Consider the following 57,671-nt stretch of genomic DNA (forward strand, 5'->3'; position numbering starts at 1 on the left):
ACCTTGGTGATTTTTACCGGTTTGTGAACGCGTTGGCCGGTCGGTTGGCCGGACTGCGGGTCGCGAGGAATGATCAATTCGTGGCTAAAGCCCTGAACCATGACCTGGTCTTCATGACCTTCCTGATAGGTATTGCCTACTGAATCCGCGGTGAACGCACCGGCAGTGATCAGACCCTGTTTGGTGCCCGTGATGGATATATACGCTGGCGTGGCCATGGTGGCTCTCCTTGCTGAAAATGCGCTGAAAAATAAGGGCTTGGAACGAGCAAATGCCGCCCAAGTACTGATTAGACACATCAAGGTTCGTGCCACAGTTTAAAAAGCCATTAAGAACAGAAAGTTAGATCAATCATGTCGTTTGGAAGACTGATTTTCATATAGAAAGCATGAATAAAGTGCGCAAGAAGTTGCGCAGTACTGCGCAACTTCTTGCGCACTCGCCTACAGGCCAATATCTATATGAGCCACACAAAGGTATGCACAGGTTTATCCACAGATGAGTGCGCAACTTCTTGCGCATACTGGCCATTAGCTTCCATCTGGACCTGCATGCGAAATCACACACAAAACGGGCGGCTCAAGGCCGCCCGGATCAGAGGTGTAAACGTAGGTTTAAAGGTGCGATTCGGCGTACTCGGCGAGTATCGAACGCGGCACCCCTTGCAGGGCAATGTGAACACCGTTCGGGAAGTCTTTGAAACGCTCCGTCAGGTACGTCAACCCAGAACTGGTGGCTGACAGGTAAGGTGTATCAATCTGCGCCAGGTTGCCCAGACACACTACTTTGGAGCCCGCCCCCGCACGGGTAATGATGGTTTTCATCTGGTGCGGCGTGAGGTTCTGGCACTCGTCGATCAAGATTAAACTCTGCTGGAAGCTACGACCCCGGATGTAGTTCAGGGATTTGAACTGCAATGGCACCTTGCTCAGGATGTAGTCGACGCTGCCGTGGGTGCTTTCATCCTCCATGTGCAACGCTTCGAGGTTATCGGTGATGGCGCCCAGCCAAGGCTCCATTTTCTCGGCTTCGGTGCCGGGCAAGAAGCCGATTTCCTGGTCCAGCCCTTGCACACTACGGGTACAAATGATGCGCCGGTAGCGCTTGCTGACCATGGTTTGTTCAATCGCCGCCGCCAGCGCCAGGATGGTTTTACCCGAACCTGCCGCACCCGACAGGTTGACCAGATGAATGTCCGGGTCGAGCAAGGCATACAACGCCAGCCCTTGGTAAATATCCCGAGGTTTAAGCCCCCAGGCTTCCTGATGCAGCAACGGTTCCTGATGCATGTCGAGGATCAGCAGGTGGTCCTTGCGCACCTCTTTGATCCAGCCGACAAACCCCTGTTCGTCAATGATGAATTCGTTGATATGCACCGACGGCAGGTTCTCGATCATCTGCACTTGATGCCAGGTACTGCCGTGGCCCTGACGGGTTTCCACCTTGCTGACACGGTCCCAGAACGAACCGGTCATCGTGTGATAGCCACGCGACAGCATCGACACATCATCGACCAACTGGTCGGTGCTGTAGTCCTCGGACTCGATCCCGCACGCACGGGCTTTGAGGCGCATATTGATGTCTTTGGTCACCAGCACCACCTGAATTTCAGGCGAGCGGGCATGCAAATCAATCAACTGGTTGATGATGATGTTGTCGTTAAGGGTTTCGGGCAGCAGCGCGTTAGGTTCTCGGCGCTTGTTCATCAAAATCGACAAAAAGCCTTTAGGGCCACTTTTACCGCGCTGAATGGGCACGCCCTTTTCAACGTTTTCCGGCGAAGCCACGCCCAGCACCTGGTCAATCAAACGAATGGCCTGACGGCATTCGGCGGCGACCAACAGCTTGCCGGTTTTGAGTTTGTCGAGTTCTTCAAGCACCGTCATCGGGATTGCGACGTGGTGTTCCTCGAAGTTGAGCATGGCATTTGGATCGTGAATCAGAACATTGGTATCGAGCACATAAAGGATTGGCTGGTTGGAAGAAGGAGTGCGTCCGTGATCATCCATACTCGGTCACCTTTGTGGGAGCCATTCGACGCAATACCGCAACAGTGCTGCGCCTCGATGTGACTGCCGGCTCATCTGCCCATGTCAGATGAATCCCTGCCCGATAGGTCTTGGAAGACGCCACCTGTGTGGCAGGTTTCGGCGGTCTGTCTTCGTAATACTCCAAAACGTGTGACAAGAAAAAGTCTTTTTAGCGGTTTGGCACTATTTTTTTCTGAATGACGAACAGCCCTTGGCGCAATGCCAAACCGCTACTAGGCTGAGGGATCAACCTGTAACAAAAAAGTATCCAATGTGATTTGCAAGCCGTTCAAAAGGCTAAGCGTTCGCCCCAACACAAAACATTGAAATCTCGCCACCAAAGACCGGCCCGCGCCGACAGCAAGCAAAGATCCGACCTACACCCCCCGCCCTTTTGCCCGCACTAAGCTTCACCTCGCACCCGCCAAGACTGCGCAATGCGCCACGCCGTGGTGGTTGTGCCGACACCGGCCCGTGCAACCACTTTCATTTATGACCGTGTTCGTGTCGTGACATGCCCTGCAAAAACACAGGGTACGCGCCAATACGCCGACCGCGCCCATACAAAAGGACGACGCTATGACCCCTATTTCCAAAACGCTCGAACAGATGCTGCTGGAGATCTATAAAGACGACAGAGTTTCATTTACCGAGTTCAAGCAACTGCGCGACAGTGCCGACGAACGCATGGACAGGGTTATCGAACACTTTGGTCAACACAACAATATGACGGCCTTTCAAAAGTCGATGGACGTGACCATGCAACTGCTGCAACTGTCGGTCATTGACGCTAAAAACGGCAAACTGTCTGACACCGGCGAAGCCATCGTCAAAGACGCCATCACCGCCCAGGTCCAATACCTGCGTGCAGGCAGCGAACTGGCGCTGCGGCTTTTGTAAGACTCTTCACTGCCCGCCCTGATCCAGTGCGGGCTATCGACGCTACGGCTGAGCCAGCGCCGAACACTCTTGCCACCCCAACCCGCTTTGCGCAGTGGCTTTCATCAGCCAGGGCAAAGCGCTGCGCACCTTGCTTTGAGTGTCGTGAAAGCTGATCACGCCGTGGCGCCATAACAGCATCAGGCTCAATACGCGTTGCGCAGACTGTTCAGCACTCAGGCTGCCGGCCAAGTCCTGGGAGTCAATGTTCCACAATGCCACCTGCATGCCCTGGGCCTCAAAAAAAGCCCCGCTGTCGGCACGGCGATGCCCGTAGGGCGGGCGGAATAAAGGCACGTAATTGTCGGGCAAAACTTTTTTGACCAGCGCCGAGCTGCGCACAATCGAATCTTGCCAGTCGGTCCAATGGCTGTGCGAACGGTACCCCCAGCCTTGCACCCCTACGCATTGCCCTTTGTAGAGCGCTTGCAGTGCCTGCACGGACTGTTTATCCAACCGCGCCTGAACGCTGTTGCCCAAGACAAAAAACGTTGCACTCACCGATTGCTTGCGCAGATAGTCGGCCACCCAATCAGTAGTGCCCGGCTGGTGAGTCGGGCCGCTGTCAAAGGTCAGCATAAACAGTCGGTCGTTCATGCCCTCGCCGTTGAACTCACGATCATTGAACAGCTCGACCTCGCTACCGATTTGCGGGAACAGTGCCGCAAGGCGCAACTGCTCATCCAGATAGGCGCGGTGAAACTCGGCGCTCGGTTGCGCCCAATCGGCGTAGAACGAGTCTGGGGCGATTTCAAACTTGCCTGCCTGCTCACGCAAGCTGTCCATGCCGTCCACGTAATAACAGAACGAGGCATCCTGATCGCAGCTTTGCTGGGCGAAGTTGTAATTGGTCAGCAGACGTTGCCACATACGCTGACGGATCGTATCAATCGCGTCCATGTTGATGATTTTCAAGCCCAGCCGCTGGCTGAGCGCACGCTCGTCCAGCGCTTCACTGCTCAACAGGGCATGGGCGAAGGTCAGTATTTCGGCCCGTGACGCCACATCAAACAGCGCCGGGCTGATCAATTGCTCAGGCCATGTGCTGCGATCCAGCGTCGCTGGCTCAGTGGGCGCCGCCACCGCGCTCAGGCACACCAGCCAGGCCGACAAAAAAAGAGCAATACGCACGGGTCAATCTCCCTGTAAAAACTGTGCGCACTATAACCTGCAACCTGGCAAATACCTGTAGTCGCTGCCGCAGGCTGCGATAGCGCGGCAAACCTGCGCCTTCCATCGCAGCCCCGTCCCTCGACGGCGACGACTCAATTGCGCGGCATACGTGCTATCAGCGTGATAGGTGGAGTCAAACCGCCCAACCCCCTAGAATCCCTCCCACGCTAAAAGGAGACGATACCCATGCTGATGGTGATTTCACCCGCTAAAACCCTCGACTACGAGACGCCGCCGGCCACCCAGCGCTTCACTCAGCCGCAATACCTGGATCATTCCCAAGAGCTGATCGGGCAATTGCGCGAATTAAGCCCGCAACAGATTGGCGAGCTGATGCACCTGTCCGACAAGCTGTCCGGCCTTAACGCCGCACGCTTCGGCTGCTGGACCCCGGCCTTCACGCCCGATAACGCCAAGCAAGCATTGCTGGCCTTCAAGGGCGATGTGTACACCGGATTGAATGCCGTGGATTTCAGCGAAGCGGACTTCGACTACGCGCAGACCCATCTGCGCATGCTCTCCGGGCTATATGGCCTGCTGCGCCCGCTGGACCTGATGATGCCTTATCGCCTGGAAATGGGCACCAAGCTGCAAAACCCTCGCGGCAAAGACCTCTATGCTTTTTGGGGCACGCGCATCAGCGACTGGCTCAATGAAGCACTGGCCGAGCAAGGCGATGACGTGCTGCTCAACCTGGCCTCCAACGAGTACTTCTCGGCGGTCAAAAAGTCAGCCTTGAACGCACGCATCATCAACACCGAATTCCGGGACTTTAAGAACGGCCAGCACAAAATCATCAGCTTTTACGCCAAAAAAGCGCGCGGCATGATGAGCCGTTTCGTGATCAAGGAACGCATCAACGACCCTGAGCAGCTCAAGCAATTTGATGCCCAGGGTTACTATTACAGCGCCGAACACTCCAAACCGGATCTGTTGGTCTTCTTACGCGATCACACCCCCGAATAACCCCCCGCCTTTTTGACGCCCTCGGCCTGATCGAGGGCGCGTCGTGCTGTGAACCCCTTCACACTCCTGCTTGAATAGCCAAATAATTGACGCCAAAAATACGACTTGAAATTTCTATGAACATAAATTCACTCGACAAATGTGACTTTTTTTCATAGTGGCACCTAATTTTTTTATCAGTAGTGGCACTTAACTATCCTCGCCGACGAACGCCCTTAAATTAAAGGACGAAACCTTAAGTGCTATCAATATGGAACCAGTGCCATCTTTTTCCATTTTGTTAATTTTCGTCGAAAACGGGATAAACGGCCCGGAACTATGTTTGGTACGACTGCTCATACAACCCGTAACGATTCTTACAGAGTTTGTGAGATATCGCTTACAACGATAAACCTAACTTTCAGGTTATATCCGCTGCAATCAGGCCCAGGCAAAGGTGATCGAAATTCAGCTATAACCCTTTGTTTATAAAGGCTAAAAAATAAGAAACATCGCGGCGCACAGCGCCCGCCCAAGGCCGTCCCCATCATCTGACATGCCTTAGTAATAGTGATGAGCTGCACTTTAACTGTGCAACTTTCAACAACTTGAAACTTAACGATGCCTGCACTGGGCATTGCGGCTTATATGCGCCGTAGTTCCCTGTGCACCCACACTTTAAGTCCGGTCATTAATTGGCCTATACACGACAGAGGTAATTGCGATGCGCATCAGCATATTTGGTTTGGGTTACGTCGGTGCAGTGTGCGCCGGTTGTCTTTCCGCTCGCGGCCATGAAGTCATCGGCGTTGACATCTCACAAGACAAGATCGACCTGATCAACCTCGGCAAGTCGCCCATCGTTGAACCGGGGCTTGGCGAACTGCTGGCCCAAGGCATCCAGAACGGCCGTCTGCGAGGCACCACCAACTTTGCATCGGCCATTCGCGAGAGCGACCTGTCGATGATTTGCGTCGGTACGCCGAGCAAGAAAAACGGCGACCTGGAGTTGAACTACATCGAAGCCGTGTGCCGCGAAATCGGCGCCGTACTGCGCGATAAAACCTCGCGCCACACCATTGTGGTACGCAGCACCGTGTTGCCGGGGACCGTGAAAAATGTGGTGATCCCGATCCTCGAAGAGTGCTCGGGCAAAAAAGCCGGCGTCGACTTCGGCGTCGCGGTCAACCCTGAATTCCTGCGTGAAAGCACGGCCATTGCCGACTACGACCAGCCGCCGATGACCGTGATCGGTGAACTCGACACAGCCTCGGGCGATGTCCTGCAATCGCTGTACGAAGAACTCGACGCGCCGATCATCCGCAAGGACATCGAAGTGGCCGAGATGATCAAGTACACCTGCAATGTGTGGCACGCCACCAAAGTGACGTTCGCCAACGAGATTGGCAACATTGCCAAGGCCGTCGGCGTTGATGGTCGCGAAGTCATGGAGGTGGTGTGCCAGGACAAAACCTTGAACCTGTCGCAGTACTACATGCGCCCCGGCTTTGCCTTTGGCGGCTCCTGCCTGCCCAAAGATGTGCGTGCCCTGACTTACCGTGCCAGCTCGCTGGACGTGGACGCACCGTTGCTCAACTCGCTCATGCGCAGCAACGTGTCGCAAGTGCAAAACGCGTTCGACATCGTCGCCAGCCATGACAAACGCAAAGTTGCCCTGCTCGGTTTGAGCTTCAAGGCCGGGACTGACGACCTGCGCGAAAGCCCGCTGGTGGAACTGGCCGAAATGCTGATCGGCAAGGGGTTTGACCTGAGCATCTACGACACCAACGTCGAGTACGCCCGCGTTCATGGTTCGAACAAAGACTACATCGAATCAAAAATTCCCCACGTCTCCTCCCTGCTCAACTCGGATTTCGACGCGGTGATCAACAACAGCGACGTGATCATTTTGGGTAACCGCGACGAGAAGTTCCGCGCACTGGCCCAAAACGCCCCGCATGGCAAACAGGTCATCGACCTGGTGGGCTTCATGTCCAAAGCCACCTGCACCGTAGGCCGTACCGAAGGCATCTGCTGGTAACACGCCGCCCACTGCAGGCACTGGCGCAGGCTGCGCCAGTGCCTGCAGAGCTTGTGCACCACAGCCTTCATGCTCACACGGAACCTCATTATGCTCAGGCTAAAACACGGCCTTCTTCAAGCCGCCGGTTGGCTGTTTTACCTCACGTTGTTGATGGGCCTCGCGCTGGCGCTGCCAACATCGACCTTCGACGCCGAGTCGAAAAACTTTATTTTCCTGATTGGCGCCGTGGGTATCTGGCGCTACTCAATGGGTGCCACGCACTTTTTGCGCGGCATGCTGTTTTTATATGTGGTGTACCCGCACCTGCGACGCAAGGTGCGCAAACTGGGCAAGGCCGCTGACCCTTCCCATGTATTTTTGATGGTCACCAGCTTTCGTATCGACGCCCTGACCACCGCTCAGGTGTACAGCTCGGTCATTCGCGAAGCCATTGACTGCGGCCTGCCCACCACCGTGGTCTGCTCGCTGGTTGAGATGTCCGATGAGTTGCTGGTCAAGAGCCTGTGGGAGCGAATGAACCCGCCAGAGCGGGTCAAACTCGACTTCGTGCGGATCGCCGGCACCGGCAAACGCGACGGTCTGGCCTTCGGTTTTCGCGCCATCTCACGCCATATGCCGGACAGCCGCGCCGTGGTTGCCGTGATCGACGGCGACACCGTGCTGGCACCCGGCGTTGTACGCAAAACCGTGCCCTGGTTCCAGTTGTTCGGCAACGTCGGCGGCCTGACCACCAACGAATTCTGCGAAGTGCGCGGCGGCTACATCATGAGCGAGTGGCACAAACTGCGCTTCGCCCAGCGCCACATCAACATGTGCTCGATGGCCCTGTCCAAGCGCGTGCTGACCATGACCGGACGCATGTCGGTGTTCCGCGCCAACGTGGTGACTGACCCCGACTTCATCGCCGACGTCGAAAGCGATTCGTTGCAGCACTGGCGTCTGGGCCGTTTCAAGTTTTTGACCGGCGACGACAAATCCAGCTGGTTCAGCCTGATGCGCCTGGGCTTCGACACTTTTTATGTGCCTGACGCAGCCATCCACACCGTGGAGCACCCGCCGGAAAAAAGCTTCATCAAGGCCAGCCGCAAACTGATGTTCCGCTGGTACGGCAACAACTTGCGCCAGAACGCCCGCGCACTGGGCCTTGGGGTCAAACGCCTCGGCCTGTTCACCAGCGTGGTGCTGTTCGACCAGCGCGTGTCGATGTGGACCTCGTTGCTGGGGCTGACGGTTGCACTGATTGCCAGCCTCAAATACGGCATCACGTTCCTCATCGCTTACCTGCTGTGGATCGGCATTACCCGCCTGATTCTGACCCTGCTGCTGGCCTGCTCGGGACACACCATCGGCCCGGCCTACCCGGTGATTCTTTATTACAACCAGATCGTCGGTGCGCTGGTGAAGATCTACGTGTTCTTCCGCCTCGATCAACAGTCCTGGACCCGTCAGGACACCAAATTGACCCGTGATCTGGCCAGCTTTCAACGTTGGTTCAACACCTGGTCGTCTCGCACCATGACCTTCTCAGCCGCCAGCATCTTTGTGGCCGTGCTGCTGACGATGGTCTGAACCGACACGATCGAATTAACCAGGAACAAGACCTTATGAACACTCAAGTAAACACCAACGTTGTCCACGAATCCGAAGCCCAGCGCCAACACGCACGGGTCAAAATCCCGGCCAAATTACGGTTTACAGGCAAAGACCGCACGCCGATGGACGTCAACATCATCGACCTGTCAGCGGGCGGCCTGAGCTTCTACGCGGCCAATCAGCCACTGACCGTGGGCGAAGTCCATAAAGGTCGCTTGCAGTTTGTGATCGACAACCTCGGTCTGGCGATGGACGTCGATCTGCTGGTGCGCAACGTCGACCGACAGTCCGGGCGTGTCGGCTGCCAGTTCCAGAACCTCGACCAGCAAGACATCTCGACCCTGCGTCACCTCATCACCTCGCACCTGAGCGGCGACCTCGTGACGATGGGCGACGTGCTCGCCACCTTGCAGCGCGATAACTTCACCAAGGCGCGCAAGGTCAAGGACGGCGGCAGCGGCATGACCCCGTTCGGGCGCATGAAGGCCGTGGTGTTGAGTGCGGGCGTATTTGTCGTCGGTCTGGTGGCGTTCGGTTTTGTCGTCAAATCGGTGTACGGCCTGTATTTCGTCACCCACGCGCAGTCGGCGCTGGTCAGTGTGCCGGGCATGAACATCACCATGCCGCGTGACGGCACCGTGCAAAGCCTGGTCAAGGACGACAATCTGGCAGCCAACGGCGCGCCCATTGCCACCTTCAGCACCAGCATGCTGGACGTGCTTAAAGGGCATCTGGACGAGAACCAGTTGCAGCCGGCCAATATCGAAACGCTGTTTGGCAAGCAAATGACCGGCACCCTGACCTCGCCGTGTGACTGCGTCGTCGCCGAGCAAGTGGTTGCCAACGGCCAATACGCCAGCAAAGGTGACGTGATCTTCAAACTGGTGCCGCGCACCAGCGAAGCCAACATCGCCGCGCGCTTCAGCTATCGCCAGTTTGACAACGTACTGCCCGGCACCCCGGTCAACTTCAAAGTCGCCGGTGAAGACTACCTGCGCACCGGCAAGATCATCAGCAGCACCAGCCTCAACAGCGATGACCTGTCCTCGGACATCCGCGTGCAGATCAAGCCCGATGCACCGCTGGACAGCGCCCTTGCCGGCCGCCCGGTGGACGTGCGCAGCGACCGTGGCCCGTCGATGAACTGGCTGATCAGCAAAGCCTCGGCGGCAGGTCTGTAACCATGAAAAACTCATTCCCGGTAGTCGCTGGCGCAGGCTGCGATCCCGAGCCAGGCGCTCGCCAACCACGCGACGGTTTTTTTCGCATTCACAGCGGTTTCGCAACCGCTCGCAGCCTGCGGCAACGACTACAAGGGCCAGCGCTTTGCTTGTTGTCCCTCGCACTCGCCGGTTGCGCGGGCCTGCCCGATCAGCGGCTGGCCAATGAAGCCTTGAAAAACGGCGACACCGCCACCGCACAGCGTAACTATCAGGCACTGGCGGATTTGGGTTACACCGAAGCGCAGGTGGGGCTGGCCGATATCTGGATGCAAAGCCCGGACGCCGAGCAGTTGAAACAGGCCGAAGCCACGTACCGTGAAGCCGCAAAAACCTCGCCTCGCGCTCAAGCGCGCCTGGGGCGTCTGCTGGCCAGCAAACCCGGCGCTACCGAGGCCGAGTTGCACGAAGCGCAAGCCCTGTTGCAACAAGCCTTTGCCAGTGGCGACGCGAGCAGCCTCACGCCGCTGGCGATGCTGTACTTGCAACACCCGCAAAGCTTCCCCCAGATCAATGCCCAGCAGCAAATCAGCCAGTGGCGCGCCGCAGGTTATGCGCAAGCAGGCCTGGCCCAAGTGGCGCTGTACCGCCTCGACGGTACGTACGATCAGCATCTGGATGAAATCGCATCCATCTGCCGTCAGGCGCTGCCCGCCAACGACAGTTGTTACGTCGAGCTGGCCACGGTGTATCAGAAACAAGGCAACACCGATCAGCAGGCCGAGCTGATCCAGCAACTGCAAAGCGCTTACAGCCGTGGCAGCGCCTCGGCGCAAAAGGTCGATGGCGTTGCCCGCGTGCTGGCCGATGCCACCTTGGGCACCCCCGACCCGGACACCGCCAAGTCGCTGCTGGAACGCATTGCACCGGCCTACCCCGCAGCCTGGGTCAGCCTTGCGCAGCTGCTCTATGACTTTCCCGATCAGGGCGACGTCGCGCAGTTGCAGGAATACCTGGACAACGGTCGCGCCGCTGACCAGCCGCGCGCCGAACTGTTACTGGGCAAGCTCTATTACGACGGCAAATGGCTGACCCCGGACGCGCAAAAAGCCGAAGCGCACTTCCTGCGCGCCGTGGACCAGGAAGTGGCTGCCGATTACTACCTTGGCCAACTCTACCGTCGCGGTTACCTGGGCCAGGTGTACCCGCAAAAAGCCCTCGACCACCTGCTCAAGGCCGCGCGCAACGGTCAGAACAGCGCCGATTTCGCCATCGCCCAGTTGTTCTCGCAAGGCAAAGGCACGCAGCCCAACGCCCTGAACGCCTACGTGTTCAGCCAACTGGCCACGCTGCAAAACACCCCGCAAGCCAACGAACTGGCCGCCCAACTCGACGAGCAATTGCCCGCAGAGCAACGCGCTGGCGCCCAGCGCCTGCTGCAAAAAGAGCAAGCCTTGCGCGCCACCCTGAGCCAGAACGCCGTGGCCGTACAGGCACTGCAAGCAGAAAACGGCGAGGAAGCCCTATGACCCTCAATCCTTTTGTAAAAGCCGGCATCGGCCTGACTTTCGCATTGCTGTGGTCATGCCCGACCCTCGCGGCCCTGACCGATGAAAAAAACTTCGGCCTTGAAACCAAAATCACTGCGCAATCAGAAGACGACCGTGACCTTGGCACCCGCGATGGCGGCGACGTCAACGGCATCGGTCTGGACCTGCGCCCGTGGGTGTACGGCGAACGGGGCAACTGGAGCGCCTACGCCATGGGCCAGGCCGTGACCTCCAGCGACATCATCGAAACCGACACCTTGCAACAGTCTGACCTTGAGCAAAACAGCAGCAGCGATGCGCGCAAACAAGACAAAAGCTACCTGGCCCTGCGCGAGTTCTGGGTCGGCTACAAAGGCTTTACCGCCTACCCCGGCGAACAGCTCAAGTTCGGTCGCCAACGCCTGCGCAATGACGACGGCACGTGGCGCGACACCAACATCGAAGCGCTGAACTGGACCTTCGATACCACCCTGCTCAAGGCCAATGTGGGCGCGGCTGAACGTTTTAGCGAGTACCGCACCGACCTGACCGAACTGGCCCCGGACGACAAAGACCGGCTGCACCTGTTTGGCGATATTGCCGCGCAATGGACACCCGGCCAATGGGTCGGCCTGCGCGCCCACCACAGCCAGGACGATGGTTCGCTCAAACATCAGGGCGAAGAAGTCGATGCGCTGGACAAAACCCAAAACGGCGACCTGACCTGGCTCGGTATCGAAGCCAACAGCGACGCCTACAACTACCGCAACACCCACACCGTGAATTACTGGGCCAGCGCCACCGGCATGAGCGGCACGCGCGACACACTCGCCACCTCAACCGTGGGCGGGCGCAACATCGCCGGCGCCAAAACCCGTGACGATGTGGATGGCTGGGCCACCGATCTGGGGGTGCGTCTGCGCCTCGATCCCAACTGGCAAGTCGGCGCTGCCTATTCGCGCGCCAGTGCCAACTATCAGCAGACCGGACTTGAGAGCAACCGCTCCAACTTCACCGGCACGCGCTCGCGGGTTCACCGTTTTGGTGAGGCGTTTCGTGGCGAAATGCAAAACATCCAGAGCGCCAGCCTGTTCGGTTCATGGCAACTGCGCGACGACTACGACGCCTCGCTGGTCTACCACAAGTTCTGGCGGGTCGATGCCAGCAAGCCGATTGGCAGCAACGGCATCAATGCCGTGCAAAACAGCGAAGACCCTACCAGCGGCCTGCTCTCCAGCACTTCATTACCGATGATGGATGGCAAAAAAGACCTCGGTCAGGAGATGGACCTGGTCGTCACCAAGTACTTCAAGCAAGGCCTGTTACCGGCCGCGCTGAGCCAGTCCATCGACGAGCCTTCAGCGCTGGTGCGCTTTCGCGGCGGGGTATTCAAACCCGGCGATGCCTACGGTAAAGGCGTGGACTCATACATGCACCGCGCGTTCGTTGACGTGATCTGGCGCTTTTAATGACAACGCCAACGGGAGTGCGTGACATGAATCATCCTGCCTATCGCGGCGCGATCAGCCTGCTGGCCGGCGCGCTGCTGCTGGCCAGCGCCCCGGCGTTTGCCAGCGCCGAACCGGTAAAACCGAGCGTGGCCAAAGAACTGCAACACGCCAAAACGTACACCGTCAGCACTGCACCTACCGTCCCGCTGAATATCGCGAAACCGGCGCTGCCCGACCTCTCGGGCTACACCGCCGAGGCGGCAGCGGCCAAGATCGTGCGCAGCACCGCAGGCAAGGTCAGCGTGCGCCGCATGATGCAAGAAAACGCGCTCAAGGACTTTATCGGCGGCGACAACAAAATGGCCGAATGGGTGGTGCGCCAAGGCGGCATTCCGCAGGCGATTTTCATCGACGACGGCTATGTGAACCTCAAGGATTTGGCCAAGCGCCTGCCCAAACAGTACTTCAGCGAAACCGCGCCGGGCGTTTACCTGGCACGCTTGCCGATTGTGGTCGGGCACAAGGGCATTCTGGAAATCGACGCCACTACCCAAGAGCTGCGCTTGTCCCAGGAAGCCGGTTCGTTTCTGGTCAACGATGGCCAGTTATTCGTGCGTGATAGCCGCGTCACAGGCTGGCGTGAAAAAGCCAACGGCCCGGCGACCTTTCGCGATGCCAAAGAGTTTCGCCCGTTCCTGCTGTCGTGGGGCGGCACCGAGACGTACATCATCAACAGCAAAATGGCGAGCTTGGGCTATGCCAACAGCAAGTCGTACGGGGTGAGTATTTCCCAGTACACGCCCAACATGGCCAAGGTGGTCAAACGTGACGAACCCACCGGCTGGATTGTCGGCTCCGAGTTCTCGGACATGTGGTACGGCTTTTACTGCTACGAAACCCGCGACTTCGTGGTCAAGGGCAACACCTACCGCGACAACATCGTCTACGGCATTGACCCGCATGACCGTTCCCACGGCCTGATCATTGCCCAGAACGATGTGTTCGGTACTCAGCGCAAACACGGGATCATTATTTCCCGTGAGGTCAACGACAGCTTCATCTTCAACAACCGCAGCCACGACAACAAACTCTCAGGGCTGGTGATTGACCGTAACAGCGTCAACAACCTGATCGCCGACAACGAGATTTTCCAGAACCACACCGACGGCATCACCCTCTATGAGAGCGGTGACAACCTGCTGTGGGGCAACAAAGTCATCAACAACCGTCGTCACGGTATTCGCGTGCGCAACAGCGTCAACATTCGCCTGTACGAGAACGTGGCGATGGCCAACGGCCTGACCGGCGTGTACGGCCACATCAAAGACCTGACCGACACCGACCGTGACATTGACCTCGATCCCTTCGACGCCGAGGTGTCGCTGATCATGGTCGGCGGTGAGCTGGCCGGGAATGGCAGCGGCCCGCTGGCGATTGACTCGCCGCTGAGTATCGAGCTGTACCGGGTGTCGATGCTGGCCCCGACCAAATCCAGCGGCATCAGCTTCAACGGCATTCTGGGTGAGCGTCAGGACGAAATTCTCGACCTGATGGTGCGCCAGCAAAAAGCCGTGCTGATCGACCCCGTTGAACGCCAGACCGAATTGCGCCACTGAGGATGACTGTTATGCCCCCCCATCTGATCAAGATCTTGAGCCTGTCGGGCCTGACAGCCGCCCTCCTCGGCGCCGCCGCAGGCGCACAGGCAGACGCCGTTCAAGCGCCAGCCTTTACCGCCCAGGCGTGCTGCAACCTGTGCCCCGAAGCCCACGACGCCAAAAACTACACCACGCGCTATCAGCAGAACTTCACCACCCTGGTGCAGGCTGAAGGCGACTGGTTGTTCCGCACCCAAGAAGACCTGCGCACCGAGTTCGACACCACGCCTGCCGGATACAAACGCATGCAGCAGTTGCACGACGCCTTCAAAAGCAAAGGCGTGGAACTGGTGGTGGTGTACCAACCGACTCGCGGGCTGGTCAATCGCAACAAACTGATGCCCACCGAGCGCGATAAGTTCGACTACGACACCGCACTGAAAAACTACCAGGCCATGCTCGGGCGCTTCGCCAAGATGGGCTACTACGTGCCTGACCTGTCGCCGTTGACCAATGAGTCGGATGCCACGGGCAACAGCGCCCACGATTTCTACTTTCGCGGCGACCAGCACTGGACGCCCTACGGTGCCCGGCGCACGGCGAAAATCGTGGCGCAGACGGTAAAAAAAGTGCCGGGCTTTGCCGACATCCCGCAGCGTGAATTCGAAACCAAAATCACCGGGCGCATGGGCAAAACCGGCACCTTGCACAACATGGCCGGCCAACTGTGCGGCACCAGTTACGCGGTGCAGTACATGGACCAGTTCAGCACCGAGCCAAAGGGCGAAGCAGCTGACGGTGACCTGTTCAGCGACGCGGGCAACCCGCAAATCACCCTGGTGGGCACCAGCCACAGCGGCAAGAACTACAACTTTGCCGGTTTTCTGGAGCAATACATTGGCGCTGACGTGCTCAACGTCGCCTTCCCCGGCGGCGGCCTGGAAGGCTCGATGTTGCAGTACCTGGGCAGCGACGAATTCCAGAAAACCCCGCCCAAAGTATTGATCTGGGAGTTTTCTCCGCTGTATCGCCTCGACCAGGAAACCATCTACCGCCAGATGATGGCCCTGCTCGACAACGGTTGCGAAGGCAAGCCTGCGCTGATGAGCAGCAGCACCACGCTCAAACCGGGCGCAAACCAGATGCTGGTCAACAGCAGCAACAAAGACCTGCGCAACGCCAATCACCAAATCGACATCCGCTTCGCCGACCCGTCGGTGAAAACCCTGCAAGCCACGCTCTGGTACATGAACGGTCGGCACGAAGATTTGAAAATCGACAAACCGACCACGTCCGACACAGACGGGCGCTTCGCCTTTGAACTGCGTACCGATGAAGACTGGGCCAGCCAGAACCTGCTGGCCATTGAAATTCAAGGCCCGCAAGACGCGGGCGACGTACAAAAAGTCGACGCCAAAATCTGCAAACGCAACGTTTTCCCCACCTCTGCGCAGCTCAATGCGCAGGCCGGACGATGAGGTTTCTGATGCCTACTGCACCGATCAATTTGCGCACCTTGCTGGCGCCGACGTTGCTCGGCCTGGCGATGCTTGCCAGCACCGCCCATGCCGCCGCGCCCTTACGCCCACCCCAGGGCTACTACGCCCCGGTCGAAGCCTTCAAGACCGGCGATTTCAAAAACGACTGCGAGTCGATGCCCCAGCCGTACACCGACAAGCTGGAGTTTCGCAGCAAGTACGAAGGTTCGGACAAAGCCCGCTCGACCCTCAACGTGGCCTCGGAAAAAGCCTTTCGCGACGCAACGTCCGGCATCACCACGCTTGAGCGCGGCACCAGCAAACGCGTGATGCAGTACATGCGTGACGGGCGCCCGGAGCAGCTCGACTGCACCCTGAGCTGGCTGACTGCGTGGGCACAGGCCGACGCACTGATGAGCCAGGAGTTCAACCACACCGGTAAGTCGATGCGCAAATGGGCGCTGGGCAGCATGGCCTCCTCGTACTTGCGCCTGAAATTCTCCGCGTCGCAGCCATTGGCGCACCATGCGCAGCAAGCCCGCGAAATCGAAGCCTGGTTCAGCAAAATGGCCGATCAAGTGGTCAGCGACTGGGACAACCTGCCGTTGGAAAAAACCAACAACCACTCGTACTGGGCTGCGTGGTCGGTGATGGCCACGTCCATCGCCACCAACCGTCGCGACCTGTTCGACTGGTCGGTAAAAGAGTTCAAGGTCGGCGCTCATCAAGTCGACGCCCAAGGCTTTTTGCCCAACGAGCTCAAGCGCCAGCAGCGCGCCCTCGCCTATCACAACTACGCCCTGCCGCCCTTGGCGATGATCGCCAGCTTTGCGCAGGTCAATGGTGTGGACCTGCGCAACGAAAACAACGCGGCGTTGAAACGCCTGGGTGAGCGCGTGTTGAGCGGGGTGAAAGACCCTGAAACGTTTGAAGCGAAAAACGGCAAAGCACCAGACATGACGGATTTGAAGATCGACGCCAAGTTTGCCTGGCTGGAACCGTTCTGCACGCTCTACACCTGCGCGCCCGAGGTGATTGAAATGAAGCGCGGCATGCAGCCGTTCAAAACCTTTCGACTGGGCGGTGACCTGACCAAGGTGTACGACTCGGCGCACGAAAAAGGCTGACAGCAGCCCTCACCCTAACCCTCTCCCGGAGGGAGAGGGGACTAAAAGCAACAGCAACAGCAGATGCGCGCAGCACCACACATCAAGCCCCCTCTCCCTTTGGGAGAGGGTTGGGGTGAGGGTCGATCAAACGACACCCAAACCTCAAAAGATACACGTACACCTCCCCACTTTTTCTCGGGGGGGTTGGGGGGGCTGAGCCCTTTATTGTTGGTCCACACGGAGAGGTCAGGATGGTTTTTTCATCCAATGTGTTCCTGTTTTTATTCTTGCCGGTGTTTCTCGCCCTGTATTACTTGAGCGGGCAACGCTATCGCAACCTGCTACTGCTCATCGCCAGTTACGCGTTTTACGCGTGGTGGCGCGTGGACTTTCTGGCGCTGTTTATCGGGGTCACGGTCTGGAACTACTGGATCGGCCTCAAAGTCGGTGCCGCAGGCGTTCGCACCCAACCCGCGCAGCGTTGGCTGCTGCTGGGGGTCATCGTTGACCTCGCCATTCTGGGCTATTTCAAGTACGCCAATTTCGGCGTCGACAGCATCAACGCAATGATGGGTTCGGTCGGTCTTGACCCTTTCATCCTCACCCACGTGCTGCTGCCGATCGGGATCTCGTTCTACATCTTCGAGTCCATCAGCTACATCATCGACGTGTACCGCGGTGACACCCCGGCCACCCGCAACCTGATCGACTTCGCCGCCTTTGTCGCGATCTTCCCGCACTTGATCGCAGGCCCCGTGCTGCGTTTTCGCGACCTCGCCGATCAGTTCAACAACCGCACCCATACCCTCGATAAATTCAGCGAAGGCGCCACGCGGTTCATGCAGGGTTTCATCAAGAAGGTGTTTATCGCCGACACCCTGGCGGTGGTCGCCGATCACTGTTTCGCGCTGCAAAACCCGACCACCGGCGATGCCTGGCTCGGTGCGCTGGCGTACACCGCGCAGCTGTATTTCGACTTCTCGGGTTACAGCGACATGGCCATCGGGCTGGGCTTGATGATGGGTTTTCGCTTCATGGAAAACTTCAAACAGCCTTACATCAGCCAGTCGATCACCGAATTTTGGCGGCGCTGGCACATCAGCCTGTCGACCTGGCTGCGTGACTACCTCTACATCACCCTGGGCGGCAATCGCAAAGGCACGCTCATTACCTACCGCAACCTGTTCCTGACCATGTTGCTGGGCGGTCTGTGGCACGGCGCAAACATCACTTACATCCTGTGGGGCGCTTGGCACGGCCTGTGGCTGGCCATCGAAAAAGCACTGGGCCTGAACACTAACCCACGGGCGCTGAACCCGATCCGCTGGGCACTGACCTTCTTGATCGTGGTCATCGGCTGGGTGATTTTCCGCGCCGAAAACCTGCACGTAGCCGGGCGTATGTACAGCGCCATGTTCAGCTTTGGTGAATGGTCGCTGTCGGAACTCAACCGCGCCAACCTCACCGGTTTGCAAGTCGCCACGCTGGTGGTGGCCTACCTGACGCTGGCGTTCTTCGGTCTGCGTGATCTGTACCGCAAGCCCACAGAACTGGACCTGAGCAAGGATCAAACACTGCCCGCTGACTGGTCACGTTATGCACTGCGCAGCGTGATCGGGCTGTTGTTTGTGGCCTCGATTTTCAAACTCTCGGCGCAAAGCTTCTCGCCGTTCCTGTACTTCCAGTTCTAAGGGGAGCCGACCATGAACCGAACATTACGCATCGTCTACGTCACCAGCTTCTGCGGCCTGCTACTGGGTTTGGGCGCGGTCTCGCTGCGCAGCTTTATCGGCTTTGACACGCCAGCGCAAACCACTGTGCTTAATGGCCATTGGAGCAAAGCCGTCGAAACCCATTACGACGACGAGTTCCCGATCAAGCGCCTGGGCACCAATCTGTGGGCCGCGCTGGATTTCACCCTGTTCAACGAAGGCCGTCCCGGCGTGGTGCTGGGCCGCGATCAATGGTTGTTCAGCGACGAAGAGTTCAAACCGTGGCCCAACGCGCAGCAGAACGTGGCTGACAACTACGCGCTGGTCGAAGGGGTGCGCAACACCCTCAAAGAACAGGGCGTGAAACTGGTGATGGCGGTGGTGCCGTCCAAAGTGCGCTTGTACCCCGAGCACATGGGTGAGCAGCGCCCTGCCCGCATTCATGCCGACCTATACCGCGACTTCCACGCGCAACTGGCTGCCAGCCAGATCATCGCCCCCGACTTGCTTGGCCCCCTGCAACAGGCCAAACAGGGCGGCGCGCAGGTGTTTTTGCGCACCGACACGCACTGGACGCCAGACGGCGCGCAAGTCGCGGCCCAGCAACTGGCCGCGGCGATTGGCAGCCAGTTCCCGCTCAGTGGCGAACCGCAGCCATTTGTCACCGAAGCTCAAACAACCGAACAGCACAACGGCGACCTGGAGCGCTTCCTGCCGCTTGACCCGTTGTTCAGCCACCTGCTGCCACCGCCCGAGCCGCTGGAAAAACGCACCACCCGCGCCGCCGATACGGCCGCCGACAGTCAAGACGCGCTTTTCGCCGACAGCGAAGTGCCCGTCACGCTGGTGGGCACCAGTTACAGCGCCAACCCGAACTGGAACTTCGTCGGCGCGCTGAAACAAGCGCTGCGTAGCGACGTGATCAACGATTCCAAGGATGGCCACGGGCCGATCCTGCCGATGCTCGCTTACCTGAAAAGCGATGCCTTCAAGAACACCCCGCCCCAAGTGCTGATCTGGGAGTTTCCCGAGCGTTACCTGCCCGTGGACAACGAGATCGGTGACGCCGACCCCTCGTGGGTCGCCACCTTGAAAGAAGCGGGCGCACGCCAACCGCAACTTGCACAAAACACTGCGAAATCCGAGACGCCCAACCGGGCGCAACACTGAAAGAGAGGTTCGACTAATGACTATTAAAACCCTGCCGTTCACACCTGCTCCACGTCGTCTCGCCAAATCCTTTGCGCTGATCGCCGGTATGAGCCTGCTGTCACTGCAAGCGTGGGCCGGTGGCGATGCCGCCCTGTACGGCCCCAGCGCACCAAAAGGCTCAAGCTTTGTGCGCATGTTCAACGCCAGCAATCAGCAAGTCAGCGCCACCGTGGGCAATACCGCCCTCAACGACATCGCGGCGCAAGGCAGCAGCGATTTCAGCTTCCTGCCACAGGGCGATTACAGCGCCAAAGTCGGCAGCCACAGCCTGCCCGTCAAACTGAGCGCCGATCACTACTACACGCTGGTCAACACCAGCAGCGGTCAGCCGCAATTGATCGAAGAACCGCCGTTCAAGAACAAGCAGAAATCATTGGTAAGGGTGCAGAACCTGACCGACAAGGCGCTGACCTTGAAGACCGCCGACGGCAAGACCGACGTGGTCAAGCCCGTGGCCGCTCGAGGCCGTGGCGAGCGCGAAATCAACCCGGTGAAAGTCAGCTTCGCGCTGTTCGAGGGCGACAAAAAAGTCAGCGACCTCAAGCCGGTAGCCCTGGAGCGCGGTGAGGCGGCGGTGCTGTACGTCACCGGCAGCGGCAGCAACGTGTCACCGACCTGGGTCAAGCGCCCGGTTTCGACCCGCTAACCCTTTTTTGCTCTGTAGCCGCCAAGTGCTTTCAAGATCAAGAGATCGCAGCCTTGGGCGGCGCCTACAGGGAAGCCAGCAACCCATTTCAGTTTTTGGAGAGACATCATGATTCCGGTAATTCTTTCAGGTGGTAGCGGTTCGCGTCTGTGGCCTTTGTCGCGCAAGCAGTTCCCCAAGCAGTTTCTGGCCCTGACCGGCGATCAAACGCTGTTCCAGCAAACCCTGGAGCGTTTGGTGTTTGACGGCATGGACGCACCGATTGTGGTGTGCAACAAAGAGCACCGTTTTATCGTCAACGAGCAGTTGGCCAACCGCAACCTCGACACCCAGCGCATCCTGATGGAGCCGTTCGGCCGCAACACCGCACCCGCCGTGGCACTGACCGCGATGATGTTGATCAATGAAGGCCGCGACGAGCTGATGCTGGTGCTGCCGGCCGACCACGTGCTGGAAGACCAAAAAGCCCTGCAACGCGCACTGGCACTGGCCACCGTGGCAGCTGAACGCGGCGAAATGGTGTTGTTCGGCGTGCCTGCGCTCAAGCCTGAAACCGGCTATGGCTATATCAAGTCCACTGCCGATGCCTTGCTGCCCGAAGGCGTGAGCCGCGTGGCTTCGTTTGTCGAAAAACCCGATGCCAAGCGGGCCGCCGAATTCGTGAAAAGCGGCGGTTATTTCTGGAACAGCGGCATGTTCATGTTCCGCGCCAGTCGCTTCCTCGAAGAGCTGAAAAAGCACGACCCGGACATCTACGACACCTGCCTGCTGACCCTTGAACGCAGCCAGCAAGACGCCGACACCGTGGACATAGACGACGCCACCTTCGCCTGCTGCCCGGACAACTCCATCGACTATGCCGTGATGGAAAAAACCCAGCGTGCCTGTGTGGTGCCGTTGACGGCGGGCTGGAGCGACGTGGGTTGCTGGTCGTCGTTGTGGGACGTGAACGAAAAGGACGCCAACGGCAACGTCAGCAAAGGTGACGTGGTGATTCAGGACAGCACCAACTGCATGATCCACGGCAACGGCAAACTGGTGTCAGTGATTGGCCTGGACAACATCGTGGTGGTGGAAACCAAAGACGCGATGATGATTGCCCACAAGGACAAGGTTCAGGGCGTCAAACAGATGGTCAACACCTTGAACGCGCAGGGCCGCAGCGAAACCCAGAACCACTGCGAGGTGTATCGCCCGTGGGGCTCGTACGACTCGGTGGACATGGGCGGACGCTTTCAGGTCAAACACATTTCGGTCAAGCCGGGGGCTTGCCTGTCGCTGCAAATGCACCACCACCGCGCCGAGCACTGGATTGTGGTCTCGGGCACGGCGGAAGTGACGTGTGACGACAATGTGTTTTTGCTGACCGAGAACCAATCGACTTACATCCCGATTGCCTCGGTACACCGCCTGCGCAACCCTGGCAAAATCCCGCTGGAAATCATTGAAGTACAGTCCGGTAGCTACTTGGGCGAGGACGACATCGAACGCTTTGAGGATGTGTACGGTCGCTCGACGCCGATTGAGCGCGGCATTTCAATCAAGACCATTGCCCAGTAAACAGGTGATCGGGTGTGGCTGACTTTTTACCCGCCCCCCAACCCTCCCCCAAAGGGAGAGGGTTGGGGTCGCATCTGGCGCAACACCGATTCGCCATTCCCACCTAAGCTTCAGTAGGATGTCCCTCCACTCTTTGCGAGGCGAGCGTCATGCTTATCGGCGTTCTACTGATCATCACCTGGCTGGTTCTTCTGTTGCGCTACCCGTCCAAGGCGTTGCCGGTTTCAATGGCCGCACTGGTGGGACTGGGCCTCGTGGCCGCGTCGGTCGCCTGGCTCGATCACCGTGAAGCCCAGCAACTGGCCCGCCTTGAGCTGCGTATGGTCTACGCGCCCGACCAATGCCCTGCCGATCGCCCCCTGCGCCTGACCCTGCGCAATGGCAACGAAGTGCCGCTGCTCGCACTCGGCTGGCGGGTGGCCGCTTATGCGCCGGGGGACACGGTCAACCTCGCTGACAATTTGTACACCGCCCCGCGTTACCGTGGACCGGGTGAACTGCAAGCAGGCGGCGTGTGGCAAGACTGCCTGCCAGTGCCGCCCCTGCGCGCCGGTTACCGCCCGCAAACCCTCGAATTTCGTGCTGAGCGCCTGCAAGGCAGCTTTTCCAACTGATTGTTTTTTTGCTTTGATCAAGGATGTTTTGATGCCTCTCGTGTTGATTACTGGCTGCTCCAGCGGCATTGGCCGCGCCCTGGCCGATGCCTTCAAACAGGCCGGTTACGAGGTATGGGCCACGGCCCGTAAAACGGCCGATGTGGCACAGCTCAGGGCCGACGGCTTTGTCGCGGTGCAAGTGGACGTGAACGACAGCCTTGAGATCGACCGTTTAAGTGCCCGGCTCAAGCAGCATGGCAAAGGCCTGGATGTGTTGATCAACAATGCCGGCTATGGCGCGATGGGGCCCGTGCTCGATGGAGGCGTGGCGGACATGCACCTGCAGTTTCAAACCAATGTATTTTCCGTGGTCGGCCTGACACAGGCGTTGTTTGAACCGCTGCGCAGCAACCGTGGATTGGTGGTCAATATCGGCAGCGTTTCCGGTGTGCTGGTGACGCCGTTTGCCGGGGCCTACTGCGCGTCCAAAGCCGCCGTGCATGCCTTGACCGAGGCAATGCGCATGGAGCTGGCTCCCTTTGGTGTGCGGGTGATGGAAGTGCAGCCAGGCGCCATTGACACCTGTTTCGCGAAAAACGCCAGCGCTCAGGCCGAAGTGCACATTGGCGAAGACTCGCCCTGGTGGCCCATGCGCGAGGGGATTCGCGCACGCGCCAAGGCCTCGCAAGACAACCCCACGCCGGTCAGTGAGTTTGCCAACGCAGTGTTCAAGGCCACCCAAAAAGCCCGCCCGCCTGCACTGTTGCGCTACGGCAATGGCAGCCGCGCCATGCCGCTGCTGGCGGCGCTGTTGCCGCGCAGGTTGCTGCAAATAATCTTGATGAAACGCTTTGGTCTGAACACCTGCGCATAACGCCCCTACGTTCATCAGGCATGGCGTTTCATGAAGTCGATAAACACCCGCACTTTGAGCGGCAGGTGACGGGTGTCGGGGTACAGCGCGTAAACCCCTTGGCGGGTGAAGTGCCAGTGGGGCAGCAAACGCAGCAGTCGCCCTGCGCGCAGGTCGTCTTCAATCAGCCAGTCAGGCAGGATCGCCACGCCCTGCCCGGTCAGTGCAAAAGCACGCAGCACCGACGAGTTATCGGCCTTGATCCGTGCCCTGCCCGGATTGGGCTGATAAGGCCGCACGCTGGCCGTGCCGACCTCGGTCATACTCAACTCCCCGACGCGCCCATGTTCAAGCCACGGCGTTTGCTCAAGGGCATGCACGCTGTCGATGGGCGGCTGGCCCTGCACAAAGCCCGGCGAGGCCACGGGCACAATCTCGAATGTACTCAACTGCACGGCGCGATGGCTGGAGTCCAGAATGCGGCCCAAACGCAGGGCCACGTCAAACCGCTCGGAGATCAAGTCGGCGTGGGTCGATGAGGTCGAGAGGTGCACATTGAGGTCCGGGTGCAGGGTACGAAACACTTCCAGCGCTGGCACCACTTTGGCCAGCGCATATTCCACAGTGGTGGTAATGCGCAGCGTGCCCTTGAGTTCGGTGTGCTCGCTGCGCGCCTCGTCAATGGCGAGTTGCGCCGCTTCAAGCATGCTCAGGCAGCGCTGATAAAACCGCTCGCCCGCCTCTGTCAGGGCCAGCCTGCGGGTGTTGCGCGTGAGCAAAGTAACGCCCAGCTCAGCTTCCAGGCGCTTGATATTGAAGCTCACCACCGCCCGGGTTTGCCCTAACAAATCGGCGGCCGCAGTGAGGGACCCAGCCTCGACCACGGCTTTGAAAGTGTCGAATCGGTCAAGACTGACCATGCTGAATACCGCCCATTGTCAAAATAATTTTGACAATCTAGCAGCGTCGGCGCCGTTCCTCCATGCGCAAAACCCGCCTACTGTGTGGCTTCGCATCAAGGAGCCGGTCATGGCCTATCGCAACAAAATCGCAGGGGTGTACCTGTTGGGCTATGCGCTGGATCTGGTGAACATGTTTGCCGTTTCGATTGCATACCCGCAGATCGGCCTGGAACTGCACGCCTCTGTCACACAACTGGCCTGGATCGGCAATGCCTACATGCTGGGTCTGATCGTGGTTATTGTGCCCAGCGTGTGGCTGGCGGCGGCAGTGGGTGAAAAACGCCTGTTGCTGATTTCACTGCTGCTGTTCACGGCGGCCTCATGGGGGGTGGCACAGGCCGCGTCGATTGAAACGCTGATTGGCTGGCGCTTGCTGCAAGGGCTGGGGGGCGGGTTGTTGATCCCGGTGGGGCAAGCAATGGTGTATCGCGAGTTTCGCCCCCATGAACGCGCTCGCCTGACCTCGGTCATTTTGCTGGTGGCGCTGCTGGTGCCCGCCCTTTCGCCTGCGCTGGGCGGCTGGGTGGTTGAGGCGCGGTCATGGCGCTGGGTGTTTTACACCAATGTGCCGCTGGCCCTGCTTGCGTTGTTGCTGGCGCAGTGCTGGATCAGGGCGAAGGAGCAATCAACGCGCCCCACCCCCGTCAAATTCAGACAAATGGCTCAGCTGCTCAAAAGCCCGTTGCTGCGCATTGCGATGCTGACGTACCTGTTTATTCCGGGGGTTTTTATCGGCACCCAGCTGGTGAGTATTTTGTATTTGCATCAGTTGGGTTACACCCCTGCACAAACGGGTGCGCTGATGTTGCCGTGGGCATTGGCGTCGGCCCTGGGCATTGGCCTGAGTCGCTATCAATTCAACCGGGTGGGGCCCAAGCCATTATTGCTGCTGGGCATGAGCGCTCAGGCGCTGGGCATCGCGCTGTTAATGCAGCTGGAGGCGGGGCACACGCTGCTGCCGATGGCGCTGTATGCCTTGATGGGGTTCGGTGGCAGCCTGAGCAGCAGTACCGCGCAAAGCACCGCCTTTATTGATGTACCTGCCAAGCACATGACCCACGCCAGTGCCGTGTGGAACCTCAATCGGCAGTTGAGTTTTCTGCTCGGACCGGCGTTGATGATGGCGCTGTTCGCGGCCTTGACCGCGATCACCTCGACGCCCCACGCCTTTGCCCTATGCTTTGCCATCGGATGCGCGTTGACGCTGGTGCCGCTCATGCCTGCGTTACGCCTCGATACTCCACGCGTGCTGGCCTTGCTGGCACCCTGACCCAAGAGAAAGTGATGACTGATTATTCGCGCTACTTCGACCTTGTAAAAGAAACCCATGTCGAGATTGAAGGCTGGTTCAGCGGGCTGGAACCGGGGGTATTGCCGACGTTGCTGGCCCGTTTTTCAGCGCAATTTACGATGATCACGCCCCACGGCAAGGTCCTGGATATCGACGGTGTAGAACGCCTGTTCGAACCACTGCGCGGTGCCCGGCCGGGTCTGGCCATTACGCTCAGCGAGTTCAACGGCATTGCCCTGCACGCGGGCGGCGCGGTGGTCAGTTACCGCGAGGTGCAAGAAGAACACAACGGCAACCGTACTGATCGGCGTGCCACCGTGGCGTTTGAACAGGACGCGGCAGGCAACGTCCTGTGGCGCCATTTGCATGAAACCTTCTGCGCGGTTTGATCCTGCACCACAGTTGTCGCTGAGATGCAGCGCGAGGCGGCGATCTTCCACTCGTGATCGCCGCCTCGCTCCTCGACAGCGACTACAAAGAATGTCCCGGATGCGCGTCAACCTCATCCTGCTGCACGATCACGGTGCAGGTGGTGCCCGCCGCCAGCAAAAAGCCGTCCGGAATTTCGTCGATGTGGATACGCACCGGGACCCGCTGCGCCAGACGCACCCAGTTGAATGTCGGGTTGACGTCAGCCACCAGTTCGCGGCTCTCAGGGTTATCACGGTCATAAATGCCCCGCGAGATGCTTTCGACGTGACCTTTCAATACTTCGCCACTCATCATTTGCAGGTCAGCTTTGTCGCCCACACGGATATGCGGCAGCTTGGTCTCTTCGAAGAAGCCATACACCCAGAACGAGTCTTTATCGACCACCGCCATTTTCGGGTCACCGATGCGCGCGTAGTCACCGCGGTGCACATTGAGGTTGGTGACGTAGCCATCGACCGTCGCCAGCACACGCGTGCGCTTGAGGTTGAGCTGCGCGCCATCCAGTTGCGCCAGTGCGTGCTGGTAATCGGCCAATGCGGAGTCCGCGATGTTGCTCGCGTCGTCACGGTTTTCTTTGGAGATGACCAGGTTGTCCAAGTCCGCCCGGCGATGGGCATTGAGCTTGCGCATCTCCCACGTGGCCTTGCGTGAGGCCACCAGCGACTGAGCCTGTTTGACCGCAATTTCGTAGTGCTCGGGGTCGATTTCCAGCAGCACGTCGCCCTTTTTCACCAGTTGGTTGTCTTTGACCGGCACGTTGACCACGTAGCCGTTGACGTCGGCCGCCACGTTAATGATGTCGGCACGCACGCGGCCGTCGCGGGTCCAGGGGGTGTTCATGTAATGCACCCACAGGGTTCGGCCGATCCATATCGCAAGGGCCAAAACCAGCAAGGTGGCAAGCAGGCTGAAGAACTTTTTCATCGGATCGGTCTCAACGGTAAACAGTGAGCGCCATGGCGCCAAAAAGACAAGCAAACAGGCTCAGGCGCAGCAGCGCCGGATGCCAGAAGAAGCGGTACAGGTCGTAGCCGGAAAACAGTCGGTCAAAGCCCCACGCCAACCCCGCCGCGATAAAAAACATCAGGGTCATGGTGGGCATATAGACGCCGTGGAAGGCGATTTCACGAGGCATGGTTCAGTCCTTGCGGCTGCGCGTAGGCCGCCAGTGGCGATTGCGGGTCAAGCAGTGAGGTACGAATGAAGTGCAGGTAGCTTTGCACCCGCACCAGCGCCGAGGTGTCGAAGTTGCGGGCAAAGGGTTCGTCGGTGGCCTGCACGCGGCTGATGGCGTGGTCAACGGCGATCAGGGCGCGTTCAAGGTTGCTTTCGCCGGGGCTGATAAACAGTCGCACCAGGGCGCGGCCCATGACGCGGATCGCCTGCCGCCAAGGCTGAGATTCGGCATAGGCTGGGTGAATCGGCAGAATCGCCTGCTCTTTGCGCAGCTCAATAATCGCGTGGCCCACTTCCAGCACGACAAACATCCAGCGCAGCAGCTCGCGTTGCACCTTGGGCTGGCCAGCGGCCAAGCCATACGCCTGGTTCATCAGGTCGCGGGTGCGGCTTTCAAGGCTGGAACTCAAACCTTTGAGCTTGCCGCTGATGGCGTACACCACTTGCTCACGCAGGTCTTGCTCCAGGCGGCTCCACAACCAGCGGCTGTTGGGCGGCAGGATGATTGCGCCCGCGGCGGCGCACACCAGCATGCCAATCACCATGGCGATGTAGTCATTGATGAACTGGTACGGGTTGTAAATAGTCAGGTTGTCCGGCACCGAACCGGTGCTGAAAAAGATCAACAACCCCAGCCCCACGCCCGCGTAGTTGGCCCGCGAGGTCAAGAAAGAGCCGAGCATGATCACCGGCGTCAGCACCAGGCACAGCAACGGGAAGCCGTCGATGTGCGGCAACACGAAGAACATCTCGAAAAAACCCACCAGCGCACCGATGAACGTGCCGCAGGCCATTTGAAAGGCCATGCGTTTAGGGTTTGGCGTGGCGGCAGACAGGCCCACCGTCGCCGCCGCGATCAAGGTCATGGTGGCGCCGCTCGGCCAGGCGGTCATGACCCAGTACGTGCCCAGCACCACCAAAATGAACGAAGCGCGAATACCCGACGCCGCCGCCGACCACCAGTTGGTTTGCGATATAAACGGCTGGTCCCAGCGCTCCCGTTCGTGAGTGTGGTCGGCCAGCGAGGCATGGGTCAGCGCGTAGCTGTGCATGTCGTCGACAAACCGGTACAGCAGTTCATAAGCGGTGTTGAAGTCCAGAAAGTCCGAAGGGCTTGGCTCGGTGTGCAGAAATTCAACGCGCAAACTGCGCACATGCTCTGGAAGGCCCGCTTTGAACGCGGCCAATTGCTCGGCCAGTAAGGTGGCGTCTTTGTCGGTGAGCGAGCGAGCGTTGTAGGTGTCGAGCAGTTGCGCCAGCAGTTCCAGCTCTGGTTCGATGGCAGACACCACTTGCACCACGCCCCGGCTGCGCAACCGCGCGAGCAACTGGTGCAAGGCGTTGAAGCGTGTGGTGATGGCCATGAACTCGCTGTTGAGGCGGCTCAGGCGACCGCTGCGCCGACGCATGTGCGGGTCTTCAAACACGGTCACGCTGCGCATGCCTTCAAGGCCCACGCTTTCACCGATGAAGCGCACGTTGCTGGCTTCGTAGTCTTCCTGGGACGACTGGCCGCGCAAGCCCTGGGCCACAAAACCGGCGAACACCCCGAAGCGCTGGTACAAGGCGTTGTGCATGGCTGCGCCTGCGGTTTTGGGCAGGATCGCGGCACTGATCACCGTCGAACAAAGAATGCCGAGGGAGATTTCCAGCACCCGCCACACCGCCGCCATGAATGCGCCATCGGGATGCGCCAGCGCAGGCAAGCCCACCATCGCGGCGGTGTACCCGGCCAACACAAACCCATAGGCACGAAAGTTACGGCAGCGCGCTGCACCGGCCGAACAGAGACCGACCCAGATCGCCATTGCACCAAGAAACAGCACGGTGTTTTGCGCGAACAAGGCGATCAGCGCCACCATCACCGCCGAGCCGGTCAGGGTGCCTAAAAAACGGTAGAAGCTTTTGGCGAACACCTGGCCGCTTTGCGGCTGCATCACGATGAACACGGTGATCATCGCGGTACGCGGTTGCGGCAATTCCAGGCGCATGGCCAGCCACAGGGTCAAGAACGCTGCGACCAGCACTTTGAAGATATGCACCCAGGTCACGCCATCGCTGCGTGCCCAGTCAAAAAAGCCCCGGCGCCATTCCAGCGAATACAGCCAGCGTACCGGGGCGGGCAAATGGTTCATCTACAGGCTCTCAAAATTAGCCATCAGGGGTGATGGGCTGTTGCAGGCGGGGATCGAAGCATAAAAAGATCGCAGCCAGCGCCAGCGCCTACGGGGGTTATTCATCCGATCGTCAAGGGTTGAAAATCGCCATCACGGCAGGCGGTTTGTCCGGCACGTAACGGTCGTCTTTGGGCACATCGTTGCCCGCCCCCAGACCGCCACCCAACGCCGTCACCAGTTCAGCGTGAGCACTCAAGCGGGCGGCCTGAACCTGCTGCTCGATTTGCTGCTGCTTGAACAACAGGGTTTGGGCGTTGAGCACGTTGAGGTAATCGGTCAGGCCGCGCTGAAAGGCGACCATGGCGATGTCGTAGGTTTTTTGCGCCGCTTGCACCGACTCGACGGCGAAGGCCTGCTGTTTTTCCATCGACTCACGCTTGATCAATTGATCGGAAATGCCCTTGAGCGCGCTGACCAGGGTTTGGTTGTACTTGGCCACGGCCATGTCATAACCGCCTGAAGCCACGCCCAGTTCAGAGCGCAGTCGACCGCCATCGAAGATCGGCAACGAGATCGCCGGGCCGACGTTGTAGTTAAGCTTTTTACCGCTCAGGAATGACAGTGCGCCGCCACCCGTGGCCATAAAGCCGATGCTGCCCACCAAGTCGACGTTGGGGTAAAAACCGGCGTGGGCGACGTCAATCCCGCGCGCTTGTGCGGCCACCTGCCAGCGGCTGGCGACCACGTCAGGGCGCTGACCCAGCAGCTCGGCAGGCAAGACCGAGGGCAATTTGAGGGCGGTGCCCAGCGCCAGCGTTGGACGCTTCAAGCGCGCACCTTCACCCGGTCCTTTACCCGCCAGTGCTGACAATTGGTTACGGGTCAGGGCGATTTCTTCTTCCTGAGCGTCGATCTGACGATGAATCTCGGGCAACGGCGCCTGCGCCTGGCTGACTTCAAAGTGCGTACCGATGCCGCCGTCCAGACGTTTTTGCGCCAGGTCGAGGATCTGTTCCTGCTGGTGCAGGGTCGACTCAGTGATATCAAGCTGGGCGTAATGCAGCGACAACTGGATATAGGCGCGCACCACGTTGTTCTGCAATTCGAGCTGGGCCTGACGCGCTTCGGCGACGCTCATGTGGGCCATGTCCACGGCCTGTTCGGTGGCATTGCTTTCACGGCCCCACAGGTCGAGGGCAAAGCTCAAGCCCAGTGCGGCGTTGTTATCCCAGGTCGTGGAGTTGTCGAGTGCGCCCGGCCCATAAAACTGATCGGACGGCCAGTTATGGCGTTTGAGCGTGGCGTCAGCATTGATCTGCAACGACTCGGCAGACTCGGCCACGCCCGCCATCGCCTTGGCCTGACGCACCCTGGCAGCGGCCATGGCCATGCTCGGGCTGCCCTGCACCGCGAGGCTGATCCAGGCATCCAGCTGGGGGTCGCCATAGGCGTGCCACCATTGGGCTTTGGGCCAGTTTGCGTCTTTCGCGGCGCTTGCAATCGCCTCGTCAGTGGCCAACGTATTGGCGGTCAACATCTGGCTTTTGGGGCCGATGCCACCAAAACCGATACAGCCGTTTAATGCTAACGATAAAGCCAGAACACTGAGGGCTTTAAGCTCTCTGCTGATGCGACGCGGCACTGCTGCAAATTCCTGCATGAGGGGAAGGAGGCTTGAGTCGGATAAGTCTATGGGTTGGCAGGCGCAACGATAAGCTGGCATAACTGTGAATCTTTATTACCGTTATCAGGATAATCCGTTGGTCGAATGCATAACCCTCGGTAAACACTGAAACTTCATGTCACAATTTGTTGCTGCCTACTTTGTTGCTGTCCCTTTTATTGCCCTCTGAGAGCACCCCATGGACACCTTGCAAAACATGCGCGCGTTCAGTTGCGTGGCCGAAGCCGGAAGTTTTACGGCCGCCGCCGCCATGCTGGATACCACCACCGCCAACGTATCGCGCGCGGTCTCAAACCTTGAGGCCCACCTGCAAACTCGACTATTGAACCGCACCACCCGGCGCATCGCTTTGACTGAGGCCGGTAAACGTTATTTGCTGCGTTGCGAGCAGATACTGGCCTATGTAGAAGAAGCCGAAGCCGAGGCCAGCGACGCTCATTCGCGTCCTGCCGGGCAACTGAAAGTGCACACCATGACCGGCATCGGTCAGCACTTTGTGATCGACGCCATTGCGCGCTATCGCAAGACCCACCCGGACGTGACGTTCGACCTGACCCTGGCCAACCGCGTGCCGGACTTGCTCAACGAAGGCTATGACGTGTCGATCGTGCTGGCCAGCGAACTGCCGGACTCGGGTTTTGTGTCCCAGCGTCTGGGCATTACCTACAGCATCGTGTGCGCCTCGCCGGGTTACGTAAAAGCCAACGGCACCGCCACCAAGCCCAGCGACCTGCTCAACCACGCCTGCCTGCGGCTGGTCAGCCCGGTGATTCCGCTGGATAAATGGGTGTTCGACGGCCCTGAAGGTCAAGAAATGGTGTTGATCAACACCTCGCCGTTTTTGGTCAACTCGGCGGATGCCATGAAAACCGCGATCACCAGTGGCATGGGTGTGGGCGTGTTGCCGGTGTATGCGGCTATCGACGGTTTGCGCAACGGCACACTGGTGCGCATGCTGCCCAAATACCGCTCCCAAGAACTGAACCTGTACGCCATCTACCCGTCGCGCCAATACCTGGATGCGAAGATCAAGACGTGGGTGGAATACCTGCGTGGTTCGTTGCCAGAAATCTTGACCGCGCACCAGACGGAACTCGCGACGTATAGCTGAGTCGCAGCCCTCACCCCAACCCTCTCCCGAGGGAGAGGGAGCAGACAGGTGGTGTTTCAGACATTGGCGCCCCGCTTTTAGCCCCCTGTTCACTGAACACAAGACCGCTTTTAGCCCCCTCACCCTCTGGGAGAGGGGTTGAGGCGCTGCAATCTTCAGCCATGAATGTTAGCGTGCTTGCATTCCCGACAGCCGATGAGTCTTGTTCCGATGAGCCTTCCCAGCACCAAAAAAACTGTTCTCGCCTTTAGCCGTGTCTCCCCCGAGATGATCGAGCGCCTGCAACAGGACTTCAACGTCATCGCGCCCAACCCCAAACTCGGCGATATCAACCAGCAGTTCAACGACGCCCTGCCTCACGCCCATGGCTTGATCGGCGTCGGTCGCAAATTGGGGCGCCAGCAACTGGAAAACGCCAAACAGTTGGAGGTGGTGTCCAGCGTGTCGGTGGGTTACGACAACTACGACGTCGATTACTTCAACGAACGCGGGATCATGCTCACCAACACCCCCGATGTGCTCACCGAAAGCACCGCCGACCTGGCCTTCGCCCTGATCATGAGCAGCGCCCGCCGGGTGGCTGAACTCGACGCCTGGACCAAGGCCGGTCAATGGCAAGCCAGCGTTCCGCCCGCTCTTTTCGGGTGCGATGTGCACGGTAAAACCCTGGGTATCGTCGGCATGGGCAACATTGGCGCCGCGGTGGCACGCCGTGGCCATTTCGGTTTCAACATGCCCATCATCTACAGCGGCAACAGCCGCAAGACGGCGCTTGAGCACGAGTTGGCCGCGCAATACCGCAGCCTCGACCAACTGCTGGCCGAAGCTGATTTCGTGTGCCTGGTGGTGCCATTGAGCGACAAAACCAAACACCTGATCGGCCAGCGCGAATTGGCACTGATGAAGCCAAGCGCGATTCTGGTGAACATTTCCCGTGGCCCGGTGGTGGACGAACCCGCACTGATCCAGGCCCTGCAAAACGCTACGATTCGCGGTGCCGGGCTGGATGTGTACGAGAAAGAGCCACTGGCTCAATCGCCATTGTTCCAGCTCAAAAACGCCGTCACCCTGCCGCACATTGGTTCGGCCACCCATGAAACCCGCGAAGCGATGGCCAATCGTGCGCTGGCTAACCTGCGCAGCGCATTGCTCGGTGAGCGTCCGCAGGATCTGGTGAACCCGCAGGTGTGGACAGCCTGATGCGGTTCCGGCGTCTTGATAACAAGGCGCCGGGGTTGGTTTAAATCACGTCAACTTGCCCAGCGCGGTGTGAGTCAAGGCATTAAGCAAGACCTGACGCTCTCGCTTCCAGCTCTCAAAATTGCCCACGGTCGCGGTGTAGCGCTCGTTCTCGGTATCGCCCATTGCCTCAAAATCAATTTCAGCCTTTACGGCATTCAACGCTTTGAACTGATCGGCGTAACGTTTCTCTAAAAAGCCGACCCAAAACTGGTTCAGCGTCATGTAATTGATCATTAACTCGCCCCCCTCCAAAACCAGCACCGCATCTCGCGCCCGCTCAATCACATGCGCATCTACGGTGCCAAGGGTATTGAATCGCATGTGTTTAGGTTGCGCCGGCAACTGCAACACATCGGCTAATTGCAGTCGGTAATAAAGGGCGATTTCAAGCTCATCCACCACGTCGGTGCCGCCTCTTTTTCTACCCTCCACGCTTGCCAACCGATCCAGTTGATGCCCGCGAAACTCCCCGCGTATAAGGCGCGCTAGGTTGAGTTCAGCCTGGACCGGATCATCAGAGGCCAGGGCAGCACTAACGTGCACGTGCAGCTCAAGCCTGCTAAATAGCATCGAAACTGAATCACAGCATTGCCTGGGCTCGGCTGCCAATTCAAAGAGTGCGCTGCGCAGGCCCTCGTCAAGGGCGGCTGCGTGGAGCAGTGACTGAACACGCAGGGCCAGATCCTGCGGGGCATTGGTAAAGTCAGCCGTCGTGGTCAACCGGCCAAGCCATTCAAAAAAGGCCTCTGCCTGAGGGTCTGTTTGCAGCAACTCGCATTCCTGCTGCCGGACTGTCCTTACGCGAGGATCAAGCCCGTTGAGCCAAACCCCAGCGTCAAACGGCTGTAGTGATGGGTGGCTGGCATTGTGATGCAGACCAAAACTGATACCGGTGCGCCTCTGGTAAGCCTGCAACTCACTCAAAGCAGCGGGTTCCAACGGGTTGCCTTGCAAAAAGGTAGTGCGATTGATGGCCTCAGAACCTAGCAGTACAGCGGGCGGTAACTCATGAATGTGGTTATCGGTTAAATCCAGACGTGTGAGGTGAGGCAATTGCAACGCGCCCAGTGGCCAGGTCGTTGTTTCGGTATTGGCAAGGTTTAATACCCGCAACGCTGTCAGATTTCGGGCATCGAATTTCGTCGATAACTTACAGCCTTGCAGGTTCAGACGCTGCAACCGAATCAGCAGGGCTAACGCATTTAAATTAGCTTCATCCAAACGCATTGCATTGTGGGAAAGGGACAGCTCAGTCAGGTTGTCAAGCTGACCAATGGCCTCAGGAAAGTGAGACAGGATGCAGCGTTCCATTTTCAAAACACTCAGCGCGGGGAAACAACGCAGGAACTGATTGATATTTTCTGTCACTCCCAGCCCCATTCCGGCGCCCACCCGTGTGTCGTTCAAGGTCAGTTGCCTGATGCGCCCAAAGTTCGCCGTCAGAACTGGCAAGGTAGCAACCCGCCACCCCTCCAGGTTCAGGGTGTACCCCACAATCGCCCCGTCTTCATTTGTAAGGACCGGTGTTTCTTTGCGCCACGCGCGAACCAGTGCGCGGGCTATCTCGGCCTTGTGGTCACTGGCACTCAGGTCCCACGTTTCAAAGTCAACTTTTTGTGACACCCACTCTTTCAGCTGCTGCTCCAACAAAGCGAACTCGGCTTCGAGTCGAGTAAATTCGACGCCCATGTTCAATCCGCGATCACGCATTCTTTGAATGGCCCGCGCTGGCTCGCCCTGGTGACTGGCGGGGTACAGGTTTTTATAACGCCTGATGAATGAAAGATCGCCCGACCAACGCTCGGTCGCGCCTCCCCGGCCACTCAATGTGTAGCCGATACGCCCGCCGGCCAATCGTTGGGGAGGCGAAAACCACGGCTTGGGGAAAACCATGCCCAGGGCTTGAAACGCCACATCACGATTCTCGGCGGCTTTTAACGTCAACTGCTCCTTGAGCAAAACGGCTGCGCCCACATCGGTATCCCCCAATGCTTGACGCTCGTTATTGGGCAGGACCGCTAATAGCACACTGAAAAGGTCATGCCCTCTGACGCTGACAGCCTCATCTGATACCAGAGATGCGCTCCAGCCCTGCCTTGTTTTCAAAACCGTGATCTGCACAGCAGCACTGTCAGCCCCCAGCGTACTGATCAAGGTCCCGCCAAGGGCGTCTTCATGCACGTTGATCTTGACGCTGGCTGGCCACGTGGGGAGCTTTGCGAGCCAGTGCATCATTAACTTCACACTGTCGTTATTTTGCAGGGCAGGTAAATAAAAGCCTTCAATGGCGCGGTTGATCCGCAGCTCCCGTCCATACCATCGCGCCTCTTGCGCCAAACGCAAAGGCACATGCCCCTGATTTTTCATCTGCGCAACTTCAAACGCTTTCGCACTTCCCACCAGGTCTGCGGCGATGCAGCCAGTCAGGCTCGGGTAAACACGTTTGATTAATGCCACGCCAGGGTCAGGCTGGCGCTCGGAAAGTTGATCGATGAGGTCAAACAGAGCGGGGGTAATGAGACCGTCAGATCGGGTTAGATAGTGGTAAAGCACATGGGCATTCACCACTTTATTCGGGGTTTGGGTCAGCACGTCATAAAAGAGGTCACCCGGTTTTAGTAGCTGCCTGAATGCCTGTAACTGCTCAAAGGTTAAAGCCGCCATAACGCCCTGCTGATGCGCCCCCTCAAACGCGTCGGTGATGTCGTTGAGAAATGAGCCGTCAACATCGCCAGCCGCTTTAGACAGCAAGCTCTCAAGGCTGCGCACGAGCTTGAATCGCTGCTGTGTATCGACCAATAAAGGCGGCGGTTTTTCATGGTTGACGTGCACGCGCCTGAGCATCTCTTCGCTCGTACCGCTGGTGTGCAAAATGGCCGTGATTTGATCGGAGTCAAAGTGCGAGGCGTCATACCCCAAACGCCTGAACAAATACTGTCCGTCCCACTCCATTGGCTGCTCAAATTGATGACGCCAGGCCCCGGCGCCGTTGCCATAGGCACGTATCGGTGCCTTGGCAAAACTGTCGGGATCAACGATTGAAGTGACTACGCCATTGAAGGGCCGCTGCACTTCATAGCAGTGAGCGTCAATGACGATGGCCGAAGCATTATCAAGGGTGTACTGCCCTTGGTTGTCAGGCTGCACATCGGCTATCACCCTTGCATCCTTCAGTGCATAGCTCTTTACTTGTGGCCGCTTGGGATCAATGAACCCCTGCGCGGTTCGTTGGCCTATAAGCCGCTTGAACACGGCTGTACGCCAGCCTTGTACCGTTAACATGTGATCACTGAGCCGTCTTTCGTGCAGGGGAGAGGGTTTATACCCCGCGATCAACGCTTCAAAAAAGCTGTCCGGGCCCTCTATCGCCGGGATAGGCGCATGGGTGTGCGTGTCATAAGCGGAGTACTTGCCGCGGCCATGGTCGATAATCACCCACCCCGTGTTGCTGTATTTGTAGTGAGCGGCCCCCTTGTCGATAGCGCTCATGTCAATGATCAACTCCGCGCCCTGCCACTCTTTGATCAACGCTGCACTGGTGAGGCGAGACCATTGATCTACATCCGGGTTAAACACCCGCGGGTAGTAAATACCATCCAGCATGCGCTCGACCCGGGCCGTGAAGATGGCCTGGCGGATCGCGTTGTATAGCGTTTCAGGCAGGTGGTAAATCTCAGAGGCGACACGCGGTGTACGGCTCTCATCAAGGTGGGCCATGTAACGCACAAGCTCGGGAAAAGACCGTATTAATTCAGCACATCGAGCCTGTGACAGACCCACATGCAAATCCCGTAGCGTGCGGATAACGGGCAACTCCGGCACCTTCCTTGGGGACTCCAGCGGGAGAAAATTGAGGTCCAGGCTGCTTGCCACACCACTTGGCGGGAGACGGCCATGGTTGAGGGTCAGGGCATTAAATAATGCGGCTTTATGGGTAATGAGTTGTGTTGAGAGCAACTGGAGCATCTGTGCTTTAGTGGTCGGTAACGAGAGCTCCCGGATGACCGCGCTAAAAAAATCCTCACCAAAGGCATTGAGGACTGAAGGCGAATTCAATACAAGCTCGCCGTCATCCAGACGTTTGATGTCCAACGTGTTGGATCCGTCGCCCGCTCGCCAGGACTGGCCATAGACCTCGTTCAAATGACCGTCGTGGTCAAACACACGCAGACGCTTATCTTTAGGCCAATAGTCAAGTTGCGTCATTAACGCCAGCACAGGCCGCTCAATAACGGATAAAGCCGAGGCGTCATCTTTCAAACTTTGCGAACAGTGCTCGAGCAACCTATCTGCCTGGGCTCGGGTGACCGCATCGACCAATGACGGTGGAGCCGTGCCACCCGCCCACATGCCTTGCAACTGGTCGCGCGTCACAGCGCTGATACCCAGCGCGACGCTGGCCGATTGCTCGGTCAAATCAAGCGTCATCATGCGCAAAAATTGGGCATCGCTTAAGGCACTCAGGTCATAGGCTTTTAAGGACCAGCGCCGTTGTGTGCTATCCCACACCACTTGCGGTCGATATGACGCCGGTGCTGCGCTGGCGATGGCTTGCCATGTGCCTTGTGGATTGCGAACAACCTCAACGACCGATTTACGGCCGTCCTTTTCAATCCACACATAATCACGCCCGGCGTGCCGGTAAATACCGTGCTCATCGGGCGCCATATTGTGTGTGACGTCCTGAGGTACGGCTGCAAAGCGGGCCGGATCGCTCATCCATAAATCGGTGGTCCCGTCACTGCGAGCATAGGGTCGGGGCTGCCCCATGCTTTGCAACACGTTTAAGTGCCTGCGGTGCGCCAGTCGCCCTGCTTTTGAGTGCAACACTGACGTAATCAGAATATCCAGCGCATCGACCAGCGTCTGAGCCAGACCCGCATGGTTGCCCTGGCTAGCTTGCTGTAATGCGCCGAAGACATTACGCGCCGTCGCACCGAGAAATAAAAATTTAATCGCCCGCGACAATCCCGTTGTCGCGCCGGGGATCGGGATCAACAAGAGACTCGACACTTCGTCAAGCAACGTGCTGGCCATCGTCACCACGTCTTCCCAATCCTTGACCGACCTTTCTACTGCCATTTGCGTGAGGCGGTAGAGGTATTGCTCGCGGGTGAAGGTGTACAGCGTCTCTTCCAGCGAGGTACGAACACTCATTGGCTTGAACCCCAACTCGTCGAAGGCGATCCAGCCACGTTTGATGCTGGGCAGTCTGCCAACGAAGTTGAAGTGAGTGGCGTCAATGACGTCGGGAATAACCTCGGTCAGCTTCTCGTAGAAGGGAGCGGTCAAATGCGCCTCAAACCAATCCAACATATTGTCCGCGCGGGCCTTGAGCAGTTGAGCCCTGAAATCGGCAATCAATTGGCGTTGATTGGCGTGCAAACGCAACTCACCGTTTGGACGCCCTGGGAAAAAACTGAACAGCCCCTGCCCGCCCACATACTCAATCTGATAGAGCGGAATAGTAATGTGATGCTCTTCCCACTCAAATTCAGGCGCGGGACGGTTCGAGATAGTCATTCCGCTTTGCGGACGAAAACCATGACCAAACCAATACTCCGCCACTTTAAACTTTTTTGTCAGGACGATAGGGGTGACACGCAATCGGCCCAATGGGTTAACAAGCACGTCACTGAGGGCCTGGATATCCGTTCTCGCGCTGCGCGAGCGCGCAGACGTTCGGTATAGCTCCATTAAGCAAAACTGTAGGTGGGCTTTTGTATACGTGCGCAAAAGCGTCTGCAAACTTGCGCCTTCGGCCATTGAAACCTCAAGTTGCTCTCGAAGTTTCATCCCCAGGTTCAGCGCGCGTGCCACGTCAACAAATGTTCTGACGGAGATAATTGAAGTTGAATCAATACTTTCGGGGATTTGAGGGTGCCGAAAGTCAGTGCCCTTAGAGGCATTGATATAGCTGGCGTTTATCAGGCTGCCGCCTCTGAAACTGGCGAAATAAGACAGGAAACCAAAGTTCATACAGGCGGCTTGCCACAGGCTCATGCTAAGAACATGAACCACAGGCGCATGTTCATCACGAATCGGCTGCGGCTCAGGCAAAACGTCTACGTCGCTTTCATCCTCTGCTGCGCCGGAGGAGCGTTTTAATCGCGTCGCCAACGCAGAGAACCGTTCTGGTATATCGAGAAACCGGGTGTGTATATAGACCTTATGAGGGTCTAGGTCTTTGCCCGTCAACGCTAACAGTCGAGCCCGAATCAATCCCGCGCCTCGGGTTTTGAATGCCTCCTTGATCGCCTGATCTTCTTTTTCAAGGTTGTTTAACGACGTCAAATGCTGGCGCACAAGCTGACGGTATCGACGTTGCTCTGCCTGTGTAAGTGAGGCCAGTTGAACGGTGATTGACTGACGCAACATATCCAACACGCGACCATCTACCCACTCTGACTCAGAAGTAAACAGAGGGAGAGCTTCATTGGCTGACAGGGTCATAGGGCGTACTCAGGGTGATAAACCTTGAGATTAACGACCTGAGCCAGCGTAAAACGTTAGATATGTACGACCTCTGACAACTCGTTACGCCAACTGGGCCGCCTTGTCGTCGGGCATGACACGCGTGGGTTTGCGAAACACCAGCACGTTGCCGAGCATCACCAGCACCAGCCCCGCCAAGGCCGGTGCTGTCCATTGATAACCTTCGGCGAACGCCGATACGTTCAGCGCCACCAACGGGAACAGCACCGTGCAATAGGCGGCCCGCTCCGGCCCCATGCGCCCAACCAGGGTCAAATACGCGGTAAAGCCAATCACCGAACCCGGTATGACCAAGTACAACAACGAACCGATGTAACGGGTGTTCCATTCCATGGTGAAGGGAATGGCGTTAAATACGCAGTACAGCGCCAGCAGGCTGGCACCGTAAAGCATGCCCCACGCGTTGGTGGTCAGCGGTTTAAGCCCGGCCTTCTGTTGCAGGCTCGACAGCATGTTGCCCGCCGAAAAACACATCGTGCCAAGCAAGGCCAGGCCCAGCCCGAGCAAGGTGTCCGGGGTCGCGGTATGGGCACTCAGTTCCGGCCAGAATAAGAAACCCAGCCCCAGCAACCCCAAACCACCGCCGAGCAACACGTTACGGGCGATTTTTTGCTTGAAGAAAATCCGCGCATTCAGCGCATTCCACAGCGTCGCGGTAGAAAACACCACGGCAATCAAACCGGTGGTCACCCACTGACTGGCCGTTAAAAAACACATGAAGTTGACACAAAACAGGCACACCCCCTGTGCCAGGCAAATCAGGTGCCCACGCCGGGTCATCACCTGCAATTTGCGCGTGAGCAGCAGCAACACAAACAGCACCAGCGCCGCCAGACCGAAGCGGTACACAATCGACACGGGGATCGCCACCCCCCCCAACTGCAACTTGAGCGCCAGCCAAGTGGTGCCCCAAATCAGCACGGTCAAAAGATACAAAGATAGGTTCATGGCACGCTCCTGAAGATGACCTTCAGTGTGAATCGCGCCCTGCCCGGGCACTTGCAGATTCTTGCGCTTTTGTCGCTCGGGGGCTGGCGGCGCTGACAAGGCAGCGTAGGATGCAAGGCGTTGGAGAAATGACCATGACCGCGTTCGACACCCTGCAAGTGTTTCAGTCCATGAGCCGCTCGCCCAATGCTCGCCTTGAGCACTGCGCCGAGCTGGGTGACGGCATGGCCGCCGCTTTGTGGACCAACCATCACGATGCCCGCGACTATGAAGCGCCCACCCATCACACCCTGTCGTGCTACATCTCGGGCGGCACCGGTACGTTTCGGCGTGAGCAACCCAGCGCCCGAGGGGCACCGGGCAAACTGTGCGTGTTGCCTGCCGAGCACCAATCGGCATGGGTCATCAATGGCGAAATCCGTCTGGCCCATGTGTATGTCAGTCAGGCGCAATTCGCCCTCGGTTGCATCAGCCTGCTCGATAAAGAACCGCGCACCCTGCAATTGCGTGAATACACGTTTCTGGACGATGCGCAGCAAACCTTGCGCTTTCATCAATTACTGAAGATGAACTGGACTGAACCGGGCGAGCGCATGCTCACCAGCAGCCTGGCCAACGAATTGCTCGACCACGCCGTACTGAGCCAGGTGGGATTACGCGAGGGTTTGCAACTCAAGGGCGGACTGGCGGCGTATCAGCGCCGCCAGTTGGTGGACACCATCGAACAGCAACTGGCCGAGCCATTAAGCATCGGCCAGCTAGCGGCGCAGTGCGCGCTGTCGCCTTATCACTTTGCGCGTATGTTTCGTGAAAGCTTTGGTGTGGCACCGCATCAATACGTGCTGGCACGGCGCTTGAGTCGAGCGCGCTCATTACTGCGGCACAGCTCGCTGGCATTGGGCGAAATCGCGCTGAGCTGCGGTTTCGCCAGCGCCAGCCACTTCACCAACCGGTTTAAACACACGCTGGGCGGTACGCCGGGCGAATACCGCGCGGCGTTCAGGCCATAAACCCGCAGTCGCTGCCCAAGGCGGCGCAGTGAGTTAAAACTCCAGCGTGCTGGCCACGGACACTTGCCGCGAGTCGCCCATCGAAACGAAGGTGCGACTGGCCGCCGAGGTGTAGTAAGTGCGGTCGAACAGGTTTTTGATGTTGAGTTGCAATTTGACCTTTTGCCCTTCTACCTGCGTGTCGTAGGTCGCAAACGCATCGGCCACCGTGTAGCCCGGCAGGTCGAAGTCGTTGAGCGCGTCCCCTGCACGTTCGCCGACATACCGCGCACCCGCACCGAGACGCAATTTATCGCCGCCAAACACGCTGCCGACCTCATACACGGCCGACAGCGAACCGCTATTTTTGGCCACGTTTTGCAGGCGCATGCCGTTGTAGAGCGGGTCTTTGGTCACCTCGGCATCGGTGTAGGCGTAGCTGCCAATCAGGCTCCATTGGTCGCTGAGCTGGCCACTGACGTCCAGCTCCAAGCCCCGCGAGCGAACTTCGCCCGCCGCTGAATACACCGTGTCTTCGCCCACGGTGGTGGACACCAGTACGTTGCGTTTTTTAATGTCATACAACGCCACGGTGCCGGTGATGCGCCCCGGCATGTCCAGCTTGGCCCCCACTTCCCAAGACTTGGACTGCTCAGGTGCGATGGCCGAGTCCAGCACCACGCCGCCGGTCAGCGGGGCGATGGTGGAGTTGGGTTTGAACGATTCGGTGAAGCTGGTGTAGAACGACAGCTCGTCGGTGTAGCGATACACCAGCCCGGCACGCGGGATCCACTTCTGACCGTTGTTGTCGGTGTTGGCGGTAAACGGGCGACCTTTGCCCGCCAACTGGTCGTACTTCTGGAACCGCCCGCCTGCGACGAAAATCCATTGGTCGGTAAGGTGAATCGAGTCCTGCATAAAGAGCGAATCGCTGCGCAGCAGGTCGGTCTGGTTACTGTCGCTGGCGCTGACGGTGCCGCCGGCCACTTCACGGCCATACACCGGGTTGAGGTAGCTGAAGGGGTATTGGCTGGTTTGGCGGATTAAATCGGCGCGGTAAATCTTGCGGTATTCATCGTCCAGCCCGAACACCACGTCATGCTGCATACCTGCCGCCTGCACCTTGCCTTGCAGGCTGAGCGTGGCAAAACGGTCAGTGGTGATTGCGCCTTGAGTGCCGTCCATTTTGCGCGTGAGGGTGCCGGTCTTCGGGTTGACCGCCGTGACCCGCACTTGGCTGGCGTCGTAGGTTTCGCGGTTCCAGCTGTAGCCGAAGTGGGTTTTCCAGTCATCGTTAAGGTCGTGATCGACTTCAAAGCGGTACAGGTCCGAGCGTCCTTGCATGTTGTTGAACGGCTCGTCCAGACGACGTGTGGCCGGAATGTCCAACGGGTGGTTGGTCGCAGGATTAATGGCGGTGCCCCGGTCAAACGGCGACAGGAACTCGCGGTGTTCGTAAGCCAGCAACACTTGGGTCGTGTCGCCGTACCACGCCAGCGACGGGGCAATCAGGGTCTCGCGGTGCGTGCCGAAATTGCGCCAGTAATCCTCATCTTCGTGATCAACGATCATGCGATACGCCAGCCCCGAATCCCCCAGCGCGCCGGTGCTATCAAAGCTGCCACCGCTGCCGTTTTTTCCCGAGCCGTAAGTTGAGCCGCGCACCGTCAGGGCGTTGTACTGCTCCAGTTGCGGTTTTTTGCTCACCACGTTGACCACCCCGCCGGGGTCCTGAATGCCATACAACAACGAGGCCGGGCCTTTGAGCACTTCGATTCGCTCGGCGGTGGCATTCAATGCGCGCCCCTGCACGAGCGGCATGCCGTCGCGCATGATCGAGCCGTCGCGGTTGTCGCCAAAGCCGCGTTTCATCACGGAGTCCTGGGTGCTGCCCAGCGTGTTGCCCTGGGTGATGCCGCTGATGTTGTTCAGTGCATCGTCCAGATTGCGCGGCACCTGATCGCGGATCACCTGCGCTGCCACCACGTTAATGGTGTGCGGGATTTGCAGGGTGTCGCCCTGCCCACGCATCACCGAGGTCACGGCGGGGGGCTGGTAGCTGGTGTCGTTGTGCGCCAGCGAAGTGATGCGGGTGGCGCCCAGGTTCAAGGCACCTGCGGTCGGCGCGGGTTCGAGGGCGAAGGTGTGGGCGTCTGTGCGTCGGGCCGTGAAGCCAGACTGCGCGAGCAAGGTAAGCAATGCCTGTTCGGCACTCATGCGGCCCTTGAGCGCGGGGGCTTGCAAACCATACGGTGCTTCGTCGGTGTAGACCACGCTCAGGCCGGTCAGCCGACTGAAGTCATTCAACGCCTGAGGCAAGGATTCGGCAGGCAGGTTGAAGGCAAATTCACGCTCGGTGTGATGGGCGGTGGCCTCTGCGGCCACAGCCACGCTCAACGGGGCCAATGCCAGACCGGCCATCAATAACGCAGACGCACCTAACCACTGTTTAACCAAACCGCTTGGCGCTGACATTGCCTTGGACTTCATGCTCATGACCTGTGTGTCGACCTGTTACGTAATGCGAATTTTTCGCATTTTCAAGCACTACACGGATCGGCGAGGGGTTTACCTCACCCAGGATTGAAAAAATAATCGCGGTGACGATTTTCCCCTCATCGCCATCCTCTGCCGAAAGGAGAGGATGGCGATGGGCGAAGGCGTCAACGCAACACAATCACCCGTCCAAGCACGCTGTGCTGTTCAAACCCCAGCACGCTCTGCAAAGAATCCAGCACCGCTTGCGGGTCGCGACTGGGGAAACTGCCACTGATACGCCGACGCCCCAGCTCGGCATTGAGCAACACAATGTGCCCCGGAAAATAACGTTCGAGGTCCGCCACTACGTCTACCAGCGGCGTTTTTGCATACGTCAGCCACCCGGTTCGCCACCCCAGCTGACTTTTAGCGTGCGCGGCATGCAGCGTCTGCGTGACGCCGGCACGGTATGCCACTTGCTGGTCAGCGGTGAGAATCTGCTGCGGCGCGCCTTTGCCAGCCGTCACACCCACCCGCCCGGACAACACCGTCACTTGCGCACCGGTGGGCTGCAAACGCACTTCAAACTCAGTGCCCAGCACCCGCGCTTGCCCCGCATGGGCATCGACTACAAACGGCTCGCCCGTGTGGGTGACATGGAAAAAAGCCGCGCCACGGCGCAGCTGCACATGGCGCTCGCCAGCGCTGAAATTCACCGCGAGGGCGCTGTCGGCATCCAGTGTGATGTGCGAGCCGTCCACCAGCGTGATGGTGCGCACGTGCCCCGGCGCACTCACATAGTCGGCGCCCAAATCATCGACCCAGCGTGCTGGCTGCCACCCGGCAAACACGCCAACCATCAGCAGCAGGCATGCGGCGACAGCCAGCCCACTGGACCACTGCCACACACGACTGCGTTTGGATTCGTTCATGGCTGACAGGTAACGCTGCATCGCCAACGCGTCTTCATCTGCCAACTGGCTACCTGCGACTTCGGTCAATTCCCACACCACTTGCGCCTGGGCGTAGGCCTCGGCATGGGCTGGGTCTGCCTGTAACCAACGGCTGAAGGTGGCCTGGTCGCCGCTGTCGGGCTGGTCGTGCAATACGCTCAACCACGCCAGCGCCGTGCGCTCTTGCTCAGCGGTAATGGGGAGGTTCGAACGGTTGATCACGGCGCTGTCCCTGTCGGTGGCTCACGCAAGCTGGCCTTGCAGGCTTCAAGGGCGCGCATCATATGTTTTTCGACGGCACTTTGGGACACGCCCATGACCTTGGCGATGTCGGCGTAGGTACGGCCATGAATGCGATTAAGCAAAAAGATATGCCGCGTGCGCTCGGGCAAGGTGCGCAACGCGGCTTCGACCTGACGTAAATCGTTGCCCGCCTCAAGCGCTGCCTGCGGCTCACAGCCGTGGCTATCAGGTTCAGTCTGCCACTGCTGGTTGATTCGCCCGCGCGAGCCTTCACGGCGTAAATGATCAATAGCGATGTTGCCCGCGCACCGCAGCAGGTAGGTGCCCAGCTCTTCGACCTGCACCAGAGGGCGGCGCCAAAAACGCACAAATAAGTCCTGTACCAAATCAGCTGCCGTCGCACGACAACCCACGCGGCGGCTGACCAGCGCTTCCATTTGCAAGCGTTGGGATAAAAAAACCTGCAGGAAATGCGCACGTCCATGGCGCGATTCGCTGTCGGGGCCTTCCTGAAGGTCGGGAGGATTCATGGGCGTCGCAAGCAGATGTTCAAAAGGAAAGCGATACTAATGATAAATATTCTCATATGCAAAAGCAGATGACGGCCTGCCCGCACGTTGCTGATCAAGGGTGATTGCCCAATGCAATCACACACCCCTACAATGCGAACAATTCTTGTTCTCTAAAGCGTTTTTAGCGCAGTCGGAGTGTTGGTTGTCGCCGTCAAATCACGTTGAGGTCCTGTATGTGGACCACCACAGCTGGCTCACAGGCTGGTTGCGGCGCAAGCTTGGCTGCCCGCAAAGCGCCGCTGACCTGGCTCAGGACACGTTCATGCGCCTGCTCACGGCGCGCGAAACCCCGACCCTGACCGAGCCGCGCGCGTTTTTGACCACCGTCGCCAAGCGCGTGCTGTTTAATCACTACCGTCGCCAGGACCTGGAGCGCGCCTACCTGCAAGCCCTGGCCGATCTCCCCGAAGCCGTCGCGCCGAGTGAAGAAGAACGCGCAATCATCCTGCAAACCCTGGTGGCGCTGGACCAATTGCTCGACGGCCTGCCCTCCCCGGTCAAACGCGCGTTTTTGCTGGCGCAACTCGATGGCCTGAGCTACGCGCAGATCGGCGCGCAACTGGGCATTTCCATTGCGACGGTCAAACGTCATTTGAACAAAGCCGCCCTGCGCTGCTATTTCGCTTTATGAACGGCACATTCAACAATCCCCCGGATATCGCGCCGCAGGTGGCTGAGCAAGCGGTGAGCTGGCTGGTCGAAATGCAGGGCGGTGCACTCAGCCCGCGTCGTCAGCAGGCGTGGGAGCACTGGCTAGACGCTCACAGCGAACATCAGCGTGCGTGGGATCACATTCAACGGGTCAATCAGCGCCTGCGCGGGTTGCATTCGCCCCTCGCCCACGCCGCCCTGAACGCGCCTAAAAGCAACACTCGGCGCCAAGCCCTCAAGGTGTTGCTGCTAGTGGGGGCAGGCTCGGCCGTGACTTATGGCCTGCGCCAACAACTGCCCATCACGCCTCTGTTGGCCGATTACAGTAGCCCGGTGGGTCAACGCCGCACGGTGACGTTGCAGGATGGCAGCCAGATCCAGCTCAACACCGCCAGCGCGGTGGACGTGACCTTTGACGCACAACAGCGGCTGATTCGTTTGCTTGAAGGCGAGATGCAACTGACCGTGGCTGACGATCCGCGCCCGTTGCAGGTTGTGACCGCGCACGGTCTTTTACAGCCCCAAGGCGCGCGATTCAATGTGCGCCAGTTGCGTGACCACACTCAATTGGCGGTCTTTGCAGGGCAGGTAACACTATCGCCTGTGGCGCACAGCGGCGGTGCGCTGGTGGTCGAGGCTCGCCAGCAAGTGAGTTTCACCGCAAAGGCGTGGAATGCGACGCACGCACTGGATGCAGGCAGTGGCGCCTGGGTCGACGGCATGCTGGTGGCCGCGCATATGCGTTTAGGCGACTTTCTCGCCGAGCTGGGGCGCTACCGTCGTGGTCAGCTCAACTGCGACCCTAAAGTCGCCAACCTGCTGATCTCCGGCACTTACCCGATTGACGATACCGAGCGCGTGCTCGATGTGTTGCCCCTCAGCCTGCCGGTACGGGTCAGGCGCTTTACCCGCTATTGGGTCACGGTTGAATCCAACGTTTAGCCCCTCATTGGCGCACGGTGCGATTTATTTTTGCGCGGTTGAGCTGATTTCAACTCTGGCGTGACAGAGAAGGTAAGCCACTTCGATTCTCATCTTCTCAGGACCACTTCATGCCCGTTCAGCCTTCGCGTCTCACCTGCCTGGCCCGTTTAGTGTTAGGTGCCAGTCTCACTCTGGGTGCCTTACCCATGGCGTTTGCCGAGGCCAGGGCCTATCACATCGCGCCCACCTCACTGGAAGCGGCCTTGAACCAGTTTGGTCGCGAAGCCGGGGTGCTGATCTCATTTGGTTCGTCCACCGCCAGTGGCATTCAGAGCCGTGGCCTGGAAGGCAACTACAGCCCGGAGCAAGGCTTGCAAGCCTTGCTCGAAGGCACTGGCCTGCAAGCCCGCGCTGAGGGCCAAGGCGCGTTCAGCCTGCAACCGGTGACCCGCGCCAGCGCTGCGGCCAGCATTGAGTTGGGCGCCTCCAGTGTGGTCGGCGACTGGTTGGGTGACGCCGCACAGACGGACGTGTTCGAACACCCCGGTGCACGTGACGTGATCCGCCGCGAAGACTTCGAGCGCCAGGGCGCCACCTCGGCCCGTGAGGTGCTGAACCGCATCCCCGGCGTCAACGCCCCGGAAAACAACGGCACTGGCAGCCATGACATGGCCATGAACTTTGGCATTCGTGGCCTCAACCCGCGCCTGGCCACCCGCTCCACGGTGCTGATGGACGGCATCCCGGTGCCGTTCGCCCCGTATGGCCAGCCACAACTGTCGTTTGCGCCCGTGAGCATGGGCAACATGGACGCCGTCGACGTGGTGCGCGGTGGCGGCGCGGTGCGCTATGGCCCGCAGAACGTAGGCGGCATCGTCAACTTCGTGACTCGCGCCATTCCCGACGAGCCGACGGTCAAGGCCGGTTTCCAGACCGAGACCAGCCCGTCTTCCAGCCATGACGGTTTCAAGACCACCGGCAACCTGCTGGCCGGCGGCACGGCCGACAACGGGCTGGGTGGTGCATTGCTGTATTCCGGCACACGCGGCGGCGACTGGCGCGAACACAGCGACACGCGCATCGATGACTTGATCCTCAAAGGCAACTACCAAATCGATGACGCCAACAGCCTGCACGCGATGGCGCAATACTACGACGGCGAAGCCGATATGCCGGGCGGCCTGAGTACAGCGGCCTACAAGGCAGACCCGTATCAGTCGACACGCCCGAACGACAAATTCTGGGGCCGTCGCACGCTGGTCAATTTCGGTTATCGCTATCAGCACGATCGCCGCGAATTCACGGTCAACAGCTTCTTCACCAAAACCCTGCGCAGCGGCTATCTGGATCAGGGTTCATTCCTGTCCTTGTCACCCCGCGAATATTGGGTGCGCGGCATTGAAACTCGCTTCTCCCAAGGCTTTGATCTGGGCAACACGGCCCATGAAGTCGGCGTGGGGTATCGCTATATCAGTGAGGCCGGTCACGAGTTGCGCTATCGCACTCCGATTGCGGCCAACCAGTTACCGACCACCAGCAGCAGCAACGACCGCGACACCCGTGGCGCCACCGAAGCCCATGCGTTCTTTATCGATGACAAGATCGACATCGGTCAGTGGACATTCACCCCCGGCATTCGCTACGAAATGATTGAGCAAGAGCAAACCAACCTGCTGACCCACGTTAAATACAAAGGTGACTACAACACCCCGCTGCCTGCCTTGAATGTGCTGTACCACGTGACAGACAGCTGGAATATCTACGCCAATACCGAAAGTTCGTTCGGCAGCGTGCAATACAGCCAAATGCCGAACCGGGTCAGCGGCGGCGAAGTCAAGCCAGAAAAAGCCCGCACGTGGGAGCTGGGCACACGCTACGACAATGGCAACCTGCGGGCGGAGATCGGCGCGTTTCTCATCAACTTCAACAACCAATACGACAGCAACCAGACCACCGACACGGTGATCGCCCGCGGCAAAACCCGTCACCAGGGCATCGAGGCCAGTGTGAACTACGCACTGGACGGCCTGACCCCGGCGCTGGCAGGGTTTGACGTGTATGCCACCTACGCTTATGTCGACGCGACCATCCGCGAAGACGGCCCGAACAAGGGCAATCGTGTGCCGTTCTCCTCCAAAAACAAAGGCACATTGGGTATCGGCTACACCCAGGGCCAATGGAAAGCCAACCTCGACAGCAGCTACCAGACCGACCAGTTCGCTGACAACGCCAATACCCGTAAAGAAAGTGCTGACGGCAGCACCGGAAAGATCCCCGGCTACATGCTGTTCAACAGCCGCGTGGGCTATGACTTCGGGCATCAATTGTCGGACCTGAACGTCGCGGTCGGGGTTAAAAACATCTTGAATCACGAATACTTCACCCGCTCGTTTGACGACAACAACAAGGGCAAATACGTGGGGGAGCCGCGCACGGTGTACGTGCAGACATCTGTCGCATTTTGATATAAATCGGCAAAGGCCCACACCCACGGGCCTTTCCTACAAACCGAAGACTGACGCCGGTCACGGCATATGATCTTTCCTGAAAATAGAGCTTGAAATATTTGTCCATCGGCTCAAACACTGTGACTGAGCAATGACGATGAACCTTTGTCCACTCAAGGCCGTCAGACCTCACACGAGCACGCTGAAATAAGGGAAGCACTATGCAAATCCAGGTCCATTGCGATAAACACATCAAAAATGACGTTCGACTGGAGGAGTGGGTAAACACCACTGTTAAAGATAGGCTCGACCTTTTCGAGGAAGACATCACCCGTGTCGATGTTTTCCTGAGTGATGAGAATGGTGGCAAGTCAGGGCCAAACGACAAGCGCTGCAAAATGGAAGCGCGCCCAAAAGGCCATCAACCCCTGATCGTCACTGAAGACGCCGACTCCGTAGACCGAGCCGTCGAAGGCGCTGCCGAAAAACTGCAACACGCACTTGAGCACTTGTTTGGCAAACTGCGAAACAAACCTTCGGCGAAACTGCCCGCTGAAGGGTTTGGTGAAGAAGAGTTAAAAGAAAGCGCTGACGACTTGCTCGAAGAAGAGTTTTTGGAAAAAGAAAAAGAACTCGACAAAATCAGCTGATTCAGCTGGCAAGACGCACTAAAAAAGGGCGGGACTACTCAGGTAGTCCCGCCCTTTTTTGTACTGCTGTGCCGGGTTTACAGCTCGCCCTTCTCGACCTCAGGGTGCTCCCCGGAGCCAGCACCGGTCTTGCGGTGCGGGTTTTCGATCTTCACCGACGGGAACTGCGACGAGGCATAGCGCACCACCAGAATCGCAAAGGCCAGCAGCAAAATGGCGCCGGTCAAATACACCACACCCATGTCTGGCGGGTTGTGATGCGACACGTTGGAAATCAGCAAACGGGTCAACGCCGTGATCGCCACATAAATCAGGAAGCGCACCGGCATGTGGTTGGTCTTGAAATAAATCCCGACCATGGCGCCCAATTCGAGGTAGATAAACAGCAGCAGGATGTCATCGATGGAGATATTGCCCTTCTCCACCATGCCCAGAAATTCCATCACGGCAGCCCATGCCGTGACCGCACCAATGGCGAACAACGCCAGGTAATGGAAGGTTTCGACAAACAAATTGCCCATCGACTCAGCCAGTTCATGCACTTGGCGCCGTAGCTTTTCGGCTTTATTCACTTTCACGATGCAGCTCCTTGAAACGACTCAAACGGATCATCCGCGATGCTCATGACACTTTCTGCATGCAGAAAAAAGGCCAGCACCACGGATGAGAAGATGGCAGGCCGCTATTAGACACGTCGTGTACCCCGCTTCACACGCCAATTGCAGCTAGAGTAAAAAAGCCGCTATTCAAATGCTGGCGATTGGCTTATCCTTTTAGCTGTATATAAATACAGTAATCGCAAGACAACTTATCGTGAAGGCATATGAGGTGGTAAATGGCCGTCGAAGTGGTATACCGCAGCAGCCGAGATCTGGAGCGTTTGTTCATGGATAAAGCCGAAGCTGACCGTCATGACAAAATGCTTGAACTGGCAGAGTTGCTGGCTGAAGTGTTGCAAAAAGCTGTGCCGTCCTTGAGCGAGCAGCAAGTTGAAGAAGCTGGTATCTACATGGCGAAAAACCGCGATGTGTTTGCCAAGGCGTTCAAGAGTCAACCCGACGCACTCTCCGAGTTGCTGGTCGCAAGCGAGTAATCGCACACGGCACTCGCTTGACTCTCCCCCTAGGGGCAGGCTCTACGCTGCAAGACCCTCTTTGTGGTTGGTGTCTTAATGAGCAAGCGAGTGCTGGTGATTCTGGGCCACCCTTCTACCCACAGTTTTTGTAGCGCACTGACTGACTGTTATGTTGCGTCGGCTACACGCGCAGGCCACGAGGTACGCGTGCTGCGCCTTGGGGCGTTGCGTTTTGATCCTGTGCTGCATGAAGGGTATCGACAGGTTCAGCCGCTTGAGCCTGACCTGCTCAATGCGCAAGCCGACATCACCTGGGCCGAGCACCTGGTGTTGGTTTTCCCCATCTGGTGGGGCGGTGTACCTGCCCTGTTGAAGGGCTTTATTGATCGCGTGCTGCTGCCTGGCTTTGCCTTCAAATACCAAAAAGGCAATCCCTTCCCCGCCAAACTCCTCACCGGTCGCACGGCCCATTTGCTGGTAACGATGGACACCCCGCCCTGGTACTACAAGTGGGTTTATCGAATGCCCGGCCTGAATCAAATTCGCAAAACCACGCTGGCGTTTTGCGGTATCAAACCACTTGCGACCCTGACGTTCGGTCCCCTGCTCGACTCCACCCCCGCAAAAAGACAGACTTGGCTGCAACACGCCCGCGCCCTGGCATTGCGTTAAGCGATACCCGGCGCTTCGATTGGAAAGGGATTTTTCATGTACATCGGCAAAGCCGCTCAGTTGTCGGGCACCACCATCAAAACCATTCGTCACTATGAAGCCATCGGGTTATTACCCCGCCCACAACGCCGGGGGGCCTACAGGGTGTACACCGAGCACAGCGTTGAACGCCTGACCTTCATCAAATGCGCGCAACAACTGGGCTTCAAGCTTAAAGAAATGCAGGCGATTCTTAAAAACCAGCCAGACCAGACAGTACCGTGGGACGTAGTAAACAAGGCCATTGCGGATAAAAAAATGGCCGTGATGCAGCAAATACAAGCACTGCAAACCGTGTATGAGGGGCTGCAAGCCTTTGAAGCCTTTTACCAAGAACACCCGGTCCAGAGCCTCGGTTTTGCTGACGACACGCGTTGCCCGCAACGGCCGATTGAACTGCAATCACAGCACTTGCCGCGCTGACCAACGGGTGTAGCGCGCATTAACAGAGGAAACCGCAGGTTGTGAGGGGAGGCTGTTTGACGTCATAGGCTGACACGGCCGCGCATCACTCGCCGTACAGCAACTTTTTCGCCAGTTCATCCGACACTCGCGCCGGTGAGCGTTTTTCTGCCTGCGCATGGGCATAAATGCCTGTCAGACGCTCACTGATACGCAACAGTTGCAGGTTGATTGCTTCGGGTTGCGCGCCTTGATGGGTGAGCGCCATGTAAATCAGACCGCCCGAATTGATCACATAGTCAGGCGCATACAAAATGCCGCGCCGTTCGAGTTGGTCGGCCACTTGCAGGTTGGTCAACTGGTTATTCGCACACCCCGCCACCGCTGAACACCGCAGTTGCGCCACGCTGTGCCAATTGAGCACGCCACCCAAACCACAGGGCGCGAGGATGTCACACGGCGTGCTGAGCAAGGCTTCTGGCGCAACCGGATGTGCGCCCAATTGCTCCATCGCCAACCGCACCTTACCGGGGTCCGTGTCGCTGACCAGTAACTCGGCACCCGCTGCGTGCAACTGCTGCGCCAGCGCAAATCCCACCTTGCCCAAACCCTGTATCGCCACCCGCAGACCTTCGAGGTTGTCACTGCCCAAGCGTGAAGACGCCGTGCTGCGGATGCCTGCAAAAACGCCCATTGCCGCGTGGGACGAAGGATCACCCGCGGCCGTGGTGCTGGTGACGTGCCGGGTGTATTGGGCAATGCAGTCCATGTCGGCCATTGATGTACCGCTGTCGATGGCGGTGATGTAGCGGCCATCGAGCTGTTCAACACATCGCCCGAAGGCTTCAAACAAGGCTGCGCGGCTTTCAACATGCGGCGCGCGCATGATGACCGCCTTCGCGCCACCCACAGCCAAACCCGCCAGCGCCGCCTTATAACTCATGTCTTGCGCCAGGCGGACAGCGTCTGTGACAGCACTTTCATCATCGGAATAGGCGAGATAACGGCAGCCACCCAGCGCAGGCCCCAGGCGACTGCTGTGAATGGCGATGATGGCTTTTAGACCCGTAACCGGGTCGACAGTGAGGTGCAGTGACTCCACATGAGCACTTTGCATGAGAGCAGACATTATCCAGCCCTCGAACGGTGACAGGTAGTCGCCAGTATAGGCGTCGCCTGAAAAGTCGTTGAAGTGCGCAGGCATAAGCCTGAGTGGCATTCGTTACTTCGGGCATATCTGCGCAAAGACAGAGAATGCTTTGGCTTTTTAAAGAGGCAAAGCCCCCTTGGAAGTAGCCCCCCGATTAACGGACAGGCTCAAGGCAGGCTTTTGATCTTGACGACGTTCAACCCGGTGTGTCGGGTTGGCGCGCCGGGTGTGCCTTGATGAATGCCGGGTGGTCCTGCGCCAACCGCGCCACTCGCAAAATTCGCGGATACGCGCTCAACACCGCGTTAAAGCGTTCGGCCGCATATAACTGAGGCATCAAATACACATCCGCCAGGCCTGGCTGGGGGCCAAAACAGTAACCACTGTCGCCAATCAATTGCTCGATGGCTGCCAACCCCTGTGTGATCCAGTGGCTGATCCACTGCACCACCTGCGGCTCGTCCTGCCCTAAAGCACGCAATTGATTCAAGACACTGACGTTATGCAGCGGGTGTATGTCGCAGCCGATCAGGCTCGCCACCGCTCGCTCATGGGCCCGCGTTATCAGGTCGCTGGACAACAACGGCACCTGCGGATATTGCTCTTCGAGGTACTCGATGATGGCCGGTGATTGGGTCAGTACATCGCCATTGTCGGTGCGCAAGGCCGGTACACGGCCTTGCGGGTTTATTGCCAGGTACGGCGGTTGACGGTGTTCACCCCCATTGGCCGCGATCAGGTTGACCGCAACCGTTTGGTAATCCAGCCCCTTGAGCGCCAGCGCGATGCGTACCCTGTAGGAAGATGTCGAGCGGTAGTAGGTAAAGAGTTCCATGACCCGCTCCTTCTAGCGCGCCGCGACCACGGTGCCACGGCATTCGCCGAAGCCGATGGAGGCATAACCTTCACGGACACAACGGGCGCGCAGGATGATTTCGTCACCATCTTCGAGGAATTTACGCACCTCGCCAGACGGCAATTCAACCGGGTGTTTGCCACCTTCTGTGATTTCCAACAGGCTGCCCAGCTGCGAACGCTGTGGCCCCGACAACGTGCCCGAACCAAACAAGTCACCGGCTTGCAGTTGGCAGCCATTGACGCTGTGGTGAGTGACCAGTTGAGCGGCCGTCCAGTACATGTTCAGGCTGTTGCTCAACCCCAGTCGATGCGCGGGCAGTTGTTGCTCACGCATGGCTTGGGTCAACAGCAACACTTCCAGTTCGATATCCAGCGCGCCATTGGCTTGATCCTCGGGATCGAGCAGGTACGCCAGCGGTTGCGGATCACCTTCTGGACGTGGCGGCTGCGCACGCCGAAACGGTGCAAGAGCTTCGGCGCTCACCACCCACGGCGAGAGGGTGGTGATGAAACTTTTAGACAAGAACGGACCCAACGGCTGGTATTCCCACGCCTGAATATCACGTGCCGACCAGTCGTTAAGCAGGCAAAAACCGGCAATGTGCTCGCCCGCTTCACTCACGGGAATGCTGTCGCCCATCTCATTGCCCTGACCTATCCAGATGCCCAGCTCCAGCTCGTAATCCAACCGGGCGCACGGGCCAAAGCTCGGCTCGGTCTGACCGGCCGGCAAGGTCTGGCCTTTAGGGCGACGTACCTCAACACCTGAAGGGCGAATGGTTGAAGCCCGGCCGTGATAACCAATCGGCACGTATTTGTAGTTGGGCAACAACGGGTTGTCCGGACGGAACAGCTTGCCGACGTTTTTTGCATGCTCAATGCCCACGTAAAAATCGGTGTAATCACCAATTTTCGCTGGCAGATGCAGTTGGCAGTCCGCCGCCAAAGGCAGCAGTGTGGCGCCTTGGGCCTCGATTTTTCCGCGCAGTGTGCTGTCTTCGCTGAGCAGTTCGATCAAGCGCTCGCGCAAGGCAACGCGGGCACTGCGCCCCAAAGCAAAGTAAGTATTCAACGTACCGCCGAGGGTGGCTTCTACAGCGACCTTGGCCTGACCTTCAAACAGCCCCGCCGCCAGCGCCGCTTCCAGGTCGAAGATGTGGTCGCCAATCGCGACGCCGCTGCGCGGCAGCGAACCGTCGAGGCTGAACACGCCCATAGGCAGGTTATGCAAAGGGAAATCGGTATGGCCGTTGGCAGAGGCGATCCAGCTACGGGTGAGAGTGGACTGGGTCATGCTTATCTCCGATTCGGGGTGAAGGTGGCAGGCAAGGAAGCCCAGCACGCGTCGTAATGGGGTTGCAGTTGCGGGCATTCGAGGGCAAACCGGGTGGGACGCAACACTTGGCTGGTTTCAAACATGAAGGCCATGGTGTTGTCGATTTTGCTCGGTTGCAGCTCGGCCGCAATCGCTTTGCTACAGGTTTCGCCGTCCGGGCCGTGGGCACTCATACAGCTGTGCAGCGAAGCGCCGCCTGGCAAAAAGCCTTCGGCCTTGGCGTCGTAGTTGCCCTGAATCAGCCCCATGAACTCGTTCATCAAGTTGCGGTGAAACCAGGGCGGGCGGAAGGTTTTTTCAGCCACCATCCAGCGTGGCGGGAAAATCACGAAGTCGAGGTTGGCCAGGCCGGGAACGCTGGTGGGCGAGGTCAACACCGTAAAAATGGAAGGGTCAGGATGGTCAAAACTGACCGTCCCAATGGTGTTAAAACGACGCAGGTCATAGAGGTACGGCACGTTGTTGCCATGCCATGCGACCACGTTCAACGGCGAATGATCCAGCTCACAGCCCCACAGTTCGCCAAGGAACTTTTGCACCAGCGTGGTGGGTTGCTGGCGGTCTTCGTAATGCGCGACCGGGGTCAAAAAGTCTCGTGGGTTGGCCAGACCATTGCTGCCAATTGGCCCCAGATCCGGCAGGCGCAAGGGTGCGCCGTGGTTCTCGGCCACATAACCGCGTGCCTGGGCATCGAGTAACTCGACACGAAATTTCATGCCACGCGGGATCACCGCGATCTCTAAAGGCCCGAGTTCCATACGCCCCAACTCAGTGGCGATACGCAGCCGCCCTTGCTCAGGCACGATCAGCAACTCGCCATCGGCGTTGAAAAATATGCGCTGCATCGACGTATTGGCGCAGTAGTTATAAATGCTGATCCCTGAAGGATTTTGCGCGCTGCTGTTAGCGACCATGCCCACTAGCCCGTCGACAAAATCCGTTGCCTCACTTGGAATTGGCAGCGGATTCCAACGCAGACGGTTCGGTGTGACTTGGCCCAGTGAGCCACCGGTCAATTGCCGCTCAAGTTTTTCAAACGCCGGGTGATTGGCCGACGGCTGAATGCGGTACATCCAGGTGCGACGGGCCTCACTGCGGGTCATGGTAAACGCAGTACCCGATAACAATTCGGCGTACAGGCCATAA

General features: G+C 58.5%; 46 protein-coding genes (1 of these 46 running past the window's edge). 28 read left to right on the plus strand and 18 right to left on the minus strand.

The window, feature by feature from the left end:
• A partial coding sequence (gene tssD, locus GYN01_RS18540) for a type VI secretion system tube protein TssD (protein ID WP_203307581.1) occupies nucleotides 1–218 on the minus strand: 218 nt, incomplete at its 3' end.
• Nucleotides 219–614: 396 nt separating this feature from the next.
• Nucleotides 615–2,009: a PhoH family protein gene (locus tag GYN01_RS18545; RefSeq protein ID WP_048363238.1), complete on the minus strand. Its 1,395-nt coding sequence runs from the start codon at nucleotides 2,007–2,009 to the stop codon at nucleotides 615–617.
• 600 nt (nucleotides 2,010–2,609) lie between these two features.
• Between GYN01_RS18545 and GYN01_RS18550 the strand changes: the two genes are divergently transcribed.
• Complete coding sequence (locus tag GYN01_RS18550) at nucleotides 2,610–2,930, plus strand: hypothetical protein (RefSeq protein WP_048363237.1); 321 nt, start codon at nucleotides 2,610–2,612, stop codon at nucleotides 2,928–2,930.
• A gap of 42 nt (nucleotides 2,931–2,972) precedes the next feature.
• Here the strand turns inward: GYN01_RS18550 and GYN01_RS18555 are convergent, their stop codons facing one another.
• A complete protein-coding gene (locus GYN01_RS18555; RefSeq protein WP_203307582.1) occupies nucleotides 2,973–4,100 on the minus strand; it encodes a polysaccharide deacetylase family protein in 1,128 nt (375 codons plus the stop codon).
• Between the two features lie 228 nt (nucleotides 4,101–4,328).
• On the opposite strand from GYN01_RS18555, the gene yaaA reads away from it, so the two are divergent.
• From yaaA to GYN01_RS18630, 15 genes are all read left to right on the plus strand, one after another.
• On the plus strand, nucleotides 4,329–5,108 hold the full coding sequence (gene yaaA / locus GYN01_RS18560; RefSeq protein ID WP_048363235.1) for a peroxide stress protein YaaA: 780 nt from the start codon (nucleotides 4,329–4,331) through the stop codon (nucleotides 5,106–5,108).
• Nucleotides 5,109–5,811: 703 nt separating this feature from the next.
• The gene (locus tag GYN01_RS18565) at nucleotides 5,812–7,128 is read left to right on the plus strand and encodes a nucleotide sugar dehydrogenase (protein WP_048400125.1); all 1,317 of its coding nucleotides are present in this window, start codon (nucleotides 5,812–5,814) and stop codon (nucleotides 7,126–7,128) included.
• Nucleotides 7,129–7,218: 90 nt separating this feature from the next.
• Nucleotides 7,219–8,700 (plus strand): mannuronan synthase, encoded by a 1,482-nt coding sequence (alg8, locus tag GYN01_RS18570; protein WP_238936336.1) that lies wholly within the window; start codon nucleotides 7,219–7,221, stop codon nucleotides 8,698–8,700.
• Nucleotides 8,701–8,735: 35 nt separating this feature from the next.
• Complete coding sequence (locus GYN01_RS18575) at nucleotides 8,736–9,905, plus strand: alginate biosynthesis protein Alg44 (RefSeq protein WP_203307583.1); 1,170 nt, start codon at nucleotides 8,736–8,738, stop codon at nucleotides 9,903–9,905.
• Nucleotides 9,906–9,907: 2 nt separating this feature from the next.
• A complete protein-coding gene (algK, locus tag GYN01_RS18580) occupies nucleotides 9,908–11,413 on the plus strand; it encodes an alginate biosynthesis TPR repeat lipoprotein AlgK (RefSeq protein WP_203307584.1) in 1,506 nt (501 codons plus the stop codon).
• Complete coding sequence (locus tag GYN01_RS18585; protein WP_203307585.1) at nucleotides 11,410–12,882, plus strand: alginate export family protein; 1,473 nt, start codon at nucleotides 11,410–11,412, stop codon at nucleotides 12,880–12,882. Before algK ends, GYN01_RS18585 begins: the two co-directional genes overlap by 4 nt.
• A gap of 26 nt (nucleotides 12,883–12,908) precedes the next feature.
• Entirely contained in the window at nucleotides 12,909–14,480 is a 1,572-nt protein-coding gene (gene algG / locus GYN01_RS18590; protein ID WP_203307586.1) for a mannuronan 5-epimerase AlgG, read from the plus strand.
• 11 nt (nucleotides 14,481–14,491) lie between these two features.
• Nucleotides 14,492–15,940 carry an alginate O-acetyltransferase gene (locus tag GYN01_RS18595; protein ID WP_203307587.1) on the plus strand — a complete coding sequence of 483 codons (1,449 nt, stop codon included), beginning with the start codon at nucleotides 14,492–14,494 and terminating at the stop codon, nucleotides 15,938–15,940.
• An 8-nt stretch (nucleotides 15,941–15,948) separates the two neighbouring features.
• Entirely contained in the window at nucleotides 15,949–17,067 is a 1,119-nt protein-coding gene (locus GYN01_RS18600) for a mannuronate-specific alginate lyase (protein WP_048400137.1), read from the plus strand.
• A 233-nt stretch (nucleotides 17,068–17,300) separates the two neighbouring features.
• Nucleotides 17,301–18,740, plus strand: a complete 1,440-nt coding sequence (locus tag GYN01_RS18605; protein ID WP_203307588.1) for an MBOAT family O-acyltransferase — start codon at nucleotides 17,301–17,303, stop codon at nucleotides 18,738–18,740.
• 12 nt (nucleotides 18,741–18,752) lie between these two features.
• The gene (locus GYN01_RS18610; protein WP_203307589.1) at nucleotides 18,753–19,931 is read left to right on the plus strand and encodes an alginate O-acetyltransferase; all 1,179 of its coding nucleotides are present in this window, start codon (nucleotides 18,753–18,755) and stop codon (nucleotides 19,929–19,931) included.
• A gap of 31 nt (nucleotides 19,932–19,962) precedes the next feature.
• Entirely contained in the window at nucleotides 19,963–20,619 is a 657-nt protein-coding gene (locus GYN01_RS18615; RefSeq protein ID WP_048363682.1) for an alginate O-acetyltransferase AlgF, read from the plus strand.
• A gap of 108 nt (nucleotides 20,620–20,727) precedes the next feature.
• Entirely contained in the window at nucleotides 20,728–22,179 is a 1,452-nt protein-coding gene (locus GYN01_RS18620) for a mannose-1-phosphate guanylyltransferase/mannose-6-phosphate isomerase (protein ID WP_048363225.1), read from the plus strand.
• A gap of 149 nt (nucleotides 22,180–22,328) precedes the next feature.
• Nucleotides 22,329–22,793 carry a hypothetical protein gene (locus tag GYN01_RS18625; RefSeq protein ID WP_048400140.1) on the plus strand — a complete coding sequence of 155 codons (465 nt, stop codon included), beginning with the start codon at nucleotides 22,329–22,331 and terminating at the stop codon, nucleotides 22,791–22,793.
• A 31-nt stretch (nucleotides 22,794–22,824) separates the two neighbouring features.
• Nucleotides 22,825–23,649 carry an SDR family oxidoreductase gene (locus GYN01_RS18630; protein ID WP_203307590.1) on the plus strand — a complete coding sequence of 275 codons (825 nt, stop codon included), beginning with the start codon at nucleotides 22,825–22,827 and terminating at the stop codon, nucleotides 23,647–23,649.
• A gap of 14 nt (nucleotides 23,650–23,663) precedes the next feature.
• Here the strand turns inward: GYN01_RS18630 and GYN01_RS18635 are convergent, their stop codons facing one another.
• A complete protein-coding gene (locus GYN01_RS18635) occupies nucleotides 23,664–24,548 on the minus strand; it encodes a LysR family transcriptional regulator (protein ID WP_203307591.1) in 885 nt (294 codons plus the stop codon).
• Nucleotides 24,549–24,657: 109 nt separating this feature from the next.
• Here GYN01_RS18635 and GYN01_RS18640 point away from each other — a divergent pair, with 109 nt between their 5' ends.
• Together GYN01_RS18640 and GYN01_RS18645 are read left to right on the plus strand one after the other, a co-directional pair.
• Nucleotides 24,658–25,860 carry an MFS transporter gene (locus GYN01_RS18640; protein WP_203307592.1) on the plus strand — a complete coding sequence of 401 codons (1,203 nt, stop codon included), beginning with the start codon at nucleotides 24,658–24,660 and terminating at the stop codon, nucleotides 25,858–25,860.
• Between the two features lie 14 nt (nucleotides 25,861–25,874).
• Entirely contained in the window at nucleotides 25,875–26,270 is a 396-nt protein-coding gene (locus GYN01_RS18645; RefSeq protein ID WP_048363220.1) for a hypothetical protein, read from the plus strand.
• An 82-nt stretch (nucleotides 26,271–26,352) separates the two neighbouring features.
• On the opposite strand, the gene GYN01_RS18650 is transcribed toward GYN01_RS18645, so the two are convergent.
• The 4 genes from GYN01_RS18650 to GYN01_RS18665 all read right to left on the minus strand — a co-directional run bounded on the left by GYN01_RS18650 (nucleotide 26,353) and on the right by GYN01_RS18665 (nucleotide 31,248).
• A complete protein-coding gene (locus GYN01_RS18650) occupies nucleotides 26,353–27,237 on the minus strand; it encodes an efflux RND transporter periplasmic adaptor subunit (protein WP_048363219.1) in 885 nt (294 codons plus the stop codon).
• A gap of 10 nt (nucleotides 27,238–27,247) precedes the next feature.
• Entirely contained in the window at nucleotides 27,248–27,448 is a 201-nt protein-coding gene (locus tag GYN01_RS18655) for a DUF1656 domain-containing protein (protein ID WP_016781859.1), read from the minus strand.
• Nucleotides 27,438–29,624, minus strand: coding sequence for an FUSC family protein (locus tag GYN01_RS18660; RefSeq protein WP_048363218.1), 2,187 nt, complete (start codon nucleotides 29,622–29,624; stop codon nucleotides 27,438–27,440). The genes GYN01_RS18655 and GYN01_RS18660 overlap by 11 nt, the downstream gene beginning before the upstream one ends.
• A 112-nt stretch (nucleotides 29,625–29,736) precedes the next feature.
• Nucleotides 29,737–31,248, minus strand: a complete 1,512-nt coding sequence (locus GYN01_RS18665; RefSeq protein ID WP_048363217.1) for an efflux transporter outer membrane subunit — start codon at nucleotides 31,246–31,248, stop codon at nucleotides 29,737–29,739.
• A 220-nt stretch (nucleotides 31,249–31,468) separates the two neighbouring features.
• Between GYN01_RS18665 and GYN01_RS18670 the strand changes: the two genes are divergently transcribed.
• Both GYN01_RS18670 and GYN01_RS18675 read left to right on the plus strand, forming a co-directional pair.
• Entirely contained in the window at nucleotides 31,469–32,401 is a 933-nt protein-coding gene (locus GYN01_RS18670; RefSeq protein ID WP_048363216.1) for a LysR family transcriptional regulator, read from the plus strand.
• Nucleotides 32,402–32,611: 210 nt separating this feature from the next.
• The gene (locus GYN01_RS18675) at nucleotides 32,612–33,601 is read left to right on the plus strand and encodes a 2-hydroxyacid dehydrogenase (protein ID WP_203307593.1); all 990 of its coding nucleotides are present in this window, start codon (nucleotides 32,612–32,614) and stop codon (nucleotides 33,599–33,601) included.
• A 45-nt stretch (nucleotides 33,602–33,646) separates the two neighbouring features.
• Here the strand turns inward: GYN01_RS18675 and GYN01_RS18680 are convergent, their stop codons facing one another.
• Both GYN01_RS18680 and GYN01_RS18685 read right to left on the minus strand, forming a co-directional pair.
• Nucleotides 33,647–39,166 carry an NEL-type E3 ubiquitin ligase domain-containing protein gene (locus tag GYN01_RS18680; RefSeq protein WP_203307594.1) on the minus strand — a complete coding sequence of 1,840 codons (5,520 nt, stop codon included), beginning with the start codon at nucleotides 39,164–39,166 and terminating at the stop codon, nucleotides 33,647–33,649.
• A 1,014-nt stretch (nucleotides 39,167–40,180) separates the two neighbouring features.
• Nucleotides 40,181–41,086, minus strand: a complete 906-nt coding sequence (locus GYN01_RS18685; protein ID WP_048363213.1) for a DMT family transporter — start codon at nucleotides 41,084–41,086, stop codon at nucleotides 40,181–40,183.
• 134 nt (nucleotides 41,087–41,220) lie between these two features.
• Here GYN01_RS18685 and GYN01_RS18690 point away from each other — a divergent pair, with 134 nt between their 5' ends.
• Nucleotides 41,221–42,096, plus strand: coding sequence for an AraC family transcriptional regulator (locus GYN01_RS18690; protein ID WP_048363681.1), 876 nt, complete (start codon nucleotides 41,221–41,223; stop codon nucleotides 42,094–42,096).
• A gap of 33 nt (nucleotides 42,097–42,129) precedes the next feature.
• Here the strand turns inward: GYN01_RS18690 and GYN01_RS18695 are convergent, their stop codons facing one another.
• The 3 genes from GYN01_RS18695 to GYN01_RS18705 form a co-directional block, all read right to left on the minus strand.
• Nucleotides 42,130–44,565, minus strand: coding sequence for a TonB-dependent siderophore receptor (locus GYN01_RS18695; protein WP_203307595.1), 2,436 nt, complete (start codon nucleotides 44,563–44,565; stop codon nucleotides 42,130–42,132).
• 173 nt (nucleotides 44,566–44,738) lie between these two features.
• Nucleotides 44,739–45,728 (minus strand): FecR domain-containing protein, encoded by a 990-nt coding sequence (locus GYN01_RS18700; protein ID WP_203307596.1) that lies wholly within the window; start codon nucleotides 45,726–45,728, stop codon nucleotides 44,739–44,741.
• Nucleotides 45,725–46,279 carry an RNA polymerase sigma factor gene (locus GYN01_RS18705; RefSeq protein WP_048400158.1) on the minus strand — a complete coding sequence of 185 codons (555 nt, stop codon included), beginning with the start codon at nucleotides 46,277–46,279 and terminating at the stop codon, nucleotides 45,725–45,727. Before GYN01_RS18705 ends, GYN01_RS18700 begins: the two co-directional genes overlap by 4 nt.
• Nucleotides 46,280–46,463: 184 nt before the next feature.
• Between GYN01_RS18705 and GYN01_RS18710 the strand changes: the two genes are divergently transcribed.
• The 4 genes from GYN01_RS18710 to GYN01_RS18725 all read left to right on the plus strand — a co-directional run bounded on the left by GYN01_RS18710 (nucleotide 46,464) and on the right by GYN01_RS18725 (nucleotide 50,993).
• A complete protein-coding gene (locus GYN01_RS18710; protein ID WP_048363209.1) occupies nucleotides 46,464–46,952 on the plus strand; it encodes a sigma-70 family RNA polymerase sigma factor in 489 nt (162 codons plus the stop codon).
• Nucleotides 46,949–47,914, plus strand: coding sequence for a FecR domain-containing protein (locus tag GYN01_RS22855; protein ID WP_048363208.1), 966 nt, complete (start codon nucleotides 46,949–46,951; stop codon nucleotides 47,912–47,914). The genes GYN01_RS18710 and GYN01_RS22855 overlap by 4 nt, the downstream gene beginning before the upstream one ends.
• Nucleotides 47,915–48,024: 110 nt before the next feature.
• Nucleotides 48,025–50,361, plus strand: coding sequence for a TonB-dependent Fe(3+) dicitrate receptor FecA (fecA, locus tag GYN01_RS18720; protein ID WP_203307597.1), 2,337 nt, complete (start codon nucleotides 48,025–48,027; stop codon nucleotides 50,359–50,361).
• A gap of 203 nt (nucleotides 50,362–50,564) precedes the next feature.
• Nucleotides 50,565–50,993: an HPF/RaiA family ribosome-associated protein gene (locus tag GYN01_RS18725; protein ID WP_059761921.1), complete on the plus strand. Its 429-nt coding sequence runs from the start codon at nucleotides 50,565–50,567 to the stop codon at nucleotides 50,991–50,993.
• A gap of 77 nt (nucleotides 50,994–51,070) precedes the next feature.
• Here the strand turns inward: GYN01_RS18725 and GYN01_RS18730 are convergent, their stop codons facing one another.
• Nucleotides 51,071–51,571, minus strand: a complete 501-nt coding sequence (locus tag GYN01_RS18730) for a phosphate-starvation-inducible protein PsiE (RefSeq protein ID WP_048363205.1) — start codon at nucleotides 51,569–51,571, stop codon at nucleotides 51,071–51,073.
• Nucleotides 51,572–51,828: 257 nt separating this feature from the next.
• On the opposite strand from GYN01_RS18730, the gene GYN01_RS18735 reads away from it, so the two are divergent.
• The 3 genes from GYN01_RS18735 to GYN01_RS18745 all read left to right on the plus strand — a co-directional run bounded on the left by GYN01_RS18735 (nucleotide 51,829) and on the right by GYN01_RS18745 (nucleotide 53,202).
• Nucleotides 51,829–52,086, plus strand: a complete 258-nt coding sequence (locus GYN01_RS18735) for a YebG family protein (protein ID WP_048363204.1) — start codon at nucleotides 51,829–51,831, stop codon at nucleotides 52,084–52,086.
• Nucleotides 52,087–52,164: 78 nt separating this feature from the next.
• Complete coding sequence (locus tag GYN01_RS18740; RefSeq protein WP_203307598.1) at nucleotides 52,165–52,740, plus strand: NAD(P)H-dependent oxidoreductase; 576 nt, start codon at nucleotides 52,165–52,167, stop codon at nucleotides 52,738–52,740.
• Between the two features lie 36 nt (nucleotides 52,741–52,776).
• On the plus strand, nucleotides 52,777–53,202 hold the full coding sequence (locus GYN01_RS18745) for a MerR family transcriptional regulator (protein ID WP_048400170.1): 426 nt from the start codon (nucleotides 52,777–52,779) through the stop codon (nucleotides 53,200–53,202).
• 85 nt (nucleotides 53,203–53,287) lie between these two features.
• Here GYN01_RS18745 and GYN01_RS18750 read toward each other — a convergent pair whose 3' ends face one another.
• The 4 genes from GYN01_RS18750 to hmgA form a co-directional block, all read right to left on the minus strand.
• Nucleotides 53,288–54,310, minus strand: coding sequence for a Glu/Leu/Phe/Val dehydrogenase family protein (locus GYN01_RS18750; RefSeq protein ID WP_203307599.1), 1,023 nt, complete (start codon nucleotides 54,308–54,310; stop codon nucleotides 53,288–53,290).
• Nucleotides 54,311–54,527: 217 nt separating this feature from the next.
• Nucleotides 54,528–55,166 carry a maleylacetoacetate isomerase gene (gene maiA / locus GYN01_RS18755; protein WP_203307600.1) on the minus strand — a complete coding sequence of 213 codons (639 nt, stop codon included), beginning with the start codon at nucleotides 55,164–55,166 and terminating at the stop codon, nucleotides 54,528–54,530.
• 12 nt (nucleotides 55,167–55,178) lie between these two features.
• Complete coding sequence (fahA, locus tag GYN01_RS18760) at nucleotides 55,179–56,483, minus strand: fumarylacetoacetase (protein WP_048400172.1); 1,305 nt, start codon at nucleotides 56,481–56,483, stop codon at nucleotides 55,179–55,181.
• 2 nt (nucleotides 56,484–56,485) lie between these two features.
• Nucleotides 56,486–57,671: the 3' portion of a homogentisate 1,2-dioxygenase gene (gene hmgA / locus GYN01_RS18765; RefSeq protein ID WP_048400174.1), read on the minus strand. It continues 119 nt past the right edge of the window; only the last 1,186 of its 1,305 coding nucleotides appear in the window; its start codon lies off the right edge, out of view — the gene reads right to left on this strand; the stop codon is at nucleotides 56,486–56,488.

This window comes from Pseudomonas weihenstephanensis, assembly GCF_016812185.1.
Classification (GTDB): Bacteria; Pseudomonadota; Gammaproteobacteria; order Pseudomonadales; family Pseudomonadaceae; genus Aquipseudomonas; species Aquipseudomonas weihenstephanensis.

Excerpts from the sequence above, each read along its gene's own strand:
- GYN01_RS18745 (WP_048400170.1), top strand. The coding sequence starts at position 52,777 with ATGTACATCGGCAAAGCCGCTCAGTTGTCGGGCACCACCATCAAAACC.
- algK (WP_203307584.1), top strand. The coding sequence starts at position 9,908 with ATGAAAAACTCATTCCCGGTAGTCGCTGGCGCAGGCTGCGATCCCGAG.
- GYN01_RS18645 (WP_048363220.1), top strand. The coding sequence starts at position 25,875 with ATGACTGATTATTCGCGCTACTTCGACCTTGTAAAAGAAACCCATGTC.
- GYN01_RS18670 (WP_048363216.1), top strand. The coding sequence starts at position 31,469 with ATGGACACCTTGCAAAACATGCGCGCGTTCAGTTGCGTGGCCGAAGCC.
- GYN01_RS18750 (WP_203307599.1), bottom strand. The coding sequence starts at position 54,310 with ATGTCTGCTCTCATGCAAAGTGCTCATGTGGAGTCACTGCACCTCACT.
- GYN01_RS18565 (WP_048400125.1), top strand. The coding sequence starts at position 5,812 with ATGCGCATCAGCATATTTGGTTTGGGTTACGTCGGTGCAGTGTGCGCC.
- GYN01_RS18695 (WP_203307595.1), bottom strand. The coding sequence starts at position 44,565 with ATGAAGTCCAAGGCAATGTCAGCGCCAAGCGGTTTGGTTAAACAGTGG.
- GYN01_RS18705 (WP_048400158.1), bottom strand. The coding sequence starts at position 46,279 with ATGAATCCTCCCGACCTTCAGGAAGGCCCCGACAGCGAATCGCGCCAT.
- GYN01_RS18725 (WP_059761921.1), top strand. The coding sequence starts at position 50,565 with ATGCAAATCCAGGTCCATTGCGATAAACACATCAAAAATGACGTTCGA.
- GYN01_RS18605 (WP_203307588.1), top strand. The coding sequence starts at position 17,301 with ATGGTTTTTTCATCCAATGTGTTCCTGTTTTTATTCTTGCCGGTGTTT.
- alg8 (WP_238936336.1), top strand. The coding sequence starts at position 7,219 with ATGCTCAGGCTAAAACACGGCCTTCTTCAAGCCGCCGGTTGGCTGTTT.
- GYN01_RS18685 (WP_048363213.1), bottom strand. The coding sequence starts at position 41,086 with ATGAACCTATCTTTGTATCTTTTGACCGTGCTGATTTGGGGCACCACT.
- GYN01_RS22855 (WP_048363208.1), top strand. The coding sequence starts at position 46,949 with ATGAACGGCACATTCAACAATCCCCCGGATATCGCGCCGCAGGTGGCT.
- GYN01_RS18595 (WP_203307587.1), top strand. The coding sequence starts at position 14,492 with ATGCCCCCCCATCTGATCAAGATCTTGAGCCTGTCGGGCCTGACAGCC.
- algG (WP_203307586.1), top strand. The coding sequence starts at position 12,909 with ATGAATCATCCTGCCTATCGCGGCGCGATCAGCCTGCTGGCCGGCGCG.
- GYN01_RS18625 (WP_048400140.1), top strand. The coding sequence starts at position 22,329 with ATGCTTATCGGCGTTCTACTGATCATCACCTGGCTGGTTCTTCTGTTG.
- GYN01_RS18690 (WP_048363681.1), top strand. The coding sequence starts at position 41,221 with ATGACCGCGTTCGACACCCTGCAAGTGTTTCAGTCCATGAGCCGCTCG.
- GYN01_RS18635 (WP_203307591.1), bottom strand. The coding sequence starts at position 24,548 with ATGGTCAGTCTTGACCGATTCGACACTTTCAAAGCCGTGGTCGAGGCT.
- GYN01_RS18655 (WP_016781859.1), bottom strand. The coding sequence starts at position 27,448 with ATGCCTCGTGAAATCGCCTTCCACGGCGTCTATATGCCCACCATGACC.
- GYN01_RS18680 (WP_203307594.1), bottom strand. The coding sequence starts at position 39,166 with ATGACTATCTCGAACCGTCCCGCGCCTGAATTTGAGTGGGAAGAGCAT.
- fahA (WP_048400172.1), bottom strand. The coding sequence starts at position 56,483 with ATGACCCAGTCCACTCTCACCCGTAGCTGGATCGCCTCTGCCAACGGC.
- GYN01_RS18610 (WP_203307589.1), top strand. The coding sequence starts at position 18,753 with ATGAACCGAACATTACGCATCGTCTACGTCACCAGCTTCTGCGGCCTG.
- GYN01_RS18550 (WP_048363237.1), top strand. The coding sequence starts at position 2,610 with ATGACCCCTATTTCCAAAACGCTCGAACAGATGCTGCTGGAGATCTAT.
- GYN01_RS18660 (WP_048363218.1), bottom strand. The coding sequence starts at position 29,624 with ATGAACCATTTGCCCGCCCCGGTACGCTGGCTGTATTCGCTGGAATGG.
- GYN01_RS18735 (WP_048363204.1), top strand. The coding sequence starts at position 51,829 with ATGGCCGTCGAAGTGGTATACCGCAGCAGCCGAGATCTGGAGCGTTTG.
- GYN01_RS18575 (WP_203307583.1), top strand. The coding sequence starts at position 8,736 with ATGAACACTCAAGTAAACACCAACGTTGTCCACGAATCCGAAGCCCAG.
- GYN01_RS18675 (WP_203307593.1), top strand. The coding sequence starts at position 32,612 with ATGAGCCTTCCCAGCACCAAAAAAACTGTTCTCGCCTTTAGCCGTGTC.
- maiA (WP_203307600.1), bottom strand. The coding sequence starts at position 55,166 with ATGGAACTCTTTACCTACTACCGCTCGACATCTTCCTACAGGGTACGC.
- GYN01_RS18585 (WP_203307585.1), top strand. The coding sequence starts at position 11,410 with ATGACCCTCAATCCTTTTGTAAAAGCCGGCATCGGCCTGACTTTCGCA.
- yaaA (WP_048363235.1), top strand. The coding sequence starts at position 4,329 with ATGCTGATGGTGATTTCACCCGCTAAAACCCTCGACTACGAGACGCCG.
- GYN01_RS18545 (WP_048363238.1), bottom strand. The coding sequence starts at position 2,009 with ATGGATGATCACGGACGCACTCCTTCTTCCAACCAGCCAATCCTTTAT.
- GYN01_RS18630 (WP_203307590.1), top strand. The coding sequence starts at position 22,825 with ATGCCTCTCGTGTTGATTACTGGCTGCTCCAGCGGCATTGGCCGCGCC.
- GYN01_RS18620 (WP_048363225.1), top strand. The coding sequence starts at position 20,728 with ATGATTCCGGTAATTCTTTCAGGTGGTAGCGGTTCGCGTCTGTGGCCT.
- GYN01_RS18600 (WP_048400137.1), top strand. The coding sequence starts at position 15,949 with ATGCCTACTGCACCGATCAATTTGCGCACCTTGCTGGCGCCGACGTTG.
- fecA (WP_203307597.1), top strand. The coding sequence starts at position 48,025 with ATGCCCGTTCAGCCTTCGCGTCTCACCTGCCTGGCCCGTTTAGTGTTA.
- GYN01_RS18650 (WP_048363219.1), bottom strand. The coding sequence starts at position 27,237 with ATGAAAAAGTTCTTCAGCCTGCTTGCCACCTTGCTGGTTTTGGCCCTT.
- GYN01_RS18740 (WP_203307598.1), top strand. The coding sequence starts at position 52,165 with ATGAGCAAGCGAGTGCTGGTGATTCTGGGCCACCCTTCTACCCACAGT.
- GYN01_RS18640 (WP_203307592.1), top strand. The coding sequence starts at position 24,658 with ATGGCCTATCGCAACAAAATCGCAGGGGTGTACCTGTTGGGCTATGCG.